Source organism: Streptococcus sp. HMSC068F04 (genome assembly GCF_001837455.1).
Taxonomy (GTDB): Bacteria; Bacillota; Bacilli; order Lactobacillales; family Streptococcaceae; genus Streptococcus; species Streptococcus salivarius_D.
This window is the reverse complement of record NZ_KV832476.1, coordinates 1-51,908: the sequence shown is the minus strand read 5'-3', so window position 1 is coordinate 51,908 and position 51,908 is coordinate 1. Positions and strand designations below refer to the sequence as shown.

Below are 51,908 nucleotides of genomic sequence, written 5' to 3'. Positions count from 1 at the left end.
ACCCTACAATAAACCGTATTTAGGCATTAGGTAACTAATATCAATCTTTTAGATAATCCCCCAAGTGTCCTTTAAAGCAAAATTAAAACGCTTACATGTTCACCTAGCCTTATTATAATCCTTTTTTAAGAATAAACAACAGAAACTAACGGAATTATCAAAAATGTTAAAGAACTGACATAAAAGATTCTATATTTAGTTTCGTTAGTCAAATAAGAATTCACCTGTGTAAATCATTTATATTTTTAATTTTTGTTCCTCATAGACAGGACCTGGTCTTAGTCAGATGAAAAACTAGAGTCTTTCTATCTAAAATTTTCTTTTCAGAATTGTCTTTTTTAGGGCTGCTTCTCTCATAGTTTTGCTATCTCTTAAGCTTAATTGAAGCTTGCTTTAATGTTGAAAAGCCTTTAAGGATAAGCTTTTGAAGGTATTTGAGAATCAGATACTCTCTATTTAAGACCTTACATATGGTGTAAGGTCTCATTTTTGCTAATCAAAGTTAATATAACTGAGCTTGCGGCAGAGATTTATGAAAATAAGATGACTTTTTCCTATTTGTAATTTGTCTGAATATATCATAGAGTAGAGACAACAACAGAAAAAGGATGATTGCTATAGATGGAAAATAAGGTACGTTTTAAACTACACAAGGTTAAGAAAAACTGGGTAACTATCGGGGTGACCACTCTCTCAATGGTTGCCTTGGCAGGTGGAAGCCTTCTAGCTCAAGGAAAAGTAGAGGCCGATGAGACAAGTATGCCAAATGGAGATGGCCTGCAACAGCTGAGTGAGGATGGTACTGCCAGTCTAGTGACGACAACAACTGTTACTGAGCAAGCTAGTGCGCAAGCAAGTGTGTCAGCAGTAGCAACAGCCAGCGTAAGTCATGAAACAAGCTCTCAGGCGGCGACAAGTGCAGTCAGTCAAGAGGCAACTGTCCAAGCACAAACTAGTCCAGTTGCCAGTCAAGAAGTGGCAGTTTCTTCGCAAACTCAAGCTAATGCCCAAGAGACACAGACTACGGAACAGGTGTCACAAGGTCAGACATCAACTCAAGTAGCTGTGCAAGAACGCACACAGTCCACTCCTAGAGTCTTGACCAATGCAGCGCCATCAATTGCCACACGCGCTGCTGACAGCACTATTCGTATCAATGCTAACCGCAACACTAACCGCAACACTAACATTACGATTACGGCCAGTGGTACGACACCAAATGTCACCATTATCACAGGGCCAAACACTCCTAAGCCAAACGTGACGGTGACAAGTCCAAATGGCACAAGACCAAATGTGACCATTGTAACGCAGCCAAATCAACCCAACAAACCTGTTCAACCAAGTCAACCGTCCCAACCTAATAAGCCAGTCCAACCAAGTCAGCCAAGTCTTGACTATAAGCCAGTAGCTTCTAACTTGAAGACGATTGATGGCAAGCAGTATTATGTTGAAAATGGCGTTGTGAAAAAGAACACAGCGATTGAACTTGATGGTCGTCTTTATTATTTCGATGAGACTGGGGCTATGGTGGATCAAAGTAAACCTTTGTATCGTGCCGATGCCATTCCAAATAACTCTATCTATGCGGTTTATAACCAGGCCTACGATACGTCAAGCAAGAGTTTTGAACACTTGGACAATTTTTTGACGGCAGATAGCTGGTACCGTCCAAAACAGATCTTGAAGGATGGGAAGAATTGGACAGCTTCAACTGAGAAAGATTATCGTCCCCTTTTGATGACTTGGTGGCCAGACAAGGTGACACAGGTCAACTACCTCAACTATATGAGTCAACAAGGCTTTAGTGATAAGGCCTATACGACTGACATGATGAGCTATGACTTGGCAGCTGCTGCCGAAACGGTGCAACGAGGAATTGAGGAACGTATTGGTCGCGAGGGCAATACCACTTGGCTTCGCCAGTTGATGTCAGATTTCATCAAAACACAGCCTGGCTGGAACTCTGAGAGTGAGGACAATCTCTTAGTTGGTAAAGATCACCTGCAAGGAGGCGCTCTGACCTTCCTCAATAATAGTGCGACAAGTCATGCCAATTCAGACTTCCGCCTCATGAACCGCACACCAACTAACCAAACGGGGACACGCAAATATCATATTGACCGTTCAAATGGTGGTTACGAGTTGCTCTTGGCAAACGATATCGACAACTCTAACCCAGCTGTTCAGGCTGAACAACTAAACTGGCTCCACTACATCATGAACATTGGTTCAATCCTTGGCAATGATCCAAGTGCCAACTTTGACGGTGTCCGTATCGATGCAGTGGACAATGTGGATGCGGACCTCTTGCAAATTGCTTCTGATTACTTCAAGGAAAAATACCGTGTGGCTGATAATGAGGCCAACGCCATTGCTCACTTGTCAATCCTTGAAGCTTGGTCATACAACGACCACCAATACAATAAGGATACCAAGGGTGCCCAGTTGTCCATTGACAATCCACTACGTGAAACGCTTTTGACGACTTTCTTGCGTAAGAGCAATTACCGTGGCAGCTTGGAGCGCGTGATTACTAACTCTCTTAACAATCGTTCAAGCGAGCAGAAACACACGCCACGTGATGCCAATTATATTTTTGTGCGTGCCCATGATAGTGAAGTGCAAGCTGTTTTGGCTAATATCATCAGTAAGCAGATTAATCCCAAAACAGATGGTTTCACCTTCACTATGGATGAGCTCAAACAGGCCTTCGAAATCTATAATGCGGACATGCGCAAGGCTGATAAAAAGTACACCCAGTACAATATCCCAGCTGCCTATGCCACAATGTTGACCAACAAGGATAGTATTACTCGTGTTTACTACGGGGATCTCTTTACCGACGATGGCCAATACATGGCTGAAAAATCACCATACTATAATGCCATTGATGCCCTGCTTCGTGCTCGCATTAAATATGTAGCAGGTGGTCAAGACATGAAGGTCACTAAGCTTAATGGCTATGAAATCATGTCATCTGTGCGTTATGGTAAGGGGGCAGAAGAAGCCAACCAGCTTGGTACTGCTGAAACACGCAACCAAGGAATGCTGGTCCTTACAGCCAACCGTCCAGATATGAAGTTGGGAGCTAATGATCGTCTGGTAGTCAATATGGGAGCTGCCCACAAAAATCAGGCTTACCGTCCATTGCTTCTCAGCAAATCGACAGGTCTTGCGACCTACCTCAAGGATTCTGATGTACCAGCTGGATTGGTTCGCTATACGGACAATCAAGGGAACTTGACCTTCACGGCAGATGATATTGCTGGTCATTCAACCGTTGAAGTTTCAGGTTATTTGGCAGTTTGGGTGCCAGTGGGTGCCTCAGAAAACCAAGATGCCCGAACCAAGGCTTCGACGACCAAGAAGGGTGAGCAGGTCTTTGAATCATCAGCAGCTCTTGATTCACAAGTCATTTACGAAGGCTTCTCAAACTTCCAAGATTTCGTTAAGACACCAAGTCAGTACACCAACCGTGTTATTGCTCAAAATGCCAAACTCTTCAAAGAGTGGGGAATCACTTCCTTTGAATTTGCGCCACAGTATGTGTCTAGCCAAGACGGCACTTTCTTGGATTCTATCATTGAAAATGGCTACGCCTTCGAGGACCGCTACGATATTGCCATGAGCAAGAACAACAAATACGGTTCACTCAAAGACCTCATGGATGCCCTTCGTGCCCTTCACGCAGAAGGTATCTCAGCCATTGCTGACTGGGTTCCAGATCAAATTTACAATCTCCCTGGAAAAGAAGTGGTAACGGCCTCACGTACCAACAGCTACGGAACACCACGTCCAAATGCCGAAATCTACAATAGTCTCTACGCAGCTAAAACACGTACCTTTGGAAATGACTTCCAAGGCAAGTACGGTGGTGCCTTCCTTGATGAATTGAAGGCAAAATACCCAGCTATCTTTGAGCGCGTGCAGATTTCAAACGGCCGTAAATTGACTACAAATGAGAAAATCACGCAATGGTCAGCCAAGTATTTCAATGGAAGCAATATCCAAGGTACAGGGGCTCGCTATGTCTTGCAAGACAACGCAACAAACCAATACTTCAACTTGAAAGCAGGTCAAACCTTCCTTCCTAAACAAATGACAGAAATCACAGCAACTGGTTTCCGTAGGGTGGGAGATAAGGTCCAATACTTCTCAACGAGTGGCTACCTTGCCAAGAATACCTTCATTCAAGTCGGTGCCAACCAGTGGTATTACTTTGATAAGAACGGCAACATGGTCACAGGTGAACAGGTCATTGATGGCAAGAAATACTTCTTCCTAGACAATGGTCTCCAGCTACGTCATGTCCTTCGTCAAGGCAGTGATGGTCACGTCTATTACTACGATCCTAAAGGGGTTCAGGCCTTCAACGGATTCTACGACTTTGCAGGTCCTCGTCAAGATGTTCGCTATTTTGATGGCAACGGTCAAATGTATCGTGGCCTCCACGACATGTATGGCACAACCTTCTATTTCGATGAAAAGACTGGTATTCAAGCCAAAGACAAGTTCATTCGCTTTGCGGACGGACGCACACGTTACTTCATTCCAGATACAGGAAATCTCGCAGTTAACCGTTTTGCGCAAAATCCTGAGAACAAGGCTTGGTATTACCTCGATAGCAACGGTTATGCCGTGACAGGCCTCCAAACCATTAACGGTAAACAGTATTACTTTGACAATGAAGGTCGTCAGGTTAAGGGACACTTTGTCACTATAAATAACCAACGTTACTTCCTTGATGGCGATAGCGGTGAAATTGCCCGTTCACGCTTTGTGACGGAAAACAACAAGTGGTACTATGTCGATGGCAATGGTAAGTTGGTTAAAGGTGCTCAAGTCATCAATGGAAATCACTACTATTTCAACAATGATTATAGCCAAGTCAAGGGTGCCTGGGCCAACGGCCGTTACTATGATGGTGACTCAGGTCAGGCCGTAACCAATCGCTTTGTCCAAGTCGGTGCCAACCAATGGGCTTACCTCAACCAAGATGGTCAAAAGGTAGTTGGTCTCCAGCATATCAATGGTAAACTTTACTACTTTGAAGGCAATGGTGTCCAAGCCAAGGGTAAACTCCTTACCTATAAAGGTAAGAAATACTACTTTGATGCCAATAGTGGTGAAGCTGTGACCAATCGCTTTATCCAAATTTCTCGTGGTGTTTGGTATTACTTTAACGCCTCAGGCCAAGCCGTAACAGGTGAGCAAGTCATCAACGGTCAACACCTCTATTTTGACGCTTCTGGCCGTCAGGTCAAAGGCCGTTACGTCTGGGTTAAAGGCCAACGTCGTTACTATGACGCCAATACTGGAGCTTGGGTCAGAAATCGATAAGGGGCAGAAGAAAATGTGATTTTGGGACTATCCTAGATGCTTTTAGATTAAAATTCAGTAGGTACCTTCCCAGTCTCACCACTTTTAAGCACTTGAAACAAAATGTTTCAAGTGCTTTTCTTTTATTACTATCTCTTGATATGTCAAGCAGATTGTAAGTAAACAATGAGTTTGATTAAGAGAATCGTCAATAGACTGCTTACTTTAGCTTTAAATTATGCTCAGTCATTCTAATGAAGAAGGTGGTGAAAGTGCTAAAAGTCGGAATTTCTGTGTACTTTTTAAAAAATCTGAACGTTTTTTGGTAACGTTTTCTAACATATAAAAGCTATAGCTATATATCTTAGGCTTATTTTTTCAAATGGATTATGGGTAGAAGGTTAGTCTTATGAGAATAGGGTTATGCATCTGTAATTGTATTCGTTTCCAAAATCCCTTAACATAGTATAGAGAAATAAAGTTATATTGAAAGGTGTATGTTATGGAAAAGAAAGTTGGATTTAAGTTGCACAAGGTCAAGAAAAACTGGGTGACTATTGGAGTTAGTACGCTGTCGATGGTTGCACTTGCGGGTGGAGCACTTTTAGCGGACCAATCGGCACAAGCAGACGAAGTGTCACTTCCTAATGGAGATGGTTTTGAACAAACAGATGCAGGCATTGAGTCAAGTGCTTCATTGATTAATGAAAGTTATTCGCCAACCTTGACAGAAGATGCCGGCCATTTGTCAGCAGTATCATCTAACTATGGCAGTCAAACAAGCTCAAGCTACGAGTCTTCATCATCTGCCTCAACAGGAGGCTCATCACAGACTGTGGTAGGTGGTGGAGCTGGTCAAGTGAGCTCGTCACAATCTTCTCAAGTAGTAGGAACACAAAACTCTAATTCATCACAAACGGGTTCTGCTTACCAATCAAGTAGCAGCTCAGCATCAGTAAGTGCTAGTGCGTCAAGTTCGTCAAGCTCATCAAGTTCAGCTTGGTATTCTTACTCGTCTTCATCATCATGGTCATCATCATCGTCAGCTAGCGGTTTTGCGACAATTACGACAAATTCGTCTGACTCAAACGGCATTCATTGGAATGGTGGTCGAAACACGACAATCACCATCACGTCTTCAGGAACAACGCCAAATGTGACTATCATTTCGAACTCTAATAAACTTTTCCCAAATGTGACAGTAGGTCAATCAAACGGTTCAAATACTAATGTCACTATCATTTCACAAGGAAATCAACAAAATAACTCAGGTTACCAAATCATCTCAGGCGAGACTAAACCAAGTGTTGATTCGAACAATGCCAAGTCATCATTTGTACGTGTAGGCGAAAATCAATGGTATTATTACGATCAATATGGTCAAAAGGTCAAAGGCGAAAAGGTTATCGATGGAAAGGCTTATTACTTCCTTGAAAATGGTCTCCAAGCTCGTGACTCACTTGTTAAAGGTAGCGATGGCTACACTTATTACTACGATAAGAATGGTGTGAAAGCTATCAACGGTTTCTACGATTTTGCAGGTTATCGTAAGGATGTCCGCTATTTCGACTGTTATGGTCACATGGCTACTGGTCTCATTGAAATGGGTGGCACAACCTTCTACTTTGATACACAAACAGGTATCCAAGCTAAAGACAAGTTTATTCGCTTCTCAGATGGCCGTATCCGTTACTTCATCCCTGATACTGGTAATATGGCTGTAAATACCTTTGTTCAAAATAAAGAAAACCAAGCTTGGTACTACCTTGATGAACATGGTTACGCTGTGACAGGAAAACGTATCATCAATGGTAAAGAATACTGCTTTGACTCAGAAGGCCGTCAAATCAAAGGTCAGATGATGCAACAAGGCAACAAGCAATACTACATTTCTGCCCAAACTGGTGAAATGGCTGTTTCACGCTTTATCTTTGAAAATAACAACTGGTATTATGCGGATGCTTTTGGTTGCCTCGTTCAAGGTGCAAAAGTGATTGATGGTAAACTCTATTACTTCAATAAAGACCATAGCCAATTAAAAGGTGGCTGGGCTGAAGGACGCTATTATGATGCCGTTACTGGCCAAGCAGTCATCAACCAATTCATTCAAATCGCGGCTAACCAATGGGCTTACCTTAACCAAGATGGTCACAAAGTAACAGGTCTTCAAAACATTAACAATAAAGTTTACTACTTTGGTAGCAACGGTGCTCAAGTCAAAGGTAAATTGCTCACTGTCCAAGGTAAGAAATGCTACTTTGATGCCCACACTGGTGAGCAAGTGGTGAACCGCTTTGTCGAAGCTGGCCGTGGTTGCTGGTATTACTTTAACGCAGCAGGTCAAGCAGTGACTGGAAAACAGGTCATCAATGGCAAACAACTTTACTTCGACGGTTCAGGTCGTCAAGTGAAAGGACGTTATGTCTATGTTGGTGGTAAACGCCTTTTCTGCGATGCCAAAACTGGTGAATTGAGACAGCGTCGCTAATTAAGATGTACTTTAAAAATCTAGAGCGAATTTTTCCTTTTCCTATATAAATTACTATTATTATTTTCCTATCAGAACTCTAGATGATTAAATAGACGAAAGAGCCAGCGTTTGCTGGTTTTTTAGTGAAGATAACGTTTTGCTATTTATTTAGGTGGTTTTTTCATGCTTAAATCCTAATAATTTTATCCCTCTCATATTCAAAAGAAGGAGTCATAGCCGTGTTATAATGGGTATTATAGTTGTATTTAGGAAAATAGAGTTAGGGGTAGTTATGGGGAACTATCTTCGTTAAACTCAAGGTGTAACTGGCTTTTTAGAGGAGGAAAATCATGCTTATTTTGGCTTGGATTATCATTGTCATATTATTCCTTTTCATTTCGAATTATTACTTTTATAAAACAGATTCCAGAACACGAAAAAAAGCATTCCTCTATGCAATTATTGAGACCATAGGTGCCTTTTTTACTAGGTGGTAGTACATGGAAAATAATTAAAAACACCAATTAAGAGTTTTTCGGACTACCAAATATGGAAAGCAGCGCAACCTCCTAACCCATTAACCACACATACTTTCACAGTCATTCGCTAATACCTCCCACAAACCCTTTATTTCATCTTAGGAATGAAGGTTTTTTTATTTAAAAATAAATTAAGATTGTTGGGGTGCAAGGAGTGCTTGGAGGGGCTATAACCTAATGATACCGTTAGTTACCAATTCCTCGTTTAGTCCACCATTCATTTGAGCCTGATTTCTTAGAAAACTAGGGGCTATACATTAAGCTGACATTATAGTTGTGTAATTGTATTCCCTTGTCAAATAGCTTATGATAGAGATAATATAAGGGAAAAAGGTATATAATATGGAACAAAAAGTACGCTTTAAAATGCATAAAGTGAAGAAGAATTGGGTGACAATTGGGGTAACAGCACTCTCAATGGTTACTGTTGCTGGTGGAACCTTGTTGGCGGATCAACAGATTCAGGCCGATGAGCAAAATCCTGCGAATCAGTCGGGTGATAGCAGTCAGGATTTGCTTCAAGAAACACCTGCCACAACTAATGATGCAGCAACTACGGTAGCACCAACTATCGCGGCAGATGCCAATACTGCTAGTGTCAATATCCCTGTCGCAGACGCCACTAGCACGACAACAGCTGTTACAGATAGGGCAGCAGCACCTACCACAAACGCAGCGACAGTTGACACCAACTCAGATCAAGCAGCACCAAGTACAAATGTACAACCAGCTGCAACTGATACGAATGCTACAACTACAGATACAACTAACAATACTACAACAGCCACTACAGACCGTGCAGCAACAACGGATACGGAAAATACAGAAGCCCATACACGTAGTCGTCGTGCCTTGGTAGAAACTCGTGAAGCCAACACCAACACATCGACTGGTATCCAATGGATTAACGGCAAACAATACTATGTCAATAGTGACGGTAGTGTACGTAAAAACTTCGTTTTTGAGCAAGATGGTAAGTCTTATTACTTTGATGCTGAAACAGGGGCACTTGCGACTAAGTCTCAGGATGAATTTTCAACAGAACCTATCAAGGCAACCGTAGATTTTTCATCTGGAAACCAGCTCTACAAAAACGATGACAAGTCTTTGGACCAACTCGACACCTTCATCACAGCGGATGCTTGGTACCGTCCAAAGAGCATTCTCAAGGATGGTAAGACTTGGACAGCTTCAACTGAAGCGGACAAACGTCCTCTATTGATGGTTTGGTGGCCTGACAAGTCTACTCAGGTCAACTACCTTAACTACATGCAAAATCAAGGTCTTGGAGCAGGGTCATTTTCAACCAACTCTAGTCAGGAAAGTCTAGACCAAGCTGCTAAAGCGGTTCAGACTAAGATTGAAGAACGTATCGCGCGTGAAGGCAACACAAACTGGTTGCGTACAAGTATCAACCAGTTCATCAAGACTCAGCCAGGTTGGAATAGTAGCACTGAAAATAGTTCCTATGACCACTTGCAAGGTGGACAGTTGCTCTTTAACAACAGTAAGGGTGATACTGGCAACCGTACCAGCCACGCCAACTCTGACTATCGTTTGCTTAACCGCACACCGACTAACCAAACGGGTACACGTAAGTACTTCAAGGACAATTCTATCGGTGGTCTCGAGTTCTTGCTTGCCAACGATATTGATAACTCAAATCCAGCAGTTCAGGCAGAACAACTTAACTGGCTCCACTTTATGATGAATATCGGAAGTATCATGGCCAATGACCCAACAGCCAACTTTGACGGTTTGCGTGTCGATGCCTTGGACAATGTGGATGCCGACCTGCTCCAAATCGCATCAGACTACTTTAAAGCAGCCTATGGTGTTGACAAGTCTGAAGCCAATGCCATTAAACACTTGTCATATTTGGAAGCTTGGTCTGCCAACGATCCTTACTACAACAAGGACACTAAGGGGGCACAACTTCCGATTGACAATGCCCTTCGTAATGCCCTTACCAACCTCTTGATGCGTGATAAAAATACACGTATGCAGCTTGGGGACATGACTGCCTTCATCAATAGTAGTTTGAACCCACGTGGTGCCAATGATAAAAACGGTGAGCGTATGGCTAACTATATTTTCACCCGTGCCCACGATACAGAAGCTCAAACGATTATTCAACGTATCATCCGTGATCGTATTAACCCAAATTTGTTTGGTTATAATTTCACTCGTGATGAAATCAAGAAAGCCTTCGAGATTTACAATCAGGATATTGATAAGGCTCACAAGACTTATGCGTCATACAACTTGCCATCTGTCTATGCTCTCATGTTGACCAACAAGGACTCTGTAACACGTGTTTATTACGGAGACCTCTACCGTGAAAATGGTCACTACATGGCTAAGAAGACACCGTACTTTGATGCTATCGACACCCTCTTGCGTGCTCGTATCAAGTATGTAGCTGGTGGTCAAGACATGGAAGTTAAGAAAGTCGGAAATGACGGACTCTTGACATCTGTTCGTTATGGTAAAGGTGCCAATAATAGAACTGATTGGGGAACTTCGGAAACCCGTACGCAAGGTATGGGTGTCATCATGACCAATAACTATGATTTCCGATTGGGTAGCAATGAAACCGTAACGATGAACATGGGTAGAGCTCACCGTAATCAGCTTTATCGCCCATTGCTTTTGACGACAAAGGATGGTATAGCAACCTACCTCAACGATTCTGATGTGCCTAAAAACCTTCTTAAACGCACCGACTGGAACGGGAACTTGACTTTCAATGCCAACGATGTTTTTGGTGTGGAAAATGTCCAAGTCTCAGGTTACCTCGGTGTCTGGGTACCAGTCGGAGCTAAGGCTAATCAAGACGCACGTACACAGCCAAGTAACCGTACAAATAGTGACGGTCAAGTTTACAAGTCTTCAGCAGCCCTTGATTCTCAAGTTATGTATGAAGCCTTCTCAAACTTCCAAGCCTTTGCGGACGATCAACCAGAACTTTACATGAACCGTGTCTTGGCTAAAAACACTGACTTGCTCAAAGCTTGGGGAATCACGTCAGTCGGACTTCCACCACAGTACGTTTCAAGTAAGGATGGTACCTTCCTTGACTCAACAATTGATAATGGTTATGCCTTTGATGACCGTTACGATATGGCCTTGAGTCAAAATAATAAATACGGATCACTTGAGGACCTCCTTAACGTCCTTCGTGCCCTCCACAAAGACGGTATTCAAGCTATTGCTGACTGGGTGCCAGACCAAATCTATAACCTCCCAGGAAAAGAAGTGGTAAATGCGACACGTGTTAACGGTTATGGTAACCACCAAATAGGCTACCAAATCATTGACCAAGCCTATGTGGCTAATACCCGTACAGATGGTACAGACTATCAAGGTAAATACGGTGGTGCTTTCCTTGATGAGCTTAAAGCTAAGTACCCATCTATTTTCAACCGAGTGCAAATCTCAAATGGTAAGCAGTTGCCTACGAATGAAAAGATTACCAAGTGGTCTGCTAAGTACTTCAACGGAACTAACATCCTTGGACGAGGCATCAACTATGTCCTTCGTGATGATAAGACCAACCAGTACTTTAATACTTCAGCCAACGGCCAACTCTTGCCAACACCACTTCGTGACACTGGTGCCATCACAAGCACTCAAGTCTTCCAACGTCGTGGACAAGACGTTTACTTCCTTCGTGATAACCAAACCGTTAAGAATGAATTTGTTCAAGACGGAAACGGTAACTGGTATTACTTCGGTGGTGACGGTAAGATGACCAAGGGTGCCCAAAACATCAATAACAAGGATTACTATTTCTTTGACAATGGTATCCAATTGCGTAACGCCCTTCGTCGTGCTAGCAACGGCTATACCTACTATTACGGTCTAGACGGCGCAATGGTTAAGAATGCCTTCGTTGATTTTGATGACAAACATAAGCAGGTTCGTGCCTTTACGACTCAAGGAACAATGGTAGTGGGTAACCTTCATTGGAGTGGCCACCATTTCTACTTTGACCGTGAAACTGGTATTCAGGCTAAGGATCGCGTTGTCCGCACAGATGATGGCAAATTGCATTACTATGTTGCTGAAACGGGTGATATGGGACGTAACGTCTTTGCGACAGACAGCAGCACAGGTAAACGTTATTACTTTGACGCTGACGGTAATACTGTGACTGGTTCACGTGTCATTGATGGTAAGACTTATTACTTTAACCAAGATGGTAGCGTCGGTACGGCCTACAGCAATCGTGCAGATTCTATTATCTTTGAAAATGGTAAGGCTCGCTACATCACACCAGCAGGCGAAATCGGACGCAGCATCTTTGTCTATAATCCAGCAACTAAGGCTTGGAATTACTTTGATAAAGAAGGTAACCGTGTTACAGGACGTCAATACATTGATGGTCACCTTTATTACTTCAAGGAAGATGGTAGCCAAGCTAAGGGTGAAATTATCGAAGAAAATGGCATCAAATATTATTATGAGCCAGAATCAGGTATTCTTGCTAGCGGACGCTATCTCCAAGTAGGTGATGACCAGTGGATGTACTTCAAACACGATGGTTCACTGGCTATCGGCCAAGTTCGTGCTGATCATGGATACCTTAAGTACTTTGATAAAAATGGTATCCAAGTTAAGGGGAAAACTGTTGTCGAAGATGGTAAGACTTATTACTATGATGCCCACAGTGGAGCTCTTGTCACAAGCAGCTTTGCTGAGATTGCACCAAACCAATGGTCTTACTTCAATACTGATGGCCAAGCCCTTAAAGGCAAGTGGACTATCAATGGCAAGGAATACTACTTTGACGAAAATGGTATCCAATACAAAGGCAAGGCCATTAAGGTCGGCAGTCGTTACAAGTACTATGACGAAAACGACGGTCAACCTGTAACCAACCGCTTTGCTCAAATCGAGCCTAACGTCTGGGCTTACTTCGGAGCAGATGGTTATGCCGTAACAGGCGAACAAGTCATCAATGGCCAACACCTTTACTTTGACCAATCAGGTCGCCAAGTTAAAGGTGCCTACGTCACAGTCAACGGCCAACGTCGTTACTACGATGCCAACACTGGCGAATATGTCCCAGGAAGATAAGCGGTAGTAGCTCATGTGACTGACCGGAGAATACACAGCCGAGAATGAGGGAAAATTCTCAAGAAGAAAGATCGTGAAAACGGTCTTTTTTTGTACCCTTATTTCGATTTTTTTCGAAATAGCCTTGACAGTAGTCTATGAAAAGCGTAGAATCTATTTCGAAAAGTATAGAAATAGGTATTCTGACCTAAGTCGTATTGATGCTCTGTTTCAATGAAAGGATAAATCAAATGGAAACATTCCTTTTTATGGCAATTCTTACCATGTTGGTTATCGCCGTCATTAGTTTTATCGTTCTGAAGAAAAGATGGCAATTTTCAATCAAGCTCTTTTTAGTCGGTCTGATTGGTTTTGCCTTACCTGTCATGATGATTGAAGGACCTATTAATGCCCTAGTTCTTTCAAGCTTTGCTCACTCTTTTAAATGGTTCACCATTATTTATGGAGGGCTTATGGCTGGCCTTGTTGAAGAAACAACTCGCTATGTGGTTTTTAAGGTACTTGCAAAGAAAAGAAGTTTGATGACGTCTGATATTGTAGCCTACGGTTTTGGACATGGTCTTAGTGAATTTATCTTGCTTGGAGTGGTGGGCTTACTCACTAACATCATTGTTTTACAGGCCATCCATTCAGGTCAGGCCGGTCAGTTACCTTCACTTCTTGTGAGTCAGGTCAACCAATTAACAGGCTTTGCTGTGCTTATGTCTCTCTTTGAAAGACTAGTTGCCTTGGTGTTACAAGTCTTGCTTACAGCTTGGAATTTTCTGGCAGTCACTAAGCAAAAGCTTTCATTCTATTTCTGGGCGATTATACTCCATGCTGCCATTGATTTTTTGGCAGGTGCTTATCAACTAGGGCTAGTCAGCAATCTCTTACTAATTGAACTTATTTTAGCTATTTATGTGTTAGGTATTGGACTTCTGACACGTCGGATTTGGAGAAAGGAGGAAACTCATGGGCTTATCTGAAACACTAAAAGCTATCTCTGCCCCAGTGAGGAGAGAAATTTTAGACTATCTAAAGTCTGGACCCAAGTCCGCTGGTGAAATCAGCCAGCAGTTTGACTTGGCTCCTGCAACAGTTTCCCATCATTTGTCTACCTTGAAAAAAGCAGGACTTATTGAAGAAGAAAAACAGAAGAATTTTATCTACTACAGTTTGAACTTGACCGTTTTTGAAGAAATTTTAACTTGGATTCAATCACTTGGAGGAAAAGAAGATGAAAAATAATATGCAAAGAGTCATTGGTAATATAGTGATACTTACACCGGTTATTGTCGGACTAGTCTTTTACAAACAATTACCAAATCAGATTGCAATCCACTTTAATGTGGAAGAGCAAGCCAATGGTTTTATGAATCGCAATTTAGCAATTGTTGCACTTCCTTTTCTTGCGTTAATCATATATAATCTCTGTTTTTCATTCTTTAAACAAATAACGATCCCATTCTTAAAAGAGTTTATGCTATGGTTGGTCCCAATTTCTGCTGTGCTTATTCAAGGTCTTATATTGATTGTTGCCTTAGGAGGCCATGTTCAAGTTCGCTTGACTGTGATTTGGTTAGTGGCACTCATTTTTCTAGTGATTGGAAATTATCTTCCTAAAAGAATAGGTCTGGCTACAAAAAATCATAACCAGAGCAGTAAATCAGTAGTGAGAAAGTTGGGATACCTAATGGTTGCGATGAGTCTTGTCTTGCTAATAAGTCTCTGCTTTAATCCCTATACTACAATTATGATTTTAGGCATTTTTATAGTTCTTATCTTGAGTATCTTGTTACCCAATTTTCGCTGTTTAAGAAAATAAAGAGAAGTAATCGTCTGATTACTTCTTTTTGTCCGTTCGTGCATTCGTGGCAGAAGGATATTTTTGTTCTTGAATTTAATATGCTAGATGTGTATAATGATGTCACAGCGAACTATCAAAAGAGGTCGTTGCTCATGACAACACAAACAATTAACCAATTTAATTCACTTGCTCGACCTAATCTTGCTACAGGTTATAGGAGGTAATCTAGATGACAAAAAGCAATAACACGCAAATTACGGATATCTTAAACAATATCTATAATCTGATTGTAAATCCAGAAACAACTGAAAATGAGAGAGAGTTGCTTGTCAAGTTTAAAAATGAAATAGAAGTTGGGAAGAAGGATAATGATGAACTTCTAGCAGAATTATGTAGAGCTATTCAAGTTCTAGCAGTCCGCAATCTTTCTAAAGGCAAATCACTGAGTTCTGGAGTGAGTGACTTGAGTAAGACGCTCACAGAATTCCAAGAAAAATCAGAGCGTAACTTTAATCTAGCAAGAGGATTAACATCACTCGGCAGTTTGTCTTTTAAATGATTTATCTGCTTGTGATGATTAGTAAAATGACAAAAAAGATCAACTAAACCCATTAAGTTGGATTTAGTTGATCTTTTATTGTTCTTATCTTGAGTGTCATAATACCTAATTTTCGCTATTTAAGAAAATAAAAAGAAGTAATCGTCTGATTACTTCTTTTTGTCTCCCAAAAACAGCTTGCTAAAATAAGTGTTCTAATGATATAATACAAGTATATTAATCTAATTTTCTAAGGAGTATCTATGAAAAAGCGTAAGAAAATTATTCTTGGTTCCATAACGGGAGCTTTGGCCTTGGCTCTTGCAGGAGGTGGTTTTTGGGCTTATAAAACCTTTGTTCCACAAGAAACGCCGATTGACAAGAATGCTACGGTAGCCTCAAATTTTTACCAAGCTGTTAACAAGGACTGGCTTCTAAAAACCAAAATTCCTGCTGATTCTCCAAGCATTGATAATTTTTATACTTTAGATGAAGATATCAAAGGAAAGCTAAAGAAGGATATCAAAAATTTAGGGGAGGGCAAGGAAACGTCGGATATTACAGGAATGTCTGAGTTTATCACCTTCTACAAGGCTGCTAGTGATTACAAACAACGTGAGAAAGATGGCCTTGAACCTCTCAAACCTTATCTAAAAGAAATTGAGGATATCAAGGATCTGAATGATTTGGCCAGTAAATCTGCTAGCTTGACTGATAAAGGGATTCCTCTTCCATTTGGTTATGACGTAGGAACTAACGCAGAGAATACCAGCCAAAAACAAATCCAATTGAGTCCCCCAAGTATCTTATTGCCAGATGTGTCTATTTATAAAGACGAGGCCAGCAAGAAACAATATTTGACTCCAATTGAAACAGCCACGCAAAAAGCCTTGGAAATGCTTGGATATAGCGAAAAAAATAGTAAACGGATTGTCAAAGAAGCACTGGAGTTCGACGAAATCATTGCTAAGTACAGTCTCAGTAACGAAGAGATGTCTGAAAGTAAGAATTTGGTTCACCCTAAAACAGCAGAAGAGATTAATGCCTACTCTGGTTCCTTCAAATTATATGATGTCATTAAAGGCATTATGGGACGTGATTTAGAAACCATCAATGTCCCTAATACCAAGTATTTTGAGAATTATAGTAAGGTCGTTAATCAGGATAATTTTTCTAAAATCAAATCATGGATCTTGGTGCAAGAAGCTATGGCAGCGTCAAATTCTTTGACAGAAGATTACCGTTTGAATTTTGCATCGATTAGCATGGCTATTATGGGTACACAGAAGCCAGTTTCTAAGGAAGATACGGTTTACGAGATGAGTGTCCATCTGTTTAGTGATGTCATGAGTGTCTATTATGGACGTAAATACTTTGGTGAGGAAGCCAAGACTGATGTGACAGGCATGATTGATAAAATCAAAAATGTCTATCGTGGCCGTCTCCAAAAGAATAATTGGTTGACGGAAGGTACACGCAACAAGGCCATCGAAAAGTTGGATAAAATGAAGGTTTTCGTAGGTTATCAGGAAGATGTCGATCCTGGTACTAAGGAACTACATCTTGACCCTAACAAGTCCTTCTTTGAACTGTCAGAAGATATTGCCCAGTTCGGAAAGCGTTATACCATTGATCATTTTGATGATCCTATTGATAAGAATAAATGGTCTGGTTCTGCTTTTGATATCAATGCCTATTACAACCCAGAAAGTAACAGTATCAACTTCCCGGCTGGTATTTTGCAAGCTCCGTTTTATGACAAAAACCAAAGTACTGAAAAGAACTATGGTGGTATCGGTGTCGTGATTGGACATGAAATTACCCATGCCTTTGACTCCAATGGAGCCGATTATGATGAGAATGGTGACATGCATAACTGGTGGACAAAAGCAGATACTAAAGCTTTCGACAAGAGGATCAAAGCCTTTGAAGACCAGTGGAATGGTTTGGAAATTTACGGGACTAAGGTAAATGGAAAACTCACAGTCACTGAGAATGTCGCAGATGCTGGTGGTCTCTCATCCACACTACAAGTTCTCAAAACAGATATGACAAAACCTAACCTCAAGGATTACTTTGAGAACTACGCAGATATCTGGAAACAAAAGGCTAGCCTACAGTACAACAAATATACCATGGTGCAAGACGTCCACGCACCAAATGAGCTACGTGTTAACCAACAACTTAAAAACCTTCCTGAGTTCTATGAGACCTACCCTCAAATCAAAGAAGGGGATGACATGTACTTGGCACCAAGCAAACGCATTAGTTTGTGGTAAGATGTGTTGCTATTTTGTAAATCAACAAGAAGAGAATTTGGAATGGAAACATCCCAGGTTCTCTTTTTATGTTGTCACTTTGGGGAATCATTTTCTAGTGTTATAATGGTGCTATTAAGGAAAGGATTCAAGAATGATGCATAAAAGGAATCTGATAGAAGATAATAAAAGAGGTGAGAATCAGAGCTTTCTCTACTTCCTACACGAGGAGAAACAATTTGACGTAAAGGCACTTGATGATTTGTGTCACTACATCATAGAATTGGATACAATAAGTCTCGAGCAGTTGAGAGATATCCATTATATTGAAAATCAAATACTACGCCATCTCGTGTATCATTTTGATGATAATGATCTAAGTAAAATTACAAATCTCCCTTTTGACTACTGGGAGTATATAGAGCCCTTTGAACGCTTGGTGGCATGTTTGTATGAGGGTGATGGTGAGGAATGACAATTATCCAGGGCATAACAAAGACTTAATCGAGCGTTTAAATCAACAGTATGGCTATGCTAAAGATGTCAAGAAATATTTTGACTTGAAGTAGATTGATGATAGAGATTTTGCCGGTAGCCTTACTAGGTTTTAGACAAAAAGAAAACACCAGAAAAAATGATTTCTGGTGTTTTTGAATACATTTTGGCAAAAATGAGGTATTTTTAAATGCTTACAGTTGTTAGTTTGATATTAATCCTTTTTCTCTGTAGCTACGCCATTTTCGTCAATAATATAGGTTTTTCCATCTTTTTCAAGCGTAGTGTTAGTGGTAATTGGAGAACCTTTTGAGTATGGACTAACTGATATCGGCATTTCAAAATGATAAAGTTTACCATCAAACTCTGCCCATTCGCCACTAAAAGGAGTAGTCATATAAATTTCGGGGTTGAAATAATAAAGCCTATTATCTTCTAACCGAATGACACCTGTTTTTACAACTCCATTTTCATCAGAAACACAGAAATTATCCCAAGAGATGTCTGTAGCTGTATTCCGTAGAAGTCGTCCTTTAGGGCCCAAAAGATAGGTCTTTTCATTGATATTTTGTAGATATGTTCGGTTTTCAGCTCCCCATGGTGGGCTAATGTAGTAGGTTTCATTATTATGAGTAACCCATCCGAACTGTAGATGACCGTCCTTATCAGCATAATAGTATTTGTAGTTGCCGTCAATATCATTAGAAAGCATACTACCGTCTTTTTTGAAGAAATAATCGAAATCACCTATCTTGTGTCTATCATTTCGAACTTGGTAGCCATCTTCTTTAAAATAAACACGTTTACCTTCAATAGTTGCCCAACCAAATATCTGGCTTCCATCCTCGCCAAAATAAGTATATTTTTTAGAAAAGTAATCGCCTGTTTCATGGAATTTATTTACGAACATAGCACCAGTATCGTTATCGAAGAAATAGTACTTTCCATCAAGCAGAAGTCGTTTTCCTTTGGCTTGTTTTCCAGTTGGATCAAAGTAGTATTTTTGATGATTAATAATTTGAAGTCCAGTGGCTAACTGTCCATTTTCTTTAATATAAGCCCAATCACCATCTTTATCTTGAATAAATTGTCCAGGTTTGTTCATAGTTACATAACCATTTTGGTCAATGACATAACGAATACCATTAAGTTCAAGTGTTCGGTTAGTCCACATAGCTCCGCTGTCTCTATCGAAATAATGTGTTTGACCGTCAATTTCGACAAGTCGTCCCTTAGCTTGTTTGCCCTCTTTATCAAAGTATAGAGTGACATTATCTATTGAATGGAGTCCGGTGACAGCTTTCCCCTCGTTATCAAAGTAGTACCAATTCCATGCATCATCGTGTTCGAAACGATTTGTTAGTTTAGTTTCGGTCGCTACTCCTTTATCATCAATGAGGTAGGCTTTTTTATTGTAAACTAAGGTCTTGGAAACTGTAAGAGGGGAAGTTTCGGAAAGCGAACTTGTTCTATTGAAAGCATAGAATTTATTGTCACTTTGAATTACAGTTTCTTCAATTGTAGTTAAATCTGTATTTTCTGGAAGTAGATGTCCGATGTAAAAATCATTGTTTTCATCAAGATAGTATAGATTACCAAAATCATCACCAATAATACGTTTAATCTTATCGGTCTTTGTTCGTACTCCGTGGTTAATAATGTCTACTTCTTCCCTGACGGTATGGGTATAACTTCTTCCACCATTCTCGTAAGTTCTGTTTATGCTAGGCTCTAAGTGGTATAGCTTACCATCAATCGTTTTCCAAGTAGGTGTTGTAACTGTAAACATTTTGGGGATATTGCTATTATCAAAATAGATATTTTCAAAATAATAGAGTTTACCATTATTTGCAGTGCTAACACCAGTAAGTAAAACCCCATCCTTATCTGTACCTAGGATGCCAGAGTATTCTGCATCATAATCCAGATCCTGACGTTTGAGTAAAGGTCCGAGATAGTTTTTTAGAAGTTTGCCTTCAAAATAGTAATAGTCCTTGCCACCTTTTTTGACTATATCAGTGACTGGTGAACCAGAATTTGAAAAATAGTAGTCATCACCATTAATATGATGTTCTCCAGTTAGTACTTGGCCAAATTTATTGGAGCGATAGCTAGTATTTAAAGTTCCACCAAAGACACGTAATGACTGAATATAAAAGGCATCTTTTACCAATTTTCCATGATTATCAAAGAGGTAGTTTTGTCCTTTGAAGATAGTAAGATCATTTTCAACTCGACCATTATAATCAAAATAATAAAGTTGATCGCCAACTCGATGCCATCCATAGTAACGTCGACCATCAGAACCATAATAGACGTTATACGTTTTAGCAAATCGTCCCTGTCTTCTGATTTCAATAGACCAAGTATGCCAATAGTTGGTTTTTACAGCACCTGAATAGTGACTAAAATAGTAATCGGAGCCGTCAATGGTTCTTTCGCCATTTTTCGCTTGACGACCTTCTTTGTCAAAGTAAAGAGTTACTCCATCTACATTTTGCCATCCTTTTAGTTTCTCTCCTGTTGCGGTGTAATAGTACCAGTTGCCTGAGGAATCTTCTTGGAAATGGCCACCAGAAACAAGTGGACGTTGAGGAAGTTTCTGTTCAGTTTCAATCAAAAGTCCATTAGCTTCTGCGTGGTAAGTTTTTCCATTGATAGTAATGTCGGTATTTATGACCTTATGACCACTATCCTTATCGAAGTAATAGGGTTCGATACCTATTGTAACGATTTCACCCTTAGCCTGAACACCGTCTGGGTAGAAATACATATCGAAGCCATCTATAGACTGTTCGCCTGTGACAAGTTTTCCTTCTTTATCGCTATAGTACCAGTTTCCATCGTCATCTGACCAAAAACGGTCACGAACCATTTGGCCACTATCTTTTTGAAAATAATAGGAATTTCCATCTAGGACGACAAAGGCATCTTTAGCTTGGACACCATTAGGGTAAAAGTAGAGTGGTATATTGTCAATAACTTGTTTACCTATAAGTGCTTTCCCATCTTGGCCTAAGTAGTACCAATTTCCATTCTTATCAGATGCAAAAGCATTGCGAGTAAGTTGTCCGCTATCTTTCTCAAAGTGATATGTTGCTCCGTTAACTTGACGGGTGTCTCCTTTGACTTGCTTACCATCGGCATCGAAGTAGACCGTAACATTATCAATATTTTGCATACCAGTAAGTGCTTTTTCGTCCTTAATGTAGTACCAATTGCCCTGACTATCACTAATGTAATGACCTCCAGATATCACGGGACTTTCTTCTACTTTATGAGCAGTATTTGTTTCAGAATCTGATGTTCCAGAGCTTACGACTTCACTGCCGGTAACAGCAGAGACTTCCGAACGAAGAGCTTGTTGAGAATTAATTTCAGAAGTACTTGTTTCTGTAACAGTTGCTTCAGTGGTACTTAGATCAGATTTAGTAGAAGTAGTTTCAGTGATGTTTTCTCTTGTATTGGGGGCGTCGAAAGATTTGTTTTCTTCTGGTTTAGTAATGACTTCATTAGTTGACGAGCTTATGACATCAATTGCGCTTTCTTGGATGTTGCTTTCAACAGTTAGTTCTGAGATGGGGGGAGTCTGTTCAGCTGCGTTCACATAACCCAAGCTTGCAAAACTAAGTCCTAGAGCTAGACCGGTTACTGCAATGGTTACCCATTGTTTTTTTACTTTGTGAAGTATAAAATATACTTTCTTTTCCATGATAATGCTCCTTTCATTAAACTAAACAATAGTAGTAAGGATAAAGTTAACTTATGAGTGAAGTTAAATTAGTATTACAGAATTCTTGTTTACGTATTAAGTTTATCACCACATTCTAATAAAATCAAAGGATTATGTAAACGTTTTTGTCTTTTATAGAAATCTCTCTCCAACTCTTTTCTAAACAAAAGGGATAGGTTATGGAATGATAATTTTTCATTGTGTTTCTTCTTAAAGAGTGTTAGTGATGTATTTGCATTAAGTTAGTAGTGAACGTCGCTTTGAGTGGATTATCTTTGATGTTTTCAATATTCTATTCACTGAGTTTAGAAGACGAAAAAAAGCCACTGGCATACAATACCAATGGCTTTTAACAATTTATTTCTTCTTCCCTAGTACAAAATAACGGCTAGGGATTTGTTGTGTCAAACTGACGGCGATGGCGATGGTAAATGAAGCCAGGAAACAAGCCCGTAGGAAGCTTAGGCCTAGGTGAGAATTTCCAATCAAGAGGAAGTAGACCGCACGGTAGAAGCTCATCCCTGGAATGAGTGGGAACATGCTTGAGGCTAGGAAGACTGTAGCTGGGCATCTACGGTAGTGGGCCAAGAAGCGTGAGGTGAAAGTGACCAGAAGGGCAGGAAAGAGGATGGCAAGGACCTCGTGATGGGTATTGTTCCAAATCAAGAGGTAGAGGAGCCATGAGCCTGCACCTAGGGTTCCGAGGTCTAAGAAGTATTTCTTGGGCACTCGGTAAAGCACGGAGAAGGCTGCTGTCCCCAGTCCTGCCATGAAGGTTTGAATCAAGACCTCCTGCCATGAGGTAGATGGTGTTGAGAACATGCCTGATAATTGTTCCGCAAAGGGAAGAAGTGAAATCATGGCAAGAACACCGACAGAGATAGACAGACAAGTGGAGACCCCAGACAGCATCAGGGCCAGACCACTATAGTAGTTGTTCTGGGTGAATTCTCGTATGGCATTAACAAAGTAGGCCCCAGGAATCAAAATCATCAAGGTTCCCAGAATAATCACACTACGATGTTGGCCGATTCCTAGATAGTAGAGAACATTGGCTGATAAAGCAGCAATGGCACTAGAGAGGATAATCTGCAAGAAACTGGTATGAATAAAACGAGAAAAGAGCTGCATACCAATCCCTACAAAAAGTCCTGATATAGCCGCAGCAGTCCCATCAATCCAGCTACTGCCCAGAGCTAGCGAGAAGCTCCCAGCACCAATGACACAGGCTATAATGTCCTCTAAAGGACGATAGAAAGTCTTCTGTTCTATGGTTTTCAGCTTTTGGAAAATGCTAGAGACAGGTTGATTGGGCTGCTCTGCCAGTTCACGAGACAGGCGGTTAACTTCCTCGAGTTTGCCCAGATGGATAGAAGGAGCTGAGGTAGCTAGGACACGGGACTCCTTAAGACCTGAGCGGTTGAGTCCGGAGATCATAACCCCTCGATTGACCACGTAAGTGGAAAAGTCTCTGATACCAAGAGACTTGGCCATATGCCCCATGGTGTCTTCAATACGGTAAATCTCAGCACCGCTCTCCATAAGGACACGGCCAGCCTGAAGGACGGCATCCATTTCGTTTTTAGTTTCTGTTTCTGTCTCTCTTTGGAAATCGATGGTCATTTGAACCTCCTTATCGCTTAATTCGTCATTCCATTATAAGGTTTGAATGGTGGTTTTTCAATAGCTTTGGCGACTAAAATAGGACTTTCTATGAGATTTTTCTTCTACTTAATGATAGAAGTCAGGAAAATGGAGGTCTTGACTTTTGCCTTGCTATTGATAGAGGCAAATGCTACAATTAAATTATTAAATGTATGCGTTTACATATTTTTACGCTGTCTTTCTCAAAAAGCCTTGAAGTCCTTTATTTAAAGGGAATTAACAATCACAGAAGGAAGCCAATGTAAGTGCAAATAGTTGATACCTTTGAAAAGGAGGCAATTCCATGAAAAAAATTATCAATAAACCTGAAAATGTAGTGACAGAGATGCTAGATGGCTTGGCTTATGTTCACAGTGATTTGGTACATCGTGTTGAGGGGTTTGACATCATCGCAAGAAATGAGCAGGCTGCTGGTCAGGTTGGTCTCATTTCTGGTGGTGGAAGTGGTCACGAGCCAGCTCACGCAGGTTTTGTAGGTGATGGTATGCTTTCTGCAGCCATTGCAGGTGCTGTCTTCACGTCACCAACGCCAGATCAGATTTTGGAAGCTATCAAGGAAGCGGACCAAGGAGCTGGTGTCTTCATGGTTGTTAAAAATTATTCTGGCGACATCATGAATTTTGAGATGGCTCAAGAATTGGCTGAAATGGAAGGCATCGAGGTTGCTAGTGTTGTTGTAGACGATGATATTGCTGTGGAAAATAGCCTTTATACACAAGGTCGTCGTGGGGTTGCAGGTACTATTTTCGTACATAAAATCCTAGGTCATGCGGCTCGTGAAGGCAAGTCTCTGGCTGAAATCAAGGACTTGGCTGACAAGATTGTTCCTAATATCCACACCATTGGTTTGGCCCTTAACGGTGCGACGGTTCCTGAGGTTGGTAAGCCCGGTTTTGTCCTAGCTGAGGATGAAATTGAATATGGTATTGGTATTCATGGTGAGCCTGGCTATCGCAAGGAGTCTATGCAGCCATCTCGCCAGTTAGCTGAAGAATTGACAGGGAAACTCCTTGAAGCCTTTGAGGCTAAGGCAGGTGAACGCTATGCCCTTCTCATCAATGGTATGGGTGCGACACCTCTCATGGAGCAGTATGTCTTTGCTAACGATGTAGCAAGCATTCTTGGAGAAGTTGGACTAGAAGTGGCCTATAAAAAATTAGGTAACTACATGACATCGATTGATATGGCAGGTCTTTCATTGACGCTCATGAAGATTGAAAATGACGCTTGGCTTGAGGCTCTGGAGAGTCCTGTTAAGACCATCGCTTGGTAGTCTGACATGAAAACTAGAAATTAGGTATATTATGGATAAAACAGTTGCAGTAAAATGGATGCAATGCTTTGATCAAAGGGTTGAAGCAGAAAAAGACTACTTGTCTGAATTAGACGGTCCTATTGGAGATGGTGATCATGGTGCTAACTTGGCGCGTGGTATGGCGGCAGCCATTGAGGCTATTAACAGTACTGAACCACAAAGTACGGCAGAAGTTTTTAAGGCAGTGTCTATGGCCTTGATTAGTAAGGTTGGTGGTGCTTCAGGTCCGCTTTATGGGTCTGCATTTATGGGCATGATGAAGGCTGAACAAGCTGGTCAAGATTTGGCAGGAGTGCTTGAGGCAGGTCTCGAGATGATTAAAAAACGTGGTCATGCAGAAGCCGGGGAAAAGACCATGGTGGATGTTTGGCATCCAGTTGTTGAAGCTGTCAAACAAGGCCAACTCACCAATGATGTCATTGATCAAGCAGTTCTTTCAACCAAGGAAGTTGCGGCTACCAAGGGGCGTGCCTCTTATGTAGGTGAGCGTTCAATTGGTCACATTGATCCAGGTTCTTATTCGTCTGGTCTACTCTTCAAAGCCTTGCTAGAAGCGGAGGGCTAGGATATGCCGGAACTTGGAATTGTGATTGTATCCCACTCTGCGGATATTGCTAAAGGTTTGGTGAGTCTGATTCGTGAAGTCGCTCCAGATATCCCTTTGACGGCTACAGGTGGTCTGGAAGATGGCGGCCTGGGATCTAGTTTTGACCATGTGCAAGTGGCTGTGGACAGTCAGCCAGCCAATCGCCTTCTGGCTTTTTACGACTTGGGCAGTGCACGTATGAACTTGGAAATGCTTGAGGAGTTTTCAGACAAGGAAATCCTTATTCAACAGGTACCTCTCATTGAGGGGGCTTATGCGGCTGCAGCCTTGCTTCAGGCAGGAGCGAGTGAAGTTGAAATCTTATCTCAGATTAATGAATTGACTATTCAAAAATAGAATAAAGGAAAACTATGACAAATCAAATTAAGTACAACTGGGCTAGTCTTGGAACTGGCGTTATTGCCAACGAATTGGCACAAGCCTTGGAAGCTCTTGGCGGGAAACTCTATTCCGTAGCCAATCGTACCTACGACAAGGGAGTAGCCTTCGCTGAAAAATATGGCATTGAAAAGGTTTATGAAGAGATTGACCAAGTCTTTGAAGACCCTGAAGTGGATATTATCTATATCTCAACGCCTCATAATACGCATATTAATTACCTTCGCAAGGCCCTCGCAGCTGGCAAGCACGTCCTCTGTGAAAAATCTATCACTCTAAACAGTGAGGAATTGGCAGAAGCTATTCAACTGGCCGAAGAAAATCATGTCAAACTGGCAGAAGCCATGACCATTTTCCATATGCCTATTTATCGAAAACTCTCTGAAATTGTGGAAAGTGGTAAGCTGGGACCTCTCAAGGTTATCCAGATGAACTTCGGTTCTTATAAAGAATATGACATGACCAACCGCTTTTTCAATCGTAACTTGGCTGGTGGAGCTTTACTTGATATCGGTGTCTATGCCCTCTCCTTTGTACGTTGGTTCATGACGTCGCAACCGACAGAGATGGTTTCACAGGTTAAATTAGCTCCAACTGGTGTTGATGAACAAGCGGGTATTCTCCTTACCAATGTAGAAGGGGAAATGGCCACTGTAACGCTTAGTCTTCATGCTAAACAACCAAAACGTGGCACCATCGCTTATGACAAGGGCTATATCGAACTTTATGAATACCCACGTGGGCAAAAAGCGGTCATCACCTATACGGAAGATGGCTCACAAGAAATCATCGAAGCAGGAGAAACCGCTAAAGCCCTCCAGTATGAGGTTCTGGATATGGAAGCAGCCGTTGCAGGAGAGAATGATTATACCTACCTCAATTACAGCCGAGATGTCATGGAACTTATGACACAACTCCGTAAAGACTGGGGTTTGACCTACCCAGAAGAAGAGTAGGAGTTATAGCATTAGACTAAGAGAGTTATGTACTGGCTCCAAATAGATATGCTGTCAATTAAAGTGAGGGTTTAGCTCTATATTCCATAGAACTAAGGTTGTTTAATTGATTCTATATAAATACATTTATGTCAAAGGAGAAAGACTATGAGAAATTTTGCAAGTCCGTCGCGTTACATTCAAGGTGAAAACGCCTTATTTGAAAATGCAAAAACCATTTTGGAACTAGGAAGTCATCCTGTACTATTGTGTGATTCAGTAGTTTATGACATTGTGGGTCAACGTTTCGAAGAATACCTCGTTCAAAATGGACTTACAGTTGTTCCAGTCTTCTTTAATGGTGAAGCTTCAGATAATGAAATTAATCGTGTGGTAAGTTTGGCCAAAGAAAAGGGCTGTAATTTAGTCATTGGTTTAGGTGGTGGTAAGACTATTGATAGTGCTAAAGCCATCGCAGATCTTCTTAAATCACCAGTAGTGATTGCTCCTACCATTGCATCTACAGATGCTCCGGTTTCAGCCTTGTCTGTTATCTATACGGACGAAGGTGCCTTTGAACGCTACATCTTTTATTCTAAGAACCCAGAATTGGTTTTGGTTGATAGTAAGGTTATCTCTCAAGCGCCAAAACGCTTGCTCGCTTCTGGTATCGCAGATGGCTTAGCAACTTGGGTAGAAGCTCGAGCAGTTATGCAAGCAAATGGAAAAACCATGCTAGGCAAACACCAGACACTTGCTGGTGTTGCCATTGCTGAACGCTGTGAAGAAATCCTTTTTGCAGATGGTTTACAAGCCATGGCCGCCTGTGAAGCAAAAGTTGTAACGCCTGCCCTTGAAAACATCATTGAAGCCAATACCCTTCTCAGTGGTATCGGATTTGAAAGTGGTGGCTTGGCTGCGGCTCACGCCATCCATAATGGTTTCACAGCCCTCACTGGCGATATTCACCATTTGACTCATGGTGAAAAAGTAGCCTACGGAACTCTTGTACAATTGTTCCTAGAAAATCGTCCAAAAGAAGTTTTGGATAAATACATTCGTTTCTATCAACAAATTGGCATGCCAACCACTCTTAAAGAAATGCATCTTGAAAATGCAAGTTACGAAGATCTTCTCAAGGTTGGTCAACAAGCAACAATCGAAGGAGAGACTATTCATCAAATGCCATTTGAAGTGAAAGCTTCTGATATTGCGCAAGCCATCGTTGCTGTAGATGCTTATGTTCATGGATTAGCCTAAGTAAATTTGCTCTTTTGTAGGGAAAGTGCCACCATTCCCGTATAGGAATATTATCCCCCTCTGGCACTTATCCAAACAGGATAGACAAATTCTTATAGGAAAGGGTTCAGTTCTGTATTAGATAGGACTGAGCCCTTTTTACTATTTAAAATCCAATATTTCTAAAGTTAATCAAAGCGGTTTAAGAACTTTTGAAAACATAAAACATTTTCAAGAAATCCTGATTTAACAGTCATTTCACTTGTGTAAGCGTTTCAAAAAGTGTATACTATAGGTAGAAAGATAGGAAAAGGAGATGACTAGTGGCTAGTATTACAATAGAAGCGAGCAAGGTAGCTAGAAAGAGTCCTATTCGCATAGACAGTAGTCTTGTGGGGACAGTTTCTGGAGTGGAAGACGTGAGCGTTTCCCTACCATCTTCAAAAGCTCGTTTGAGTGTCGGAAAATTGGGTTACAAGTCTAACACTATTACGGTGGAGGACGGGCAAATTGTCCGTGTTACTAGCAATTTTTTAAATCGCTTTATAGCGATAGCGCCATTGTTACTTTATCTTGTTGGAGGTCGTTATCTCCCACTTGTTGCTGTCCTATCTACCATAATTTTGCTTTTTAGCTTACCTTTTCTCAAGTTAGAAATCGTAGGCTGATTAGAATCGGGAGTGGCTTAGCCCTCTGTTTGATACCTTTAACTCACTTTTTCATAATAATGCTAGGCCACTCCCTTTTCATTGGGAACGGGTCGAGACGAAAAAGTGGGTTATCAAAAAGGGAACTCGATAGAGTTTCCCTTTTTTCTTTCTCCAGCTAAAGTGATTTCGAAAAGACCCCAGTTACTAAAACTGAGGTCTTTGATGTTTATAGTCAGTTATCACTTACGGTACAATTTGTCGTATTGATAGTAAGGATCGAATGTGACATTGATACCGAGCTTACGAAGAACATTTTTATCTTCATCAGTAAGGATGATTGTTGAGTGAGCTTCAGAACCTTTGAGGTTACCAAGTTCCTCCATGGCATGCGCCGCATCCGCATTGTTGGCAGCTGTAATGGCCAAGGCGATAAGGATTTCGTTGGAGTGGAGACGAGGATTACGGCTACCCAGATGGTCAATTTTCAGACCTTGGATAGGTTTAACCACTTCAGGCTCGATAAGTTTAGTATCCTTATCAATACCTGCAGAAGTCTTGATAGCATTAATCAAAGCAGCTGCAGTTGGACCAAAGAGTTCTGAATTCTTACCAGTGACGATTTGACCATTTGGCAATTCGAGGGCAAGGGCAGAACCACCTGTTTCTTCAGCCTTAGCGCGTGCTGCAACGACCACTTGGCGATCTTCAGGAGTAATACCAAGATCGTTCATGAGCAATTCAATCTTCTTAATAGCAGACTCAGGCACACGTTCATTTTTGAAATCAAGAACGGTCTGATAGTAGCGACGGATGATTTCTTGTTTAGAAGCTTCTTTGGCTGCCTCATCATCCGTAATGGCAAAACCAACCATATTAACACCCATATCCGTAGGTGAAGCGTAAGGAGACTCACCAAGAATACGTTCAAGCATACGTTTAAGGACTGGGAAAATCTCGATATCACGGTTGTAGTTTACAGTCGTTTTTTCATATGTTTCCAAGTGGAAGGGGTCAATCATATTGACATCATCAAGGTCGGCAGTGGCAGCTTCATAGGCCAAGTTGACTGGATGATGAAGTGGCAAATTCCAAACTGGGAAGGTTTCAAATTTTGCATAACCTGATTTGATGCCATTGATTTGGTCGTGGTACATGTTAGACATACATGTCGCCAATTTACCAGAACCAGGACCAGGAGCAGTAACGACGATAAGGTTACGGCTAGTCTTGATATAGTCATTTTTCCCCATACCCTCAGGAGAAATGATATGGTTCATATCCGTCGGATAGCCCTTGATTGGGTAGTGGATGTAAGATGTGATGCCGTTTTTTTCCAATTGGTTACGGAAAGCATCGGCTGCAGGTTGACCAGAATACTGCGTAATAACAACAGAACCCACATAGATATTGAGCTCGTTGAATTTATCAATCAGACGAAGAACCTCTTGGTCGTAGGAAATGCCAAGGTCACCACGAGCCTTAGAGTGCTCGATATTGCTGGCATTGATGGCAATAACCACTTCGACCTGATCTTTGAGCTCTTGAAGGAGCTTAATTTTATTGTCAGGTTCATAACCAGGAAGGACGCGGGCAGCGTGGAAATCTTCTAACATCTTACCACCAAACTCCAAGTAGAGCTTGCCGTCAAACTGGTTAATGCGCTCCAAAATATGGTCGCGTTGCAGATTCAAATACTGTTCAGAACTAAAAGCTTGTTTCTTCATAAATAAAAATACCTCTGAGAAAAATTATATCAAATGCCGAGGGTAAATGCTATTGGCGAAAGACGATTTATGGGAGAAAAAGAGGTGAAGTCAATTATGAAACGAATTTTTTATGATAGTCCTTTAGAGTTATTATTTAATTGGAGTTCTCATCTCAGCAGTTAGATTTTTAGATAACAATCACTTTAGAATATTGAATTTCATAAAGGTTTCACATTTGTCGTCTATAATTAGGATAAGAAAAATGAAGAGTCCTTATTTATCTTTGGTGTAGCTGAGGGCCAATGTCTTAATGGAGGTGGAAGATGGTTCTCTTACAACAGGCAGTTGCTTATATTTTCCGCAAAAAAACGCGGAATTTTATCCTTTTTCTCATTTTATTTTTGATATTATCTTGCTTGTATTTTTGTTTCTCTCTTATGCAAGTTGGTGGAGGAATGAAAGCACAAATCAGGAAGTCAAGTGGGGCAAGTTTTGCTCTGGTAAGTAAAGAAAGAGGCAGTGCATTTTCCTGGAAAGAGGGGGAAAAGATTAGTCATCTATCTGATGTGATGACAACGATACCTGAATATATAAGCCCAGTACGACTAATCGATAAGAAGGTCGTTACAGGAAAACAAACGGTGAAACGTGATGACCTTGATAATGAGGCTAATCAAGCCTTGGGAGCCACTTTCACTAAGAGAACAAGACAAAGTGTTGATTTTAGGAGTGGTGCTTTTCAACTCCTTAAGGGAAAGCACTTATCTGCTAAAGGTCAAATTATGATTCATGAATCGCTTGCTAGAAAAAATAAGCTAAGCGTCGGAGACAAGCTGACCTTGTCCAATTTTCAGGTGACTGAAAATAGAGCTAAGAAAATGAGCTTTGATATCGTTGGTATTTTTTCTGGCAAGAAGGAGGAGACATTTACTGGAATGTCCTCAGATTTAAGTGAAAATCAAGTCTTCCTCCATTATGAGGACTCTAGCCAGCTGCTTAATTTGACTGATAAGTTAGTGACAAAATTATCCTTTGGTATTAAGAATCCAGATAGAATCGACCAAGTCATTAAACAAGTGGAACAATTAGATATCGATTGGTATCGTCTACGTTTGGACGAGGACCGAAAGTCTTTTGACTCCTTGAAGGAATTGTCTCAAGCGCTACAAGAAATAGTCAGAACGATGATGATTAGTTTAATTGTTACTGGAGCAGGTATCCTCTCGTTTTTAATGGCACTATGGACGCGTGAGAGAAATCATGAGATAGGTATTCTTTTAGCAATTGGGAAGAGCAAGGGACGCATTTTTGCTCAATTTCTTATGGAGATATTGTTGGTGTCCCTTATGTCTTTGCTACCAGCCCTTGCTATTGGACGACTACTAAGTCGACTGTTTTTGCAAGAATTTATAGGACAGCAAGGACAGCAGCAGGCTCTTCAGTTATTGGATCAAATTCCTCAGGGACTACCTTTAGGGCTATCTTATCTATGTCTTCTAGTCTTGGTAATATTATCGCTCGGTGTGACAACAGGTCTCATTTGGCGCAAAACTCCAAAAGAAATCTTATCTAATATGAGTTAAGGAGAAAGGAACACTATGTTAGAACTCAAAGATGTTACGTATAGTTATCAAAATAAAAGTGAAGCTATCTTCTCGAAGGTGAATTATCGTTTCGAGAAAGGTAAATTTTATAGTATTATTGGGCAATCTGGAGCGGGAAAATCGACCTTACTTTCCCTTTTGGCAGGTCTTGATTATCCCAAGAAGGGGCAGGTCTTGTTTAACGGAGAAAATATCAAGAAAAAAGGCTACAGTTATCACCGTAGACACCATGTTGCGCTTGTTTTTCAAAATTACAATCTTATTGATTATCTTACACCTTTAGAAAATGTACGACTTGTAAATAAAAATGTCGATGAGAAGATACTTTCTGAATTGGGATTAGATGAAAAGCAAATTAATCGAAATGTCCTGCAACTTTCAGGTGGGCAACAACAACGCGTAGCTATTGCACGGGCTTTGGTTTCAGAGGCTCCGATTATCTTAGCAGATGAACCGACAGGAAATCTAGACGACGAAACTGCCAAGGATATTATTGCTATCCTTAAAAGAATGGCCTTAGATCGCCAAAAATGTGTTATAGTTGTCACGCACAGTAAGGAAGTTGCTCAGGCATCTGATGTGGTTTTAGAGTTGAAGAAGAAACAACTCATAGAAAAGAAAAAATAAAGAAAGGACTCTTATGTTTCGAAACGCTTTTGCATATATTACACGAAAATGGTCAAAGTCACTATTACTGTTAATTATTATTCTTTTGATGAGTACTCTTAGTTTGTTAGGACTTGCTATGCGAAGTGCAACCCAAGAAGCTGCATCCAAGAGTCTAGGGTCAATTACCAATAGTTTTTCAATGCAGATTAATCGTAACACGAATCCTGGAACTCCTCGAGGGGCTGGAAATCTTAAGGGAGAAGATATTAAAAAGATTAGTGAGACTAAAGGGATTGTTTCGACTATAAAACGGATAAATGGTATTGGTGATTTACTAGATTATGAGATTATCGAAACAGAGCAAACGCTACAAAATCAGTCGCCAGAACGTGCTAAAAATTTTAAGTCTACCTTGATGTTGACAGGAGTCAATGACTCATCAAAAGAAGACAAATTTGTTTCAGGTGCTTATAAACTAGTTGAAGGAGAACATCTAACCGATAAGGATCATAATCAAATCTTGATGCACGAAGATTTAGCTAAAAAGAATGGTCTTAATGTAGGAGATAAAGTAAAGCTTAAATCTAATCTCTATGACGCTGATAACGAAAAAAGGGCTGATGAAACAGTAGAAGTGACTATCAAAGGTTTATTTTCTGGTCAAAATAAAGCAGCCGTTACCTATGCTCAGGAGTTGTATGAAAACACCCTCATCACTGATTTAGATACAGTAGCAAAACTCTATGGTAATACCGTAGAAACTGCCACTTATGAGGATGCCACTTTCTTTGCTAAAGGTGATCAAAATATTGATTCCTTGATAGCAAAGATTCAAAAGTTGGACATTAACTGGACCCTCTACGATCTTGTTAAGAGTTCATCAAACTACCCTGCTTTACAGGAATCTATTCTTGGGATGTATCGTGTGGCAAATCGTATGTTTATTGGAAGTCTCATTTTTACAAGTTTATTGCTAACCCTTCTGTTGATTTTATGGTTAAATGCTCGTCGTAGAGAAGTTGGTATCTTTTTGGCCTTGGGACTTAAAAAGACACAGGTTGCTGGTCAATTTTTAATGGAATTACTGATGATTGCCTTACCAGCCTTTCTTTTATCATATGGTTTAGCGAGTTTCTTTGCCGAAAAAGTTGGTAAAACAGTCCTTTCCAATGTTACGGAAGGTATCAATAAGCAAATGACAAAAGAATCTCTAGCTGCAAATCTCGGTGGAGGGGCTGAGGCAGAGAGCTTCAGTAAGACTCTGACTCAGATTCATATGACAGTCCAACCTAAGCAACTTTTAGTAGTTATTCTAGTCGGTGGCTTTATCTTAAGCTTGGTATCCTTAATTTCTTCTCGCTGGCTTCTTCACAAGAAACCCAAAGACCTCTTAGTTGATGTTGAATGATAAGTTTGCTGCACCTATAAAAAACGGTATAATGAAAGAAAGCGATTATATATTATATATAGATGAAAAGGATAATGTATGAAGATACTAATCGTAGAAGATGAAGTCCTGATTCGAGAAGGGATGAGCGACTATCTCATGGAATGTGGTTATGAGGTCTTTGAAGCAGGCGATGGGCAGGAGGCCCTGGATATCTTTCACAGAGAAGCTCCGGATCTAGTCTTGCTGGACATCCAGCTTCCTATCTTCAATGGCTTGGAAGTCCTCAAGACCATCCGCAAGACCAGCTCAGTCCCTGTCCTCATGCTAACGGCCTTCCATGACGAGGACTATAAGTTGACAGCCTTTGGAGAGTTGGCAGATGGCTACCTGGAAAAACCCTTCTCCTTGTCCCTCTTGAAGGTCCGTATCGAAGCTATTTTTAAAAAGCTTCAACCTTCACGGGTCTTCACCTATGGAGAGGCACGGGTGGATTTTGAGAGTTATACAGCCAGCCTAGCTGGGCAAGCTATTTCCATGAATGCCAAGGAGTTGGAAATCTTGGAATACTTGCTCCAGCATGAGGGCAAGGCCCGGACCCGCTCTCAGATCCTCGATGCCGTCTGGAAGGAGACGGAAGAGATTCCTTTTGACCGGGTGATCGATGTCTATATCAAGGAACTACGAAAAAAACTGGAGCTAGACTGTATTGTTACGGTACGCAATGTCGGCTATAAATTGGAGAGACCATGACCAAACGGAGTATCTTTGCAAAAATCTTTCTGATCACCTTTGCCCTTTTTAGTAGCTTAGTTATCCTTCTCCATGCTTCGGTTTACTTTATTTTTCCATCGAGCTATATCGAGTCCCAGCGCCAGACGATTTTGAAGAAATCGCAAGCACTGGCCAAGAGTTTCCAGGGTCAGGAAGAAGGGACCATTGAGTCGGTCATCGACCTTTATTCCAAGACCAATGATATCAAGGTGTCTATCAAAGGAAAGCAAAAACAAAATGCCATAGAGGTAAAGGATGACCTGCTCGTGAACCCTGAAAGCCAAAATAATTCGGTGGTTATTGAAGAGCGAAAGATTCAGACCAAGGAAGGGAAAGACTTAACCTTGCAATTCTTAGCGACCGTCGATTCGCAAAAGGAAGCGCGGGACATCAGTCTGGGCTTTCTTCCCTATAGTCTCCTTGCTTCCTTTGTTCTATCGCTAATTGCCTCCTATCTCTATGCCCGCTTGATTTCCGCTCCGATCCTTGAAATCAAGCAGATGACCAAGCGGATGAAGCGGCTGGATCGGACAGCCAGTCTTCCCATCCATTCGCAGGATGAGATCGGCGTCCTCAAGCAACAGATTAACGATCTCTATCACCATCTTTTAGAGGTGATCGACAATCTAGAGCAGCAGAAACAGGAAAATCTGAAGTTGGAGCAGATGAAGGTCGAATTCCTACGGGGAGCTTCGCATGAGCTCAAGACGCCTCTGGCCAGCTTGAAGATTATCCTAGAAAATATGCGAGATAAAATTGGTCGCTACAAGGATCGGGACCGCTACCTATTAGTTTCTCTTGACATCGTCGATGAGATGAACCAGATTGTCCTAGAGATCCTGTCTTTATCTTCTGTTCAAGAATTAGGTGGTGATAAGGAGTGGATTCAGTTAGATGATGTGGTAAATCGGATACTCACTCAAAATCAAGTGTTGGTTGAGAATCGCTCCCTATCAATTGACAATTATCTTCCGGCAACTAGTATTTTCATGAATTTACCTATTTTGAAATTGGTTCTCTCAAATATCATCAGTAATGCAGTCAAGCATTCTGATAAGGGTGGAGTGATTCGAATAGGTTTAGAAAATGAAGGAACTGATTTTGTCATTGAAAATACGAGTGTATCTAAAGAAAATATTTCAACTAAAGCTCAGTCTAAGAAAGAAGGAGGATTAGGCCTTTTTGTGGTCAAATACCTTTTAGAGCATGAGGAACTTAGCTATAGATTTGAAGAAAGTTCTACGGGGAGGCGCTTTGTTATGGTCTTGCCCAAAAAGTAAAAAGCGATGGTTAAGGTATTAACCATCGTTTTTTTTGTATTGTTAAAATAAGCAAAGGCTAACCTTACATTTCAACTCTATTATTTTTCAATATTACCAAAAGTTTAAGGAGTCTGGAGTATAGGTCATTGAAATGTTTTAAACAACAAAAAGAAAACGCTTGCATAACTTCTAGAAAAACGTAAAATAGAACTATCAGACTCACGATAATAATAACTACGAGGAGTAGAATCATGCAAAAACATTGGTGGCATAAAGCTACGATTTATCAAATTTACCCCAAGTCGTTCATGGATTCCAACGGTGATGGCATCGGTGACCTCAAGGGGATTACCAGTAAGTTAGACTACTTGCAAAAGCTTGGAATAACAGCCCTATGGCTTTCGCCTGTCTATGATAGCCCAATGGATGACAATGGCTATGATATCGCTAACTATGAGGCTATTGCAGATATTTTTGGAGACATGAGTGACATGGATGAGCTTTTGGCGGAAGCCAAGAAGCGTGATATTCAAATTGTTATGGACTTGGTGGTCAACCATACGTCTGATGAGCACGCTTGGTTTATCGAAGCACGTGAAAATCCAGAAAGTCCTGAACGTGATTTCTATATCTGGCGAGACAAACCTAATGAGTTAGTATCTATCTTTAGTGGCTCCGCTTGGGAATATGATGAGACCTCAGGCCAATATTATCTGCATTTCTTTAGTAAGAAACAGCCAGACCTCAATTGGGAAAATCCACAGTTGCGCCAGAAAGTTTATGACATGATGAATTTCTGGATTGATAAGGGAATCGGTGGTTTTCGCATGGATGTGATTGATATGATTGGTAAGATCCCAGATCAACTGATTGATACAAACGGTCCAAAACTTCACGATTATATCAAGGAGATGAACCAGGCAAGCTTTGGAAAGCACGACCTTCTAACCGTTGGTGAAACCTGGGGAGCAACACCTGAAATTGCTAAACAGTATTCAAATCCAGATAATCAAGAACTTTCCATGGTTTTCCAGTTTGAACATATTGGACTTCAGCATAAGCCAGATAGGCCTAAATGGGAGTATGAGAAGGAGTTGGATGTTTCAGAACTTAAGGCTATTTTCAATAAATGGCAAACCGAGTTAGAGTTGGGACAAGGGTGGAATTCACTTTTTTGGAATAATCATGATCTGCCTCGTATTCTCTCAATGTGGGGAGATACTGGTGTCTATCGCGAGAAGTCAGCCAAGGCCTTGGCTATCCTCCTTCATCTGATGAGAGGAACACCTTATATTTATCAAGGTGAAGAAATCGGCATGACCAATTATCCTTTTAGAACTTTGGAAGAATTGAATGACATTGAATCTCTCAACTATGCCAAAGAAGCTCTCGAAAAAGGGGCATCGATAGAAGTTATCATGGACCAAATCCGTCAGGTGGGTCGTGACAATGCTCGAACACCAATGCAATGGGATACGTCTAAAAATGCTGGATTTAGCATATCGGATAAGACTTGGTTACCTGTTAATCCAAACTATAAGGATATAAATGTTGAATCAGCCCTTGCCAATCCAGAATCAATTTTCTATACATATCAGAAGCTCGTAGAGCTTCGTAAGACTCAAGATTGGTTGATAGATGCTGACTTTGAACTCTTGGAGACAACTGACAAAGTCTTTGCTTATATTCGGAAAACCAAAGATAGCAGTTATCTGGTTGTAGTCAACCTATCAGACCAAGAACAAGACTTCTGTTATGATTTCGAAAGAGCAGAAGTTGTCATTGCAAATACCGAATTAGAGCCAATTAAAGACCAAGGCAAACTCCAAGCCTGGGATGCTATTTGTGTGAAAGTGAAATAAAAAGAAAAGTGGTTGTCAACTAACTGTTGGCGACCACTTTTTATCTATTAAATAGTTGTTATTTCGTACTTTCTCTCAGAGTCAGTTTAGTGCCCAACATAGTAAGTGTCGGGATTTCTCTTGGAGCCAAGACTTGTTTATTGAGGACATCCATGGCAGTTCGTCCCATTTCTTCGGTGTAGACAGTGACACTAGAAAGTGGCGGATAAACTTGTTTGGCTAGACTGGTGTCATTAAAGGAGATAATCTGGATATCTTCTGGGACATTAATGCCATTTTCCTGAAGGGCTCTAAGAGCACCGATAGCCAGACTATCACTAGCAGCAAAGTAGGCATCTGGTAGGGGTGTACCACTTGCTATTTTAGAGGCTAAAAGGTCATAGCCAGATTGAACTGTAAAATTACCTGAAAGAATCAAAAGAGGGTCATAGATGCTCTTTTCAATACAGTAGTTACGATAAGAACGTAAACGAGGCTCCGGAACGATTTCAGTTGAATCCGTTGTTTTTTCTTGCCCTGTTAAAAGACCGATGCTCTTACACCCTTGCTCAGTGAGATAACTTAGTGCCGTTTGAACAGCATTTTCAAAGTCAGTTGTCACACAAGGATGTCCCTGAAGTAGGGTATCACTATCTACAAAGACCAGTAATCTACCCAATGATTCCAATTCAGTAATCTGTTCACGACTAAACTTTCCGATACAAAGTATACCTATGACTTCTTCAGCGAGACTAAAAGGAATGTCATTGAAATAACGAAGCATCTCGTAGTCTAGCTCATGGGCTCTTGTTTCAATTCCAAGCCGAATGTTGTAGTAGTAGAGATCGTCTAACTCATCTTCCTCACTTACCCATTGGATAATTGCCACTTGATGTTTTTCTTTTTTCAAGTTTCCGATTTTCTTATGTTTGGTATATCCGATTTCATCTGCCGCAGTTAAAATACGGTGCCTGGTTTCTTCAGTAACGGAGAGGTTTTCATCTTGGTTGAGAACACGTGAAACAGTTGCGATTGATACATCAGCCAATTTTGCGATATCTTTTAATGTAGCCATATTGTTCTCCTTTCATTCAAAGTATACCATAAATTCTAAAATTTTACCTATTTTTTACTAAAAAACAGTAAAAACATTGATTTTCCTTGTGAAAGGGGTTACACTGTTAGTGTAAAAAAGAATAAGCGAGGTACATCCTATGAAGACATCACAGTTAAGAGAAAAGTTTAAAGAAGTTTTTGGTGTAGAAGCAGAACATACTTTCTTTTCTCCAGGTCGTATTAATTTGATTGGTGAACACACTGACTACAACGGTGGACATGTGTTCCCAGCAGCTATTACCTTAGGTACTTACGGAGCGGCCCGTAAACGTGATGACAAAGTTTTGCGTTTCTTCTCAGGTAACTTTGAAGATAAGGGAATCATCGAAGTACCACTTGAAAATCTTCGTTTTGAAAAAGAACACAACTGGACAAACTATCCAAAAGGTGTTCTTCATTTCTTGCAAGAAGCTGGTCATACGATTGATTCAGGTATGGATATTTACATCTATGGTAACATTCCAAATGGATCAGGCTTGTCATCGTCATCATCTTTGGAATTGTTGATTGGTGTTATTGCTGAAAAACTTTATGACCTTAAATTGGAACGCCTTGACTTGGTTAAAATCGGTAAGCAAACTGAAAATGACTTTATCGGCGTTAACTCTGGTATCATGGACCAATTCGCTATTGGTATGGGAGCTGAACAACGTGCGATTTACTTGGATACAAATACTTTAGAGTATGACTTGGTACCACTTGACCTTAAAGACAATGTTGTTGTCATCATGAACACTAACAAACGTCGTGAATTGGCTGATTCTAAATACAATGAACGTCGTGCTGAATGTGAAACAGCAGTATCTGAACTCCAAGAAAAGCTTGATATCCAAACACTTGGTGAATTGGACCTCTGGACATTTGACGCATACAGCTACTTGATTAAAGACGAAAACCGTATCAAACGTGCCCGTCACGCAGTTCTTGAAAATCAACGTACACTTCAAGCTCGTAAAGCACTTGAATCAGGTGATTTGGAAGGCTTTGGTCGTCTTATGAATGCTTCTCACGTGTCATTGGAACATGATTACGAAGTTACAGGTCTTGAACTTGATACTTTGGCACACACAGCATGGGAACAAGAAGGTGTTCTTGGAGCTCGTATGACAGGAGCGGGATTTGGTGGATGTGCCATCGCGTTAGTAAACAAAGATAAAGTTGAAGATTTCAAAAAAGCAGTTGGTCAACGTTATGAAGAAGTCGTTGGTTATGCACCAAGCTTCTATATTGCTGAAGTAGCTGGCGGTTCACGAGTACTTGATTAATGAGAAAGAAGTAGAGATTATGGCTGAAAATTTAGTAAACACTTTTGTAACTCTGGTTATTGAAAATAGTGATTATGAGGAATTGGACCGTATCTATTTGACAAACAAAGTTTTTGCTTTGGTTGGAGAAGGAGTTGCTGATGTTGAAACAGATAGCTCTGAGTTGATTGACCTTAAAGACCAGTTGCTTCAAGCAGGTGTTAAAGCTGGTTCTGTAGGTGAACTTAATGAAGAACAAGATATCATCGGTGCTCAACTCATGGACTTGATTACACCAAGCCCTAGTGCTGTCAATCGTAACTTCTGGGATACCTATAAATCAAACCCAGAGCAGGCAATTGCTGATTTTTATGACCTTAGTAAACGCAATGATTATGTTAAGGTAAAGGCAATTGCTCAAAATATCGCTTATAAAGCTCCAACTAAATACGGTGACTTGGAAATTACGATTAACCTTTCAAAACCTGAAAAAGATCCAAAAGCCATCGCTGCAGCTAAAAATGCGGTAGCTTCTGATTATCCTAAATGCCAACTTTGTATGGAAAATGAAGGTTATCTAGGTCGCATCAATCACCCAGCTCGTAGTAACCACCGTGTTATTCGTTTCCAAATGGAAGAAAATGATTGGGGCTTCCAATATTCACCATATGCCTACTTTAATGAACATTCTATCTTCTTTTATGGTAAGCACGAACCAATGCACATCAGTCCATTGACGTTTGGTCGTCTCCTATCAATTGTTGAAGCATTTCCTGGTTACTTCGCAGGTTCAAATGCCGATCTTCCAATTGTAGGTGGTTCAATTCTTACACACGAACACTATCAAGGTGGTCGCCACACTTTCCCAATGGAAGTAGCAGGCATTAAAGAAAAAGTTAGCTTTGATGGATACTCTGATATTGAGACTGGTATCGTTAATTGGCCTATGTCTGTTCTTCGTCTAAGAAGTGAAGACAAGGAAAGACTTATTGCTCTTGCAACCAAAATTCTAAATTGCTGGCGTGGCTATTCAGACGAAAAAGCTGGAGTCTTGGCTGAGTCTGATGGGCAACCTCACCACACAATTACCCCAATTGCTCGTAGAAAAGACGGCAAATTTGAATTGGATTTGGTTCTTCGTGACAATCAAACTTCTGAAGAACATCCAGACGGTATCTACCACCCACATAAAGATGTTCAACACATTAAGAAAGAAAACATCGGTTTGATTGAGGTTATGGGATTAGCCATTCTTCCACCTCGTTTGAAAACAGAACTTAAAGATGTTGAAGATTATCTATTGGGTCAAGGCAACCAAGTTGCTCCAATTCACCAAGAATGGGCAGATGAACTCAAAGCTCAAAATACAAATGTTACGGCCGAGGAAGTAACAGAAGTTGTTCGACAATCTGTTGCAGATATCTTTGCTCGTGTACTAGAAGATGCAGGTGTTTATAAGACTAATAGTGAAGGCTTAGATCAGTTTAAAGCATTTGTAGATTTTGTAAATTTAGCTGATTAATTGTTTTTTCTGAAGAAAGGAGATAAGAAATGGCAATTTTAGTATTAGGTGGAGCTGGTTATATCGGTTCTCACATGGTTGATCGCTTAGTTGAAAACGGTCAAGAAAAAGTAGTAGTAGTAGATAGTTTGGTAACCGGTCACCGTGCTGCCGTACATCCAGATGCTATTTTCTACCAAGGCGATCTCTCTGATCAAGATTTTATGAGAAAGGTCTTCAAAGAAAACCCAGATGTTGATGCCGTTATTCACTTTGCAGCCTATTCATTGGTTGGTGAATCAATGGAAAAACCACTCAAATATTTTGATAACAATACAGCTGGAATGGTTAAATTGCTTGAAGTTATGAACGAATGCGGTGTTAAATACATTGTCTTCTCATCAACAGCAGCAACTTACGGTATCCCAGAAGAAATTCCAATTCTTGAAACAACACCACAAAAACCTATCAACCCATACGGTGAAAGTAAGTTGATGATGGAAACTATCATGAAGTGGTCTGATAAAGCTTATGGTATTAAATATGTGCCCCTTCGTTACTTCAACGTCGCTGGTGCAAAACCTGATGGATCTATCGGTGAAGACCACGGTCCAGAAACTCACCTTCTTCCAATTATCCTTCAAGTAGCTCAAGGTGTTCGTGAAAAAATCATGATTTTTGGTGATGACTACAACACTCCTGATGGAACAAATGTTCGTGACTATGTTCACCCATTTGACTTGGCTGATGCTCACCTCCTTGCTGTTGAATACCTTCGTAAAGGTAATGAATCTACAGCCTTTAACTTAGGTTCATCAACAGGTTTCTCAAACCTTCAAATCCTTGAAGCCGCTCGTAAGGTAACTGGTAAAGAAATTCCAGCTGAAAAAGCTGATCGTCGTCCTGGTGATCCTGATACATTGATTGCTTCATCTGAAAAAGCACGTACAGTTCTTGGATGGAAACCACAATTTGATAACATCGAAAAAATCATCGCAAGTGCTTGGGCATGGCATTCTAGCCATCCAAAAGGGTACGATGATCGAGGATAATTAAAATAATAAACAAAGGGTCAAAGAGTATATATAATTATTGTACTCTTTGTTTTTTGAGGAAAAAATATGAAAATAAGCTGCGAAATTATTGGAAAAGTTGATTCAGGCGATGTCAGTAAAATTTCAATGGAAAATAATAATGGTGTTGTCATTTCCACACTCACAACAGGTGCTACACTTCAGGAGTTTTTGGTTCCAACGGAAACTGGTGCTCTTAAAAATATAGTACTTGGTTTCAGTGATTACGAGGATTACTATAAGAATAATTTATGTGCCTGCCAGTCCATTGGTAGGGTTGCTGGAAGAATTGGGAAAGCTTCGTATACTCATAATATGGTTCTTTATAGCCTTCCTAAGAATGAGGGAGAAAACTGTTTACATGGCGGTCCAAAAGGAATGCAGGTTCAAAATTGGAACTATGTCACAAACCTGAATGATGAATATGTTGAGACAAAATTTATTAGAAGACTTTATTCAAGTGTAGATGGCTTTCCAGGTGATGTTACAGTCTCTATTAGTTATAGACTTAACAATAATAACCGCTTAACAATACTCTTTGAAGCCTTCGATGTTACAGAGTCAACAGTCTTTAATCCGACAAACCATGTTTACTTTAATCTTAGCGACAAACAGGATTTATCAAGTCATGAGTTACAAATCTATTCAGACTATCGTTTAGAGTTGGATTCTGAGTTAATTCCAACAGGACAAAAAATTAATGTAGATGGAACGAATTATGATTTCAGAAAGACAACTGACTTGCTACCTCGAATTGAAGCAAATAATGGTTTTGATGATGCCTTTGTAGTTGGAGGGGAAACTTGTGATCATGTGAAAGAAGTAGCTATTTTGCATGACAAAGAAAGCGGAGATGGTATTGAAATCTTCTCTAACAGAAATGGTTTAGTTATTTATACTATGGATAATATAGAGGATAATATTTACTTTGCGAGAGATCGAGGAACAATTGCAAAAGGACGAGAAGCTATAGCCATGGAAGCACAAACACTCCCAGATGCCGTTAATCATAGAGATTTTGGAGATATCATCTTGGAGGAGGGGCATAGTGTAAGCTATGAAATCGGTTTCCAATATTTTAATTCATCAAAATAATTATGTTTAGTAAAAGTTTAGTAAAATATCACTAAAACTATTGACGGTTTAAACTAATACTTATATAATGTAAGCGTATTCAAAAAACAACTAACAGGAGGTTTTCGTAATGGGAAAATCTAAAGGTCAAATGAAGTCTCGTCTATCCTATTCAGCTGGTGCTTTTGGTAACGACGTCTTCTATGCAACGTTGTCAACATACTTTATCATGTTTGTGACAACTCACTTGTTTAACACAGGTGATCCAAAGCAAAATAGTCACTACGTACTATTAATTACTAACATCATCGCTATTTTGCGTATCTTGGAAGTATTTATCGATCCATTGATCGGTAACATGATTGATAACACTCATACTAAGTATGGTAAATTCAAACCATGGGTAGTTGGTGGTGGTATCATCAGTTCTATCGCCTTGTTGCTTCTCTTCACCGATTTAGGTGGTTTGAATAAAACAAATCCTTTCTTGTACCTTGTACTTTTCGGAATTATCTACCTTGTAATGGATGTTTTCTACTCAATTAAAGATATCGGTTTCTGGTCAATGATTCCTGCCTTGTCTCTTGACAGTCATGAACGTGAAAAAATGGCAACTTTTGCCCGTATTGGTTCTACGATTGGTGCCAATATTGTAGGTGTTGCCATCATGCCAATCGTTTTGTTCTTCTCTATGACGAATAGTAGTGGCTCTGGAGATAAGTCTGGATGGTTCTGGTTTGCATTTATCGTTGCTCTCATTGGTGTGATTACATCAATTGCTGTTGGTATTGGTACACGTGAAGTTGAGTCAAAACTTCGTAATAACAAAGAAAAAACTAGCCTTAAACAAGTCTTTAAAGTTCTTGGTAAAAACGACCAATTGATGTGGTTGTCTCTCGGATATTGGTTCTATGGTCTTGGTATTAATACACTTAATGCTCTTCAACTTTTTTACTTCACATTTATCCTTGGTGATCCAGGAAAATACTCAATCCTTTACGGATTGAATACAGTTGTTGGTTTGGTTTCAGTTTCACTCTTCCCTAGTCTTGCTGGTAAATTCAACCGTAAACGTTTGTTCTATGGATGTATTGCAGTAATGCTCGGTGGTATCGGAATCTTTAGTATTGCAGGAACATCACTTCCAATGATCTTGACTGCAGCTGAACTCTTCTTCATTCCACAACCTCTTGTGTTCCTTGTTATCCTCATGATTATCTCTGACTCAGTAGAATATGGTCAATGGAAATTGGGACACCGTGATGAATCACTTACTTTGTCAGTTCGTCCACTTGTTGATAAACTTGGTGGTGCGATGTCAAACTGGCTTGTTTCTACAATTGCCGTAGCTGCCGGTATGACAACAGGTGCCTCAGCATCAACAATTACAACACATCAACAGTCTATCTTTAAGCTTAGCATGTTTGGTTTCCCAGCAGCAGCAATGCTCATCGGAGCCTTCATTATTGCTCGTAAAATCACTTTGACTGAAGCACGTCACGCTGAAATTGTTGAAGAATTGGAACATCGCTTTAGTGCAGCAACTTCTGAAAATGAAGTTAATGCTAATATCGTTTCTCTTGTAAACCCTACAACTGGTAAACTAGTTGATCTTTCAAGCGTTAGTGACAAACACTTTGCTTCAGGTAGCCTAGGTAAAGGATTTGCAATCAAACCTTCTGATGGTAAAGTTTTTGCCCCAATTAGTGGTACAGTTCGTCAGATTCTACCTACTCGTCATGCGATTGGTATTGAAAGTGATGATGGTGTCGTTGTTCTCGTACACGTTGGTATTGGAACAGTTAAACTTAAAGGTGAAGGATTCATTAGTTATGTTGAACAAGGTGATCGTGTTGAAGTTGGACAAAAACTTCTTGAGTTCTGGTCACCAATTATTGAAAAAAATGGATTGGATGATACAGTACTTGTTACGGTAACTAATTCTGAAAAATTCAGTGCTTTCCACCTTGAACAAACAGTTGGAGAAGAGGTTGAAGCCTTGTCTGAAGTTATTACTTTTAAAAAAGGAGAGTAAGTATGAAAACAACTGAAAAACTTCAAACTTACTTAAACGATCCAAAGATTGTTAGCGTTAATACAGTTGACGCTCACTCAGATCATAAGTATTTTGAATCACTTACAGAATTTTCTGAAGGAGAGATGAAGTTAAGACAATCTCTTAATGGAAAATGGAAAATTCACTATGCTCAGAATACAAATCAGGTTTTAAAAGACTTTTATAAAACAGAATTTGATGAAACTGATTTGAATTTCATCAATGTACCAGGTCATTTGGAACTTCAAGGTTTTGGTTCTCCACAATATGTGAATACCCAATATCCTTGGGATGGTAAAGAATTCCTTCGTCCACCTCAAGTTCCTCAAGAATCAAATGCTGTTGCATCATACGTTAAACATTTTACCTTGAATGATGCATTAAAAGACAAAAAAGTATTTATCTCATTCCAAGGGGTTGCCACTTCCATCTTTGTATGGGTCAATGGTAACTTCGTAGGATACAGTGAAGATTCATTTACACCTAGTGAATTTGAAATTAGTGATTACCTTGTTGGAGGTGATAACAAGTTGGCGGTAGCTGTTTATCGTTACTCTACAGCAAGCTGGTTGGAAGACCAAGACTTCTGGAGACTTTACGGTATTTTCAGAGATGTTTACTTGTACGCTATTCCAAAAGTTCACGTTCAAGATCTCTTTGTTAAGGGAGATTATGATTACCAAACAAAAGCAGGTCAATTGGATATTGATTTGAAGACTGTTGGTGATTACGAAGATAAGAAAATTAAATATGTTCTTTCAGATCATGAAGGCATCGTTAAAGAAGGTGATGCATCTGTTAATGCTGACGGTGAACTATCTGTAAGTCTTGAAGATTTGCAAATCAAACCTTGGAGTGCTGAAAGTCCTAAACTTTACAATTTGACCCTTCATGTTTTGGATGATGGCCAAGTTGTTGAAGTCGTTCCAGTTAAGGTTGGATTTAGACACTTCGAAATTAAAGATAAACTCATGCTTTTGAATGGTAAGAGAATTGTCTTTAAAGGGGTTAACAGACACGAATTTAACGCTAGAACAGGACGTTGTATCACTGAAGAAGATATGCTTTGGGATATCAAAGTGATGAAACAACATAACATCAATGCTGTTCGTACTTCTCACTATCCTAACCAAACACGTTGGTATGAATTGTGTGATGAATATGGACTTTATGTTATCGATGAAGCCAACCTTGAAACACACGGTACATGGCAAAAACTTGGTCTAAGCGAACCTTCATGGAATATCCCAGCTAGTGAACCAGAATGGTTGCCTGCTTGTTTGGATCGTGCCAATAACATGTTCCAACGTGATAAGAACCATGCTAGTGTTATCATTTGGTCTTGTGGTAATGAATCATATGCTGGTAAAGATATTGCTGACATGGCTGATTACTTCCGTAGTGTTGACAATACTCGTCCAGTTCACTATGAAGGTGTTACATGGTGTCGTGAATTTGATTACATTACAGACATCGAAAGTCGTATGTATGCGAAACCAGCTGATATTGAAGAATACCTCACTAACAATCCTCAAAAACCTTATATTTCATGTGAATACATGCACACAATGGGTAACTCTGGTGGTGGATTGAAACTCTACACTGACTTAGAGAAATATCCAGAATACCAAGGTGGATTTATTTGGGACTTCATTGACCAAGCTATTTACAAACCACTTCCAAATGGTAGCGAATTCCTATCATATGGTGGTGACTGGCATGATAGACCTTCTGACTACGAATTTTGTGGAAATGGTATTGTCTTCGCAGATCGTACCCTAACTCCAAAACTTCAAACAGTTAAACATCTTTACTCTAATATTAAGATTGCTGTTGATGAAAAATCAGTAACTATCAAGAATGATAATGTCTTTGAAGATCTTTCTGCTTATACTTTCCTAGCTAGAGTTTACGAAGATGGTAGAAAAGTTAGCGAAAGTGAATATCACTTTGATGTTAAACCAGGTGAAGAAGCAACATTCCCAGTAGAATTCGCTGTTGGAGCTTCAAATGCTGAACGAATTTATGAAGTTGCTTGTGTTCAGAATGAAGCAACTGAATGGGCTCCAAAAGGACATGAAATTGTTCGTGGTCAATATGTTGCTGAAAAGATTAGCACTGAAACACCAGTTAAAGCACCTTTGAATGTTGTTGAAGGCGACTTCAACATCGGAATTCAAGGACAAAACTTCTCTATCTTGCTTTCACGTGCACAAAATACGCTAGTATCTGCTAAGTATAACGGTGTTGAATTCATTGAGAAAGGTCCTAAACTTAACTTTACTCGTGCTTACACCGACAACGATCGTGGTGCTGGATATCCATTCGAAATGGCAGGCTGGAAAGTTGCTGGAAACTATAGTAAGGTTACAGATACTCAAATTCAAATTGAAGATGACTCTGTTAAAGTGACTTATGTTCATGAATTGCCTGGTTTTTCTGATGTCGAAGTTAAGGTAACTTATCAAGTTGATTACAAGGGTCGAATCTTTGTTACTACAAGCTATGATGGTAAAGCAGGTTTGCCAAACTTCCCTGAATTTGGTCTAGAATTTGCTATCGGTTCACAATTTACAAACCTAAGCTATTATGGATACGGTGCAGAAGAAAGCTACCTTGATAAACTTCCTGGTGCCTATCTTGGTCGATATGAAACATCTGTTGAAAAGACATTTGCTCCATATCTAATGCCACAAGAATCTGGTAATCACTATGGTACTCGTGAATTTACAGTATCTGATGATAACCATAATGGTCTTAAATTCACCGCACTAAATAAGGCATTCGAATTCAGTGCTTTGCTTAACAGTACTGAACAAATTGAAAATGCTCGTCATCAATATGAATTGCAACAATCTGATGCTACATGGATTAAAGTTCTTGCTGTTCAAATGGGTGTCGGTGGTGACGACTCATGGGGTGCTCCAGTTCATGACGAATTCTTGGTTAGCTCAGCAGATAGCTATCAATTGAGCTTCGTGATTGAACCACTCAACTAAAGTATTATTGGACTTTGCCTCCAACGATATATTTGATAAAGGAAACTCGAAAGGGTTTCCTTTTGTCATGGTTTGAAGTAAGAAAAAAGGAAACAGACCTCTGTTTCCTTTTAAAATATAACTCAGTTTTCAATTCCCTTAAAAATGGGAGTGGTCAAGTAAAATTATGAAAAAGTGAGTTAAAGTTATTGATATAGAAAAGGGACTAAACCACTCCCAAGACGTTAATGATTTTTTGTAGCTTTGGATGAAATTTGAAGATTATGCCTTGACGTTAATCGTCCAATAGCACTCTATCTAATATAAGTATACAACTTTGGGTTTAGATGTCCCAAAATAAGACTCTATGGATTCTTATCTGTATTGTGATTGGCGACTATTTTTGTCAATAAAAATTTAAGAGGTTGTTGATTTCACTTAGAATATAGTAACGCTCTATGAAAACGTATACAATAGTAGTTAGAGAAATAAACATAGATTGGAGAAGATTGATGACATCATCTTTTGAAGACTTCACAAAAAAAGCAGAAGCATTCTTAGAAGAACATATTACAGAGTATCTCAGTGTGGACATGGCTCTTGAAGATTTTGCAAGACAATATAACCAAGGGCTTTTTGATGAGATCACTTCCTCTGATTCAAAGCAGGAGAGAGCTTGGAAACTCATTGAAGAGGCTTATCATTATCACGAGGAAGATCCTTCGAGAAGTCAGGAATTTTTGACAGAAGCTTTAAAACTAGATCCTGAAAATCTTGATGCTAAGCAGATGCTCTTAACTTTTCAAAGTCCACTTGAACATCTAAAAGGCCTAATTGCTTTAGAAAAAGAGCAAAGGTCCAAGTGGGATCAAGGTCCAAAAATGGGCTGGGCTAATCTTGACGAGCGTCCTTATTTGTCTTTGAAGTATAATCTTGCTAAATTTTATTTAAGCAACAGTATGAAGCGGTTTGCTATTAAGGAATTTGAAGAGATTCTAGAGATAGATGTTCAAGATCACATGGGAGTCTGTTACGAATTGATGGCTACCTATTGTAATCTGGAGGAGTTTGATAAGGCTAAAAGTTTTTCGAATGTGAGCAAATGGAATATCACGAAGAAGATTTGATGATAGTACCAATGATGACGGTCTCTCTAATGACGGGACATAGTGAGGATGCGGATTTCTATTTTGATCTTCTCTATGCAAAAAATCCAGAGTTCGAAAATTATTTAAAAATGATTGAACAAGGTGATGAAGAGCGTCTAGTTGCCGAAACGCTTAAAGTCAACCCTATCTTATTTGAAGCCAATAGTATGCAAAGTCTTTTAATGGTTTTTAATCAAGTCGTTGATCTGTCCCAGTCAGAATATTATTTTACTTGGTTAATCGAAAAATATCGTGCAAAACGCCCACAAATACAAGTTGGGAAAAAGAAAAATCCACAATTGCACAAACTAATTAGGCAATTGGAAAAAAGTATAGAACCAAGCAAAGCCCTCCAAGGTCTTTCAATAAGTGTGGAACGTATACTTCGTCAACATGACTTAATAGAGTTTAAAGATTTTAAAAAGAAAACGGAAGAGGAAGTAGCAGCTATTAGAGGAGTTGGCAAGGTGAGCATGCAAATCCTCAAAGAAAATGGTGTTGTCTTTAAAAAGAAGCGGAAAAAGAAGTAAGTCAACATCATACTAGCCGTAGCAAATCTTTGCATTTTTATCTTATATTTTTTAAGATAATTCTGTTACAAATTGAAAAGGAGAACAGGATGGAAACATATACACTTTCAAATGGCGTTACGATTCCTAAAATTGGTTTTGGGACTTGGCAGATTCCAGAAGGGGAAGAAGCTTATAACAGCGTTAGTTTCGCACTTAAGGCTGGTTACACACATATTGATACAGCGCAAATCTACGGTAACGAGGTTTCTGTAGGTAAGGCGATTGCTGATAGTGATGTGGCGCGTGAGGATATTTTCCTAACGACTAAACTTTGGAATGACAAGCATGATTACGAATTGGCTAAATCCTCTATCGATGAGTCACTCGAAAGATTAGGTGTGGATTATTTGGATCTATTACTCATCCACTGGCCAAATCCTAAGGCTCTTCGTGAGAACGATGCTTGGAAGGCCGGCAATGCAGGCGCATGGAAGGCTATGGAAGAAGCCTATAAAGATGGTAAGGTGCGTGCTATTGGGGTATCTAACTTTATGCAACATCACCTTGAAGCTCTCCTTGAAACGGCTGAAATTGTGCCACATGTCAACCAAATTCTCTTAGCTCCAGGTTGTGCTCAAGAAGACTTGGTTGCTTATTGTAAAGAGCGTGACATTCTTCTTGAAGCATACAGCCCACTGGGTACTGGTAGCATTTTTGGAAATGAAGACGTCGAAGCAGTGGCTGAACGTAACGGGAAATCTGTTGCTCAAGTCGCCCTACGTTGGAGCCTTCAAAAAGTTTTCTTACCACTACCTAAGTCAGTGACACCAAAAAATATTGAAGCCAACTTGGATATCTTTGATTTTGATTTGTCAGAGGACGACATGGCAGTCTTGGATAAGATTCAAGGCATCAAAACTCAGGATAATCCTGACACAGTTAATTTTTAATAGGATAGAAGCAACTCGTCAGAGTTGTTTTTTTTATTTTGTGACTTTAAGTCCGTTT

At 40.1% G+C, this 51,908-nt stretch carries 34 protein-coding genes; 30 read left to right on the top strand and 4 right to left on the bottom strand.

Annotated features, from left to right (window positions below; all coding sequences use genetic code 11):
• Positions 1–621 precede the first annotated feature (621 nt).
• The 9 genes from HMPREF2571_RS04190 to HMPREF2571_RS04145 all read left to right on the top strand — a co-directional run bounded on the left by HMPREF2571_RS04190 (position 622) and on the right by HMPREF2571_RS04145 (position 18,473).
• Entirely contained in the window at positions 622–5,343 is a 4,722-nt protein-coding gene (locus HMPREF2571_RS04190) for a glycoside hydrolase family 70 protein (protein WP_070847249.1), read from the top strand.
• Positions 5,344–5,824: 481 nt separating this feature from the next.
• The gene (locus tag HMPREF2571_RS04185; protein WP_070578738.1) at positions 5,825–7,810 is read left to right on the top strand and encodes a KxYKxGKxW signal peptide domain-containing protein; all 1,986 of its coding nucleotides are present in this window, start codon (positions 5,825–5,827) and stop codon (positions 7,808–7,810) included.
• A gap of 863 nt (positions 7,811–8,673) precedes the next feature.
• Complete coding sequence (locus HMPREF2571_RS04175) at positions 8,674–13,413, top strand: glycoside hydrolase family 70 protein (protein ID WP_070847243.1); 4,740 nt, start codon at positions 8,674–8,676, stop codon at positions 13,411–13,413.
• Between the two features lie 248 nt (positions 13,414–13,661).
• The gene (locus HMPREF2571_RS04170) at positions 13,662–14,381 is read left to right on the top strand and encodes a YhfC family glutamic-type intramembrane protease (protein WP_254593213.1); all 720 of its coding nucleotides are present in this window, start codon (positions 13,662–13,664) and stop codon (positions 14,379–14,381) included.
• A complete protein-coding gene (locus tag HMPREF2571_RS04165; protein WP_045768468.1) occupies positions 14,368–14,643 on the top strand; it encodes an autorepressor SdpR family transcription factor in 276 nt (91 codons plus the stop codon). Before HMPREF2571_RS04170 ends, HMPREF2571_RS04165 begins: the two co-directional genes overlap by 14 nt.
• Positions 14,633–15,220 (top strand): DUF1648 domain-containing protein, encoded by a 588-nt coding sequence (locus tag HMPREF2571_RS04160; protein WP_070847240.1) that lies wholly within the window; start codon positions 14,633–14,635, stop codon positions 15,218–15,220. Before HMPREF2571_RS04165 ends, HMPREF2571_RS04160 begins: the two co-directional genes overlap by 11 nt.
• Positions 15,221–15,431: 211 nt before the next feature.
• Positions 15,432–15,761: a bacteriocin immunity family protein gene (locus HMPREF2571_RS04155; protein ID WP_014632901.1), complete on the top strand. Its 330-nt coding sequence runs from the start codon at positions 15,432–15,434 to the stop codon at positions 15,759–15,761.
• 242 nt (positions 15,762–16,003) lie between these two features.
• Positions 16,004–18,019 carry a M13 family metallopeptidase gene (locus HMPREF2571_RS04150; protein ID WP_014632902.1) on the top strand — a complete coding sequence of 672 codons (2,016 nt, stop codon included), beginning with the start codon at positions 16,004–16,006 and terminating at the stop codon, positions 18,017–18,019.
• A gap of 133 nt (positions 18,020–18,152) precedes the next feature.
• The gene (locus HMPREF2571_RS04145; protein ID WP_083320421.1) at positions 18,153–18,473 is read left to right on the top strand and encodes a hypothetical protein; all 321 of its coding nucleotides are present in this window, start codon (positions 18,153–18,155) and stop codon (positions 18,471–18,473) included.
• Positions 18,474–18,707: 234 nt separating this feature from the next.
• On the opposite strand, the gene HMPREF2571_RS04140 is transcribed toward HMPREF2571_RS04145, so the two are convergent.
• Both HMPREF2571_RS04140 and HMPREF2571_RS04135 read right to left on the bottom strand, forming a co-directional pair.
• Entirely contained in the window at positions 18,708–22,205 is a 3,498-nt protein-coding gene (locus HMPREF2571_RS04140) for a glucosyl transferase (protein ID WP_070847239.1), read from the bottom strand.
• A gap of 378 nt (positions 22,206–22,583) precedes the next feature.
• Positions 22,584–23,849 carry a threonine/serine exporter family protein gene (locus HMPREF2571_RS04135; protein WP_070847237.1) on the bottom strand — a complete coding sequence of 422 codons (1,266 nt, stop codon included), beginning with the start codon at positions 23,847–23,849 and terminating at the stop codon, positions 22,584–22,586.
• Between the two features lie 325 nt (positions 23,850–24,174).
• Here HMPREF2571_RS04135 and dhaK point away from each other — a divergent pair, with 325 nt between their 5' ends.
• The 6 genes from dhaK to HMPREF2571_RS04105 all read left to right on the top strand — a co-directional run bounded on the left by dhaK (position 24,175) and on the right by HMPREF2571_RS04105 (position 29,033).
• Entirely contained in the window at positions 24,175–25,164 is a 990-nt protein-coding gene (gene dhaK, locus HMPREF2571_RS04130) for a dihydroxyacetone kinase subunit DhaK (protein ID WP_070847235.1), read from the top strand.
• 31 nt (positions 25,165–25,195) lie between these two features.
• Positions 25,196–25,771: a dihydroxyacetone kinase subunit DhaL gene (dhaL, locus tag HMPREF2571_RS04125; RefSeq protein ID WP_070847233.1), complete on the top strand. Its 576-nt coding sequence runs from the start codon at positions 25,196–25,198 to the stop codon at positions 25,769–25,771.
• A 3-nt stretch (positions 25,772–25,774) separates the two neighbouring features.
• Complete coding sequence (gene dhaM, locus HMPREF2571_RS04120; protein ID WP_021143900.1) at positions 25,775–26,149, top strand: dihydroxyacetone kinase phosphoryl donor subunit DhaM; 375 nt, start codon at positions 25,775–25,777, stop codon at positions 26,147–26,149.
• A gap of 14 nt (positions 26,150–26,163) precedes the next feature.
• Entirely contained in the window at positions 26,164–27,147 is a 984-nt protein-coding gene (locus tag HMPREF2571_RS04115; RefSeq protein WP_070847231.1) for a Gfo/Idh/MocA family protein, read from the top strand.
• 147 nt (positions 27,148–27,294) lie between these two features.
• The gene (locus tag HMPREF2571_RS04110; RefSeq protein WP_004182244.1) at positions 27,295–28,386 is read left to right on the top strand and encodes a glycerol dehydrogenase; all 1,092 of its coding nucleotides are present in this window, start codon (positions 27,295–27,297) and stop codon (positions 28,384–28,386) included.
• Between the two features lie 302 nt (positions 28,387–28,688).
• Entirely contained in the window at positions 28,689–29,033 is a 345-nt protein-coding gene (locus HMPREF2571_RS04105; protein ID WP_070847229.1) for a hypothetical protein, read from the top strand.
• A gap of 221 nt (positions 29,034–29,254) precedes the next feature.
• Here HMPREF2571_RS04105 and HMPREF2571_RS04100 read toward each other — a convergent pair whose 3' ends face one another.
• Positions 29,255–30,739: a DUF1846 domain-containing protein gene (locus HMPREF2571_RS04100; RefSeq protein WP_070847227.1), complete on the bottom strand. Its 1,485-nt coding sequence runs from the start codon at positions 30,737–30,739 to the stop codon at positions 29,255–29,257.
• Positions 30,740–31,044: 305 nt separating this feature from the next.
• Between HMPREF2571_RS04100 and HMPREF2571_RS04095 the strand changes: the two genes are divergently transcribed.
• The 6 genes from HMPREF2571_RS04095 to dexB all read left to right on the top strand — a co-directional run bounded on the left by HMPREF2571_RS04095 (position 31,045) and on the right by dexB (position 38,219).
• A complete protein-coding gene (locus HMPREF2571_RS04095; RefSeq protein WP_013990340.1) occupies positions 31,045–32,304 on the top strand; it encodes an ABC transporter permease in 1,260 nt (419 codons plus the stop codon).
• A gap of 15 nt (positions 32,305–32,319) precedes the next feature.
• Positions 32,320–32,952 (top strand): ABC transporter ATP-binding protein, encoded by a 633-nt coding sequence (locus tag HMPREF2571_RS04090; RefSeq protein ID WP_013990341.1) that lies wholly within the window; start codon positions 32,320–32,322, stop codon positions 32,950–32,952.
• A gap of 13 nt (positions 32,953–32,965) precedes the next feature.
• Positions 32,966–34,342, top strand: a complete 1,377-nt coding sequence (locus HMPREF2571_RS04085; protein ID WP_013990342.1) for an ABC transporter permease — start codon at positions 32,966–32,968, stop codon at positions 34,340–34,342.
• Positions 34,343–34,420: 78 nt separating this feature from the next.
• Positions 34,421–35,074, top strand: a complete 654-nt coding sequence (locus tag HMPREF2571_RS04080; protein WP_013990343.1) for a response regulator transcription factor — start codon at positions 34,421–34,423, stop codon at positions 35,072–35,074.
• Entirely contained in the window at positions 35,071–36,375 is a 1,305-nt protein-coding gene (locus HMPREF2571_RS04075; RefSeq protein WP_070847226.1) for a sensor histidine kinase, read from the top strand. Before HMPREF2571_RS04080 ends, HMPREF2571_RS04075 begins: the two co-directional genes overlap by 4 nt.
• 233 nt (positions 36,376–36,608) lie before the next feature.
• On the top strand, positions 36,609–38,219 hold the full coding sequence (gene dexB, locus HMPREF2571_RS04070) for a glucan 1,6-alpha-glucosidase DexB (RefSeq protein WP_013990345.1): 1,611 nt from the start codon (positions 36,609–36,611) through the stop codon (positions 38,217–38,219).
• Between the two features lie 58 nt (positions 38,220–38,277).
• Here dexB and HMPREF2571_RS04065 read toward each other — a convergent pair whose 3' ends face one another.
• The gene (locus HMPREF2571_RS04065) at positions 38,278–39,273 is read right to left on the bottom strand and encodes a LacI family DNA-binding transcriptional regulator (protein ID WP_013990346.1); all 996 of its coding nucleotides are present in this window, start codon (positions 39,271–39,273) and stop codon (positions 38,278–38,280) included.
• Between the two features lie 139 nt (positions 39,274–39,412).
• Between HMPREF2571_RS04065 and HMPREF2571_RS04060 the strand changes: the two genes are divergently transcribed.
• The 9 genes from HMPREF2571_RS04060 to HMPREF2571_RS04025 all read left to right on the top strand — a co-directional run bounded on the left by HMPREF2571_RS04060 (position 39,413) and on the right by HMPREF2571_RS04025 (position 51,850).
• A complete protein-coding gene (locus HMPREF2571_RS04060) occupies positions 39,413–40,579 on the top strand; it encodes a galactokinase (protein ID WP_013990347.1) in 1,167 nt (388 codons plus the stop codon).
• A 19-nt stretch (positions 40,580–40,598) separates the two neighbouring features.
• The gene (galT, locus tag HMPREF2571_RS04055) at positions 40,599–42,080 is read left to right on the top strand and encodes a UDP-glucose--hexose-1-phosphate uridylyltransferase (protein ID WP_041817201.1); all 1,482 of its coding nucleotides are present in this window, start codon (positions 40,599–40,601) and stop codon (positions 42,078–42,080) included.
• Positions 42,081–42,109: 29 nt separating this feature from the next.
• Positions 42,110–43,111, top strand: coding sequence for a UDP-glucose 4-epimerase GalE (galE, locus tag HMPREF2571_RS04050; RefSeq protein ID WP_013990349.1), 1,002 nt, complete (start codon positions 42,110–42,112; stop codon positions 43,109–43,111).
• Positions 43,112–43,180: 69 nt separating this feature from the next.
• Positions 43,181–44,227, top strand: a complete 1,047-nt coding sequence (locus HMPREF2571_RS04045; RefSeq protein ID WP_070847224.1) for an aldose epimerase family protein — start codon at positions 43,181–43,183, stop codon at positions 44,225–44,227.
• A gap of 109 nt (positions 44,228–44,336) precedes the next feature.
• On the top strand, positions 44,337–46,241 hold the full coding sequence (locus HMPREF2571_RS04040) for a sugar MFS transporter (RefSeq protein ID WP_013990351.1): 1,905 nt from the start codon (positions 44,337–44,339) through the stop codon (positions 46,239–46,241).
• Positions 46,242–46,243: 2 nt separating this feature from the next.
• Positions 46,244–49,261 carry a beta-galactosidase, LacZ type gene (locus HMPREF2571_RS04035; RefSeq protein ID WP_013990352.1) on the top strand — a complete coding sequence of 1,006 codons (3,018 nt, stop codon included), beginning with the start codon at positions 46,244–46,246 and terminating at the stop codon, positions 49,259–49,261.
• 437 nt (positions 49,262–49,698) lie between these two features.
• Positions 49,699–50,367: a hypothetical protein gene (locus HMPREF2571_RS10805; RefSeq protein ID WP_231844797.1), complete on the top strand. Its 669-nt coding sequence runs from the start codon at positions 49,699–49,701 to the stop codon at positions 50,365–50,367.
• The gene (locus tag HMPREF2571_RS10800) at positions 50,343–50,918 is read left to right on the top strand and encodes a hypothetical protein (protein WP_231844798.1); all 576 of its coding nucleotides are present in this window, start codon (positions 50,343–50,345) and stop codon (positions 50,916–50,918) included. Before HMPREF2571_RS10805 ends, HMPREF2571_RS10800 begins: the two co-directional genes overlap by 25 nt.
• Positions 50,919–51,007: 89 nt before the next feature.
• Positions 51,008–51,850, top strand: a complete 843-nt coding sequence (locus HMPREF2571_RS04025) for an aldo/keto reductase (protein ID WP_013990355.1) — start codon at positions 51,008–51,010, stop codon at positions 51,848–51,850.
• The last annotated feature ends 58 nt before the right edge of the window (positions 51,851–51,908 follow it).

Excerpts from the sequence above, each read along its gene's own strand:
- HMPREF2571_RS10805 (WP_231844797.1), top strand. The coding sequence starts at position 49,699 with ATGAAAACGTATACAATAGTAGTTAGAGAAATAAACATAGATTGGAGA.
- HMPREF2571_RS04085 (WP_013990342.1), top strand. The coding sequence starts at position 32,966 with ATGTTTCGAAACGCTTTTGCATATATTACACGAAAATGGTCAAAGTCA.
- HMPREF2571_RS04095 (WP_013990340.1), top strand. The coding sequence starts at position 31,045 with ATGGTTCTCTTACAACAGGCAGTTGCTTATATTTTCCGCAAAAAAACG.
- HMPREF2571_RS04170 (WP_254593213.1), top strand. The coding sequence starts at position 13,662 with ATGGCAATTCTTACCATGTTGGTTATCGCCGTCATTAGTTTTATCGTT.
- HMPREF2571_RS04155 (WP_014632901.1), top strand. The coding sequence starts at position 15,432 with ATGACAAAAAGCAATAACACGCAAATTACGGATATCTTAAACAATATC.
- HMPREF2571_RS04090 (WP_013990341.1), top strand. The coding sequence starts at position 32,320 with ATGTTAGAACTCAAAGATGTTACGTATAGTTATCAAAATAAAAGTGAA.
- HMPREF2571_RS04185 (WP_070578738.1), top strand. The coding sequence starts at position 5,825 with ATGGAAAAGAAAGTTGGATTTAAGTTGCACAAGGTCAAGAAAAACTGG.
- galT (WP_041817201.1), top strand. The coding sequence starts at position 40,599 with ATGGCTGAAAATTTAGTAAACACTTTTGTAACTCTGGTTATTGAAAAT.
- HMPREF2571_RS04145 (WP_083320421.1), top strand. The coding sequence starts at position 18,153 with ATGATGCATAAAAGGAATCTGATAGAAGATAATAAAAGAGGTGAGAAT.
- HMPREF2571_RS04175 (WP_070847243.1), top strand. The coding sequence starts at position 8,674 with ATGGAACAAAAAGTACGCTTTAAAATGCATAAAGTGAAGAAGAATTGG.
- HMPREF2571_RS04100 (WP_070847227.1), bottom strand. The coding sequence starts at position 30,739 with ATGAAGAAACAAGCTTTTAGTTCTGAACAGTATTTGAATCTGCAACGC.
- HMPREF2571_RS04040 (WP_013990351.1), top strand. The coding sequence starts at position 44,337 with ATGGGAAAATCTAAAGGTCAAATGAAGTCTCGTCTATCCTATTCAGCT.
- HMPREF2571_RS04065 (WP_013990346.1), bottom strand. The coding sequence starts at position 39,273 with ATGGCTACATTAAAAGATATCGCAAAATTGGCTGATGTATCAATCGCA.
- dhaK (WP_070847235.1), top strand. The coding sequence starts at position 24,175 with ATGAAAAAAATTATCAATAAACCTGAAAATGTAGTGACAGAGATGCTA.
- HMPREF2571_RS04150 (WP_014632902.1), top strand. The coding sequence starts at position 16,004 with ATGAAAAAGCGTAAGAAAATTATTCTTGGTTCCATAACGGGAGCTTTG.
- HMPREF2571_RS04110 (WP_004182244.1), top strand. The coding sequence starts at position 27,295 with ATGAGAAATTTTGCAAGTCCGTCGCGTTACATTCAAGGTGAAAACGCC.
- HMPREF2571_RS04165 (WP_045768468.1), top strand. The coding sequence starts at position 14,368 with ATGGGCTTATCTGAAACACTAAAAGCTATCTCTGCCCCAGTGAGGAGA.
- HMPREF2571_RS04025 (WP_013990355.1), top strand. The coding sequence starts at position 51,008 with ATGGAAACATATACACTTTCAAATGGCGTTACGATTCCTAAAATTGGT.
- HMPREF2571_RS04190 (WP_070847249.1), top strand. The coding sequence starts at position 622 with ATGGAAAATAAGGTACGTTTTAAACTACACAAGGTTAAGAAAAACTGG.
- dhaL (WP_070847233.1), top strand. The coding sequence starts at position 25,196 with ATGGATAAAACAGTTGCAGTAAAATGGATGCAATGCTTTGATCAAAGG.
- HMPREF2571_RS04140 (WP_070847239.1), bottom strand. The coding sequence starts at position 22,205 with ATGGAAAAGAAAGTATATTTTATACTTCACAAAGTAAAAAAACAATGG.
- galE (WP_013990349.1), top strand. The coding sequence starts at position 42,110 with ATGGCAATTTTAGTATTAGGTGGAGCTGGTTATATCGGTTCTCACATG.
- HMPREF2571_RS04115 (WP_070847231.1), top strand. The coding sequence starts at position 26,164 with ATGACAAATCAAATTAAGTACAACTGGGCTAGTCTTGGAACTGGCGTT.
- HMPREF2571_RS04135 (WP_070847237.1), bottom strand. The coding sequence starts at position 23,849 with ATGACCATCGATTTCCAAAGAGAGACAGAAACAGAAACTAAAAACGAA.
- HMPREF2571_RS04060 (WP_013990347.1), top strand. The coding sequence starts at position 39,413 with ATGAAGACATCACAGTTAAGAGAAAAGTTTAAAGAAGTTTTTGGTGTA.
- HMPREF2571_RS04035 (WP_013990352.1), top strand. The coding sequence starts at position 46,244 with ATGAAAACAACTGAAAAACTTCAAACTTACTTAAACGATCCAAAGATT.
- dexB (WP_013990345.1), top strand. The coding sequence starts at position 36,609 with ATGCAAAAACATTGGTGGCATAAAGCTACGATTTATCAAATTTACCCC.
- HMPREF2571_RS04160 (WP_070847240.1), top strand. The coding sequence starts at position 14,633 with ATGAAAAATAATATGCAAAGAGTCATTGGTAATATAGTGATACTTACA.
- HMPREF2571_RS04045 (WP_070847224.1), top strand. The coding sequence starts at position 43,181 with ATGAAAATAAGCTGCGAAATTATTGGAAAAGTTGATTCAGGCGATGTC.
- HMPREF2571_RS04075 (WP_070847226.1), top strand. The coding sequence starts at position 35,071 with ATGACCAAACGGAGTATCTTTGCAAAAATCTTTCTGATCACCTTTGCC.
- HMPREF2571_RS10800 (WP_231844798.1), top strand. The coding sequence starts at position 50,343 with ATGGAATATCACGAAGAAGATTTGATGATAGTACCAATGATGACGGTC.
- dhaM (WP_021143900.1), top strand. The coding sequence starts at position 25,775 with ATGCCGGAACTTGGAATTGTGATTGTATCCCACTCTGCGGATATTGCT.
- HMPREF2571_RS04080 (WP_013990343.1), top strand. The coding sequence starts at position 34,421 with ATGAAGATACTAATCGTAGAAGATGAAGTCCTGATTCGAGAAGGGATG.